Origin of the sequence: Alistipes sp. AF14-19, from assembly GCF_003461645.1 — a bacterium.
In the GTDB taxonomy this organism is placed as follows: Bacteria; Bacteroidota; Bacteroidia; order Bacteroidales; family Rikenellaceae; genus Alistipes; species Alistipes shahii.
This window is the reverse complement of record NZ_QTXM01000020.1, coordinates 1-48,208: the sequence shown is the minus strand read 5'-3', so window position 1 is coordinate 48,208 and position 48,208 is coordinate 1. Positions and strand designations below refer to the sequence as shown.

43 protein-coding genes, 1 pseudogene and 1 riboswitch are annotated in these 48,208 nt (G+C 50.7%); of the genes and pseudogenes, 26 read left to right on the top strand and 18 right to left on the bottom strand.

Going from position 1 to position 48,208, the window contains the following annotated elements:
• The 4 genes from DWW03_RS13965 to dapF all read right to left on the bottom strand — a co-directional run.
• Positions 1-772: class I SAM-dependent methyltransferase (locus DWW03_RS13965; protein WP_147344323.1), on the bottom strand; the 772-nt coding region annotated here is incomplete at its 3' end.
• A gap of 194 nt (positions 773-966) precedes the next feature.
• Positions 967-1,767 carry an alpha/beta fold hydrolase gene (locus tag DWW03_RS13960; RefSeq protein ID WP_118406919.1) on the bottom strand — a complete coding sequence of 267 codons (801 nt, stop codon included), beginning with the start codon at positions 1,765-1,767 and terminating at the stop codon, positions 967-969.
• A gap of 11 nt (positions 1,768-1,778) precedes the next feature.
• Positions 1,779-1,970, bottom strand: a complete 192-nt coding sequence (locus DWW03_RS13955) for a hypothetical protein (protein ID WP_015547300.1) — start codon at positions 1,968-1,970, stop codon at positions 1,779-1,781.
• Positions 1,971-1,990: 20 nt separating this feature from the next.
• Entirely contained in the window at positions 1,991-2,797 is an 807-nt protein-coding gene (dapF, locus tag DWW03_RS13950; protein WP_022061368.1) for a diaminopimelate epimerase, read from the bottom strand.
• A 135-nt stretch (positions 2,798-2,932) separates the two neighbouring features.
• On the opposite strand from dapF, the gene DWW03_RS13945 reads away from it, so the two are divergent.
• Together DWW03_RS13945 and DWW03_RS13940 are read left to right on the top strand one after the other, a co-directional pair.
• The gene (locus tag DWW03_RS13945; RefSeq protein WP_118406918.1) at positions 2,933-3,679 is read left to right on the top strand and encodes a nitroreductase family protein; all 747 of its coding nucleotides are present in this window, start codon (positions 2,933-2,935) and stop codon (positions 3,677-3,679) included.
• A 4-nt stretch (positions 3,680-3,683) separates the two neighbouring features.
• Positions 3,684-6,059, top strand: a complete 2,376-nt coding sequence (locus tag DWW03_RS13940) for a BamA/TamA family outer membrane protein (protein ID WP_118406917.1) — start codon at positions 3,684-3,686, stop codon at positions 6,057-6,059.
• A 10-nt stretch (positions 6,060-6,069) separates the two neighbouring features.
• On the opposite strand, the gene DWW03_RS13935 is transcribed toward DWW03_RS13940, so the two are convergent.
• From DWW03_RS13935 to DWW03_RS13910, 6 genes are all read right to left on the bottom strand, one after another.
• Entirely contained in the window at positions 6,070-6,981 is a 912-nt protein-coding gene (locus tag DWW03_RS13935) for an AraC family transcriptional regulator (protein WP_118406916.1), read from the bottom strand.
• A gap of 181 nt (positions 6,982-7,162) precedes the next feature.
• Entirely contained in the window at positions 7,163-7,705 is a 543-nt protein-coding gene (locus DWW03_RS13930; protein ID WP_015547297.1) for an OmpH family outer membrane protein, read from the bottom strand.
• Between the two features lie 31 nt (positions 7,706-7,736).
• Positions 7,737-8,243 (bottom strand): OmpH family outer membrane protein, encoded by a 507-nt coding sequence (locus DWW03_RS13925; RefSeq protein ID WP_015547296.1) that lies wholly within the window; start codon positions 8,241-8,243, stop codon positions 7,737-7,739.
• A gap of 171 nt (positions 8,244-8,414) precedes the next feature.
• Positions 8,415-10,997, bottom strand: coding sequence for an outer membrane protein assembly factor (locus DWW03_RS13920; protein WP_015547295.1), 2,583 nt, complete (start codon positions 10,995-10,997; stop codon positions 8,415-8,417).
• A gap of 24 nt (positions 10,998-11,021) precedes the next feature.
• Positions 11,022-11,735 carry an isoprenyl transferase gene (locus tag DWW03_RS13915; RefSeq protein ID WP_015547294.1) on the bottom strand — a complete coding sequence of 238 codons (714 nt, stop codon included), beginning with the start codon at positions 11,733-11,735 and terminating at the stop codon, positions 11,022-11,024.
• A gap of 58 nt (positions 11,736-11,793) precedes the next feature.
• The gene (locus DWW03_RS13910) at positions 11,794-12,672 is read right to left on the bottom strand and encodes an NAD(+)/NADH kinase (protein ID WP_015547293.1); all 879 of its coding nucleotides are present in this window, start codon (positions 12,670-12,672) and stop codon (positions 11,794-11,796) included.
• Positions 12,673-12,853: 181 nt separating this feature from the next.
• Between DWW03_RS13910 and DWW03_RS13905 the strand changes: the two genes are divergently transcribed.
• The 20 genes from DWW03_RS13905 (at position 12,854) to DWW03_RS16670 (ending at position 35,345) form a co-directional block, all read left to right on the top strand.
• Positions 12,854-13,570, top strand: coding sequence for a pyridoxine 5'-phosphate synthase (locus DWW03_RS13905; RefSeq protein WP_022062039.1), 717 nt, complete (start codon positions 12,854-12,856; stop codon positions 13,568-13,570).
• A gap of 5 nt (positions 13,571-13,575) precedes the next feature.
• The gene (locus DWW03_RS13900) at positions 13,576-14,223 is read left to right on the top strand and encodes a GDSL-type esterase/lipase family protein (protein ID WP_022062040.1); all 648 of its coding nucleotides are present in this window, start codon (positions 13,576-13,578) and stop codon (positions 14,221-14,223) included.
• Positions 14,224-14,227: 4 nt separating this feature from the next.
• Positions 14,228-15,628, top strand: a complete 1,401-nt coding sequence (locus DWW03_RS13895) for a CCA tRNA nucleotidyltransferase (protein WP_118406914.1) — start codon at positions 14,228-14,230, stop codon at positions 15,626-15,628.
• Between the two features lie 277 nt (positions 15,629-15,905).
• Entirely contained in the window at positions 15,906-16,973 is a 1,068-nt protein-coding gene (locus DWW03_RS13890) for a site-specific integrase (RefSeq protein WP_118406913.1), read from the top strand.
• A 429-nt stretch (positions 16,974-17,402) separates the two neighbouring features.
• Entirely contained in the window at positions 17,403-18,296 is an 894-nt protein-coding gene (locus DWW03_RS13880; RefSeq protein WP_011203113.1) for a phage integrase SAM-like domain-containing protein, read from the top strand.
• A gap of 46 nt (positions 18,297-18,342) precedes the next feature.
• Positions 18,343-18,672, top strand: a complete 330-nt coding sequence (locus tag DWW03_RS17010) for a hypothetical protein (RefSeq protein WP_004289226.1) — start codon at positions 18,343-18,345, stop codon at positions 18,670-18,672.
• 386 nt (positions 18,673-19,058) lie between these two features.
• A riboswitch (cobalamin riboswitch) is annotated at positions 19,059-19,251 on the top strand.
• Between the two features lie 154 nt (positions 19,252-19,405).
• Positions 19,406-20,323 carry a DUF4465 domain-containing protein gene (locus DWW03_RS13870; protein WP_007567599.1) on the top strand — a complete coding sequence of 306 codons (918 nt, stop codon included), beginning with the start codon at positions 19,406-19,408 and terminating at the stop codon, positions 20,321-20,323.
• Between the two features lie 64 nt (positions 20,324-20,387).
• Positions 20,388-22,169 carry a PKD-like domain-containing protein gene (locus tag DWW03_RS13865; protein WP_004293827.1) on the top strand — a complete coding sequence of 594 codons (1,782 nt, stop codon included), beginning with the start codon at positions 20,388-20,390 and terminating at the stop codon, positions 22,167-22,169.
• A gap of 14 nt (positions 22,170-22,183) precedes the next feature.
• Complete coding sequence (locus tag DWW03_RS13860) at positions 22,184-24,274, top strand: epidermal growth-factor receptor (EGFR) L domain protein (protein ID WP_118406912.1); 2,091 nt, start codon at positions 22,184-22,186, stop codon at positions 24,272-24,274.
• A 28-nt stretch (positions 24,275-24,302) separates the two neighbouring features.
• Complete coding sequence (locus tag DWW03_RS13855) at positions 24,303-25,403, top strand: YncE family protein (protein WP_004293828.1); 1,101 nt, start codon at positions 24,303-24,305, stop codon at positions 25,401-25,403.
• 18 nt (positions 25,404-25,421) lie between these two features.
• Positions 25,422-27,500, top strand: coding sequence for a TonB-dependent receptor plug domain-containing protein (locus DWW03_RS13850; RefSeq protein ID WP_117508588.1), 2,079 nt, complete (start codon positions 25,422-25,424; stop codon positions 27,498-27,500).
• Between the two features lie 11 nt (positions 27,501-27,511).
• Positions 27,512-28,651, top strand: coding sequence for an ABC transporter substrate-binding protein (locus DWW03_RS13845; RefSeq protein ID WP_011203112.1), 1,140 nt, complete (start codon positions 27,512-27,514; stop codon positions 28,649-28,651).
• On the top strand, positions 28,652-29,632 hold the full coding sequence (locus DWW03_RS13840) for a FecCD family ABC transporter permease (protein WP_011203111.1): 981 nt from the start codon (positions 28,652-28,654) through the stop codon (positions 29,630-29,632).
• Positions 29,629-30,387: an ABC transporter ATP-binding protein gene (locus DWW03_RS13835; protein WP_004289235.1), complete on the top strand. Its 759-nt coding sequence runs from the start codon at positions 29,629-29,631 to the stop codon at positions 30,385-30,387. The genes DWW03_RS13840 and DWW03_RS13835 overlap by 4 nt, the downstream gene beginning before the upstream one ends.
• A complete protein-coding gene (locus DWW03_RS13830) occupies positions 30,384-30,950 on the top strand; it encodes a DUF2284 domain-containing protein (RefSeq protein WP_004289236.1) in 567 nt (188 codons plus the stop codon). The genes DWW03_RS13835 and DWW03_RS13830 overlap by 4 nt, the downstream gene beginning before the upstream one ends.
• Before the next feature lie 1,440 nt (positions 30,951-32,390).
• Positions 32,391-32,807: a DUF3408 domain-containing protein gene (locus DWW03_RS13805; protein ID WP_004329593.1), complete on the top strand. Its 417-nt coding sequence runs from the start codon at positions 32,391-32,393 to the stop codon at positions 32,805-32,807.
• Positions 32,808-32,836: 29 nt separating this feature from the next.
• Complete coding sequence (locus DWW03_RS13800) at positions 32,837-33,223, top strand: DUF3408 domain-containing protein (RefSeq protein ID WP_004329592.1); 387 nt, start codon at positions 32,837-32,839, stop codon at positions 33,221-33,223.
• A gap of 27 nt (positions 33,224-33,250) precedes the next feature.
• Positions 33,251-34,039 (top strand): ParA family protein, encoded by a 789-nt coding sequence (locus DWW03_RS13795; RefSeq protein WP_004329591.1) that lies wholly within the window; start codon positions 33,251-33,253, stop codon positions 34,037-34,039.
• Between the two features lie 146 nt (positions 34,040-34,185).
• Positions 34,186-35,115 carry an amidoligase family protein gene (locus tag DWW03_RS13790; protein ID WP_011203107.1) on the top strand — a complete coding sequence of 310 codons (930 nt, stop codon included), beginning with the start codon at positions 34,186-34,188 and terminating at the stop codon, positions 35,113-35,115.
• Entirely contained in the window at positions 35,112-35,345 is a 234-nt protein-coding gene (locus tag DWW03_RS16670) for a hypothetical protein (protein WP_015547183.1), read from the top strand. The genes DWW03_RS13790 and DWW03_RS16670 overlap by 4 nt, the downstream gene beginning before the upstream one ends.
• Positions 35,346-36,208: 863 nt before the next feature.
• Here the strand turns inward: DWW03_RS16670 and DWW03_RS13775 are convergent.
• A complete protein-coding gene (locus DWW03_RS13775; RefSeq protein ID WP_004307071.1) occupies positions 36,209-37,216 on the bottom strand; it encodes an IS110 family transposase in 1,008 nt (335 codons plus the stop codon).
• A gap of 254 nt (positions 37,217-37,470) precedes the next feature.
• A pseudogene (locus DWW03_RS13770) lies at positions 37,471-37,758 on the bottom strand (transposase); the annotation flags it as partial.
• A gap of 263 nt (positions 37,759-38,021) precedes the next feature.
• On the opposite strand from DWW03_RS13770, the gene DWW03_RS13765 reads away from it, so the two are divergent.
• Positions 38,022-39,251, top strand: coding sequence for a site-specific integrase (locus DWW03_RS13765; protein WP_019150828.1), 1,230 nt, complete (start codon positions 38,022-38,024; stop codon positions 39,249-39,251).
• A 256-nt stretch (positions 39,252-39,507) separates the two neighbouring features.
• Here DWW03_RS13765 and DWW03_RS13760 read toward each other — a convergent pair whose 3' ends face one another.
• The gene (locus DWW03_RS13760; protein WP_018695195.1) at positions 39,508-40,026 is read right to left on the bottom strand and encodes a DUF3408 domain-containing protein; all 519 of its coding nucleotides are present in this window, start codon (positions 40,024-40,026) and stop codon (positions 39,508-39,510) included.
• A 457-nt stretch (positions 40,027-40,483) separates the two neighbouring features.
• On the opposite strand from DWW03_RS13760, the gene DWW03_RS13755 reads away from it, so the two are divergent.
• From DWW03_RS13755 to DWW03_RS13745, 3 genes are all read left to right on the top strand, one after another.
• Complete coding sequence (locus tag DWW03_RS13755; RefSeq protein WP_018695194.1) at positions 40,484-40,903, top strand: mobilization protein; 420 nt, start codon at positions 40,484-40,486, stop codon at positions 40,901-40,903.
• On the top strand, positions 40,888-42,114 hold the full coding sequence (gene mobB / locus DWW03_RS13750; RefSeq protein WP_019150830.1) for a conjugal transfer protein MobB: 1,227 nt from the start codon (positions 40,888-40,890) through the stop codon (positions 42,112-42,114). Before DWW03_RS13755 ends, mobB begins: the two co-directional genes overlap by 16 nt.
• Positions 42,115-42,488: 374 nt before the next feature.
• Positions 42,489-42,962: a hypothetical protein gene (locus DWW03_RS13745; RefSeq protein ID WP_018695192.1), complete on the top strand. Its 474-nt coding sequence runs from the start codon at positions 42,489-42,491 to the stop codon at positions 42,960-42,962.
• Here the strand turns inward: DWW03_RS13745 and DWW03_RS13740 are convergent.
• From DWW03_RS13740 to DWW03_RS13720, 5 genes are all read right to left on the bottom strand, one after another.
• Positions 42,955-43,749 carry a class I SAM-dependent methyltransferase gene (locus tag DWW03_RS13740; RefSeq protein ID WP_019150831.1) on the bottom strand — a complete coding sequence of 265 codons (795 nt, stop codon included), beginning with the start codon at positions 43,747-43,749 and terminating at the stop codon, positions 42,955-42,957. The genes DWW03_RS13745 and DWW03_RS13740 overlap by 8 nt on opposite strands.
• Positions 43,750-43,807: 58 nt before the next feature.
• Entirely contained in the window at positions 43,808-45,610 is a 1,803-nt protein-coding gene (locus DWW03_RS17005) for a S8 family peptidase (protein ID WP_018695190.1), read from the bottom strand.
• A gap of 16 nt (positions 45,611-45,626) precedes the next feature.
• Positions 45,627-46,247 (bottom strand): tail fiber domain-containing protein, encoded by a 621-nt coding sequence (locus tag DWW03_RS13730; RefSeq protein ID WP_227901104.1) that lies wholly within the window; start codon positions 46,245-46,247, stop codon positions 45,627-45,629.
• 141 nt (positions 46,248-46,388) lie between these two features.
• Positions 46,389-46,763 (bottom strand): hypothetical protein, encoded by a 375-nt coding sequence (locus DWW03_RS13725; RefSeq protein WP_019150833.1) that lies wholly within the window; start codon positions 46,761-46,763, stop codon positions 46,389-46,391.
• A 278-nt stretch (positions 46,764-47,041) separates the two neighbouring features.
• On the bottom strand, positions 47,042-48,208 hold a 1,167-nt coding region (locus DWW03_RS13720), incomplete at its 5' end, for a tetratricopeptide repeat protein (protein WP_118406911.1).

The window sequence follows — 48,208 nt, the reverse complement described above, 5'->3', positions numbered from 1 at the left end:
TTTCCCGTTCTGCGAGGTATTCGTCGAGCGTGATCGGAGACGGGCGTTTGTGGATTTTCTGCCCGAGTTTCTCCCGGACAAGGTAGTAGCTGGCCTGGAGCGTGCGGTTTATTTCGGTCAGCCCCCGGCGCGGCGGGAAGATTTTCATGGTCATCTCCCGGTTCCATTTGCGGGTGAAGAAACTGCTGTAATAGTCGTCCTCGGGATTTACGAGATATTCGATCGTCCCCTCCCATTCGATGCGGTTGAGCAACAGGTTGGGTTCGGATACGTAGAGCATCTTGAACGGCAGCGACTGGTAGGGCAGGTAGTTGAGAAAGACCTCGCCGTAGTTGTTGCGGTAGTTACCCGGCATCTTCTCCTTTTCGTAAAATACGAGTTTGTCTTCGATGAGCAGGATCACCCAGCGGTGCGACTCCTTGGGAAACATCTGTTCGCCGAGCATGCTCGGGGTCTCGACATACCCGCGTTTGCCGACCCGGACCATCTCTTCGATGAACCGGGCGGGATTGTCGGCATGTTCGAGAACCTGGTTGCAGATCACATAATCGAAAGCATCTTTTTCGAACGGGAGTTGCTCGCCGTCGGCTTCGATGAATTGCTGGTGAGGGTAAATCAGGACTTTTCCGCAGCGATGGGTGTCGTCGTGCGGAAACTTGTCGGCTATCACATCGGAACGAAACATCGGATCGTGTCCGGGACCGATTTCGAGTACCTTATCCCTGCGCTTGATGCGGAGATCCTGGCGTCCCAATGGATGACGGGTTATCATAGAGTGAGTTTGATGTGTGTCCCCGCAAATATAGGAAAAAACCTGCGTAAAAAATAAATCGGCTGAATATTTTCGGCCGATTTGTAAACGATTTTGTCCGAATTGTGGCTTTGCTCCCGAAATCGTCGTCTAATGTTCTCTGTTCTTGAGGTTTATGACGCGATTGATCCCCGGAAAATAGTCGGTGTGCGGCGCTATTTGCCGTTGACGAAATCGAGGATCGCCCGGGCCGTGGTTTCCGGCTCCTCCAGAAATCCCATGTGGCCGCTGTTTTCGAGCCATACGATCCGGGCTTGCGGATGCCCTTCCACCAGCTTTTCGGCCGCTTCGACAGGGATGTAGTTGTCCTTGCGTCCGAGGATGAAGAGCTGGGGAACCTTCGAGGCGCGCAGCATCTCGTTCCGGTCCTTGCGGGCGATCATGCCGTTGAGCAGCGCTACGATTCCTTCGTCCTCGGTGACGGCAACCTGTTCGGTGAGGTCCTCGATGTAGTCTTTCATCCGGGTGCGGTTGTCCTCGGCGAAGCCCGCTTCGGGGGCCACGCGGGCCAGCGTATCCTTTTTCCCGGCCTTTACGAGGGCGATTTCGCGGCGGCGGTTTTCGGCCTTCTCCGGCGTGTCGGCGTTGGGTGTCGAACTTAACAGCACAACTCCGTTGAGCATGTCGGGATGGCGTTCGCAGAAGGCCAGGGCTACGTAGCCGCCCATCGAGTGCCCGACGAGTGTGCAGCGGGGGATTCCCAGCGCCCGGAGGGCGTCGGCCACCGTGTCGGCGAGGAACTCCATCGAATGCTCCTCGCCCGTCACGACCGAGATGCCGTGACCGGGCAGGTCTAACGTAACCACGCGAAGCTCTTTGTAGAGGAATGGAACGAAATCCTCCCAGACGAGCATCGATTCGAGGTATCCGTGCAGGAGCACGACGCATTTGTCCCCTTTCTGGGAGTCGCAGACGTGCAGGGCGGTGGGACCCGCCATGATGAATTTTTCGATCATTGAATCTGGATTTATTCCTCCTCTTCGTCGAGGTAGTCGAGAACGGACTCGCGTTTGAGGGGCAGGATCTCCTCCTCGTCCTCTTCGTCGAAACTGCTGTAAAGCGCGTGGCGCTCCTTGCCGCTCTTGCGTATCGGTTCGAGACGTTTGGCTTTCCGAAGTTCATCCGCGTCGTGTTCGCGGATTCCCTTTTGTGTTTTCATGGGGAAATGAATGGTTGGTTTTAGAAATTTTCGCTGTCGAACACTCCTTCGAAGACGCGGCGCGCCGGTCCCGTCAGGCGGATGTCCGTATAGGTTTGTGTTCCCTGTTCATGCGAAAACCGTACCGCAAGCGCTCCTCCGGGTACGGTGATGCGGAAATCGGTCGTGTGGGGCTGCCGCGCGAAGGCCGTCACGATGGCCGCGGCCGTGGCTCCCGTGCCGCAGGCGAGGGTCTCGTTCTCCACGCCGCGTTCGTAGGTGCGCATGCGGATCGTGCCGTCGCCTGTGATCTGCACGAAATTGACGTTCGTGCCCTGCGGGAAGCGCGTCGTGTCGCGGCGGATGGCCCGTCCGCGGCCGGTCACGTCGACCGCTTCGAGGTCGTCGACGAATTCGACGTAGTGCGGGACGCCCGTGTTGAGAAACCACCAGCCGTCGCCCGTGCGGATCTCCCGCACGGCGATCATGCCCAGCTCGATCTCTCCCGAAGTGCCTTTCAGGCGGCGGATGCGGGCGGTGTGAAGCCCGTCTGCGGCATCGAAGAACTTGGTCTCCCCGCCGATGCCCCGGTGTTCGGCGAAAAGCGCGAAGCAGCGGGCGCCGTTGCCGCACATCTCGCCTTCCGACCCGTCGGCGTTGTAATAACGCATCGAACAGTCGATCTCCGCGTTCCGGGCGAGGGTCATCAGCCCGTCGGCTCCGATGCCGAAATGACGGTCGCACAAGGCTGCGATAAGTTCCGCACGGGGTGTGAAGCCGCCTTCGCGGTTGTCGATCAGGATGAAGTCGTTGCCTGCTCCTTCGTATTTTGCAAATGCCGTCTGCACTTTTTGAATGGTTATGTCTTGGCAAAAATAGTAAAACTTCTAAAAGTTTTGCTAATTTTGTGAAAAATATCCGCCCGGGCGTGCAACGGCGGGCGGATTGTATTGTTTATGCCAGGATTCAAAAAACAGACCTTTATGAAAAGTGTGCTTTTCAAGCATCGTTCGATACGTAAATTCCGCCCGACGCCCATTCCCGAGGAGGTGCTGCGCGAGTGTCTCGAAGCCGCCTTGCGCGCTTCGACGTGCGGCAACATGCAGCTCTATTCGCTGGTGGTGACCCGCGATGAAACGCTCCGCGAACGGCTCGCGCCGTGCCATTTCAACCAGCCGATGGTCCGCCAGGCTCCGTGCGTGGTGACCGTCTGCGCCGATATTCACCGTTTCACGATGTGGTGCGAGCAGCGCGACGCCGACCCTGCCTACGACAATTTCGCGTGGTTCCTGAACGCTTCGACCGACGCCCTGCTGGCCGCGCAGAACCTCTGCGTCGAGGCCGAAATGCACGGGCTGGGCATCTGCTACCTCGGTACGACGATCTACACCGCGGGCGACATTTCGCAGATACTGGAACTTCCGAAGGGGGTCATTCCGCTCACCACCGTGGTCCTGGGTTATCCCGACGAGTCGCCCGAACTGACCGACCGCCTGCCGCTCGAAGCCGTGGTCCACTACGAGAAGTACACCGATTACACGGCCGCCGAGATCGACGAACTGTGGGCCGAGCGCGAAGAGTCGGAGCTTACCAAACGTCTGCTGGCGGAAAACGGCCTCCCGAACCTGGCGCAGGTCTTCACCCAGCGGCGTTACGTGCGCAAGGACAACCTCGCCATCTCGGAGTCCTATTTCGCCCTTTTGAAAGAGAAGGGATTCTTCAACAACTGACGCCGTGCGGGGATCGTGTCGCATACTCGCCGCCGCGCTGCTGGGCCTGCTGTGCTCGGCGTGCAGCGTCACGCGCCACATTCCCGAAGGACAGTATTTTCTGCAAAAAGTAAAGATCGAGGACGACCGGTCCACGCCCCGCAAGGAACGCATCACGGCTTCCGACATGGAGAAGTACGTGCGCCAGACTCCCAACAAACGCTTCCTCGGGACGAATTTCTACGTCTGGCTCTACGAGCAGGCCGACCCTGCGAAGGACAACCGCTGGAACAACTGGAAGCGCAAGATCGGGCAGGCGCCCGTGACGCTGGACATGGGGCTGACCCAGAAGAGCGCCGAAAACCTGAAGGTCTACATGGACTCGAAGGGTTTTTTCTCCTCGCAGGCGACCTATGAGGTCGACACCGTTTCGCGCCGCAAGCGTGCGACGGTCACCTTCCGCACGCGCCAGGGCGAGCCTTACCGCATCGACTCCGTTTCCTACGAGTTCCAGGACAACTTCCTCGAACAGATCGTGCTGCCCGACACCGTCAATACGCTGCTGCATACGGGCGATATTTACGACGTGTCGGTCCTCGATGCCGAGCGGGAGCGCATCGCCGCCTACCTCAAGGAGCGGGGGTACTACAATTTCTCGGTCAACAACATCTCCTACGCCGCGCGGATGTTCGAGAAGGAGCGGCTGATCGACCTGCGGCTGATCGTCAAACAGTATCTCACGGGCTATGACGAACGCGGACTGCCCGTGATGGACAACAACATGGTCTACCGTATCGACCGGATCAACATTTTCCCCGATTACGACCCCACCGCCGCACGGACCGACACGACGCTGCTTTCGCGGCTCGATACGGTCTACTACCGCGGTCTGAACATCATCTACGAGAAACGGCCCAACCTGCGCCCTCCGGTGCTCCGTCAGGCCGTGCCGCTCTATCCCAACTACGTCTACAACTCGTCGCAGGTCAACCGCGCCTATTCCGACCTGATGGCGCTGGGGTATTTCAAGAGCGCGAAAATCGCCTTCGAGGAGCAGCCCCGGTCGGCCGACGTCACCGACATCGTCTCCTTCATCGGCGCTTCGGCCGATTCGACGCAGACGCTCTACACGCGCGAGGGCTACCTGACGTGCAACATTCTCTGCACGCCGACGCTCAAGCAGAGCGTCAAGGTCGATCTCGAAGGCAGCACCACGTCGAGTTTCTACGGCCTGAAGGCCACCGTCGGTTATCAGAACCGCAATATTTTCCGCGGCGCCGAGTCGTTCGACCTCTCCTTCACGGCGGGTTACGAATTTATGAAGGCTCCCGACGCCAGGCGCAAACGGGCCACCGAATTCGGCGTCACGACCGGACTGACCTTCCCGCGGTTCCTCGTGCCCTGGCGCACGGGCCGTTTCCGCACGGTGAACCAGCCGAAGACCAAGGTCGAACTGTCGATCAATTTTCAGGACCGCCCCTATTACGCCCGTACGCTTTCGAGCGCCGGCATCACCTACATGTGGACCAACAGCCGCTATTCGTCCTTCTCGCTGCGGCCGATCGACATCAACGTGGTCGACATGACTCGCCCGGTCGATCCCGAATTCCTGGGCAATACCTCCAACAAATACCTGATCAACAGTTTCAAGACCCAGTTCATCGGCGGCCTTTCGTTCGGCTACGGCTATAACAACCAGCGCAAGAACCTCGGCGGAAACGCCACGAACATCCGGTTCAACGCCGAGACCGCCGGCAACCTGATCGACGCCGTCGAGCACGCCTTCTTCTCGCCGGCCAAGGGAAAGGAGCAGTATACGATTTTCGGCATCGAGTATTCGCAGTATTTCCGCACCGATTTGAGCGTCAGCCGGAAAATCATGCTGGGGGGCGCTACGGCGCTGGTGGGACGGCTTTACGGCGGTGTGGCGATGGCTTACGGAAACTCTTCGTCCGTACCTTTCGACCGCCAGTTCTATTGCGGCGGCAGCAACGGCATGCGCGGCTGGACGCCCCGAACCCTCGGGCAGGGTTCGGTGGCCAATCCCCACAACGATTTTCCGGTCCAGACGGGCGACGTGAAGCTGGAAGCCAACCTCGAACTGCGCTTCCCGGTCTGGGGCATGATCCACGGCGCGACCTTCTTCGATCTGGGCAACATCTGGTATATCCGGCACTATTCGGGTGAGTCCGAAGATACGGTGTTCCGGTTCGACCGTTTCTACAAACAGCTGGGATTCAACACGGGACTCGGCCTGCGTTTCGACATCAAGTTCGCCGTGCTGCGCCTCGACTGGGGTATTCAGCTGCACAATCCCAACAACCCCTCGGGCGAGCGGTGGATCCACAATTTCAAGTGGAAGAACACGGCGCTCAACTTCGGCGTGGGTTACCCGTTTTAACGTTCGGCTTTTACTTCTTCGCCTTGTACTGCGACGGCGACATGCCGGCATTGCGCTTGAAGTAACTGCCGAAGAACGACTGGTTGGGGAAATTCAGGTAATAGGCGATTTCCTGCACGCTCATGTTCGAATATTTGAGCAGCGTCTTGGCTTCAAGGATCACGTAGTTGTCGATCCATTCCGATACCGATTTGCCGCTGATGCGCTTGATGAGCGTGGTGAGGTATTTGGGCGTGATGCATAGCTGCCGGGCGTAGAATCCCACGCTGCGTTCGTGCTTGTAGTGTTCGCCGAGCAGCTCGGTGAACTGCCTGAAATACTCCTCCGCACGGTTGTGTATCGGGCTGTCGACCTCGGGATGCTCCGTGAGGTAGTGGGTCAGGATGTCCCCGACCTTGTAGATCGTCGCGGCGATCAGTCCGCCGATGATCTCGCTCGAAAAATCCGTCTCGGAGCCTTTCAGTTCCTGTTCGACCATCGAGATAAAACTCCGGAGCGACTGGCTCTCGGCCTGCGTGAGTTCCATGCAGGGGAGCGAGCCGAATTGCAGGAAAAGCGGCATCATGCGTTTGGTGTCGATGTTGATGCGCTTGAGAAAATCCGGGGCGATGACGATAAGATGGGCCTTGAAACGGTTGTTGGATTGTACCTGCAGGATGTGCTTGGGGCTGAAGATGAAGAGCGAATCCTTTTTGAGCCGGAATTCCTGCAGGTTTGACGTGAGCGAAGTCTCGCCTTCGGTTCCGACGCCGATAATGAGAGCGTTCAGGCGGCTCGGGAACCGGAATATCTCCATTTCCGATGCGCTGTTTGCGGCGATGCATTCGCCCATAATTCCCGGACGCTTTTCGCCTCCGGCCATTGTGATGAGTTCGTTCAGGGTAAAACTCGATATCGGCATTTCTGAATTCGTCTGGTTCATAGTTTCGCTTAAATTTCGACAAATATAATAATGATCAGTCGGGTATCATTCAAAATGTTCGATTCTTCAACCTTATGAACACTACCGCGCGCTTTTCGACCTGCGGGTCTCTGAAAACGAAAGCGCCGACCTCACGGGTCGGCGCTCGATGCTCTGTCGGCGGACCGATCCGCATGAAGATTTATTTGGCGGCAGGCGCTGCTGCGGGCGCGTCGGTGATGCCCAGTTCCTTTTTCACGGCAGGCGCGACGTCCGTCAGCGTAGCCTCGTCGAAGTAAGCCAGCGATCCCGTCGACGTGTCGAACACGACCAGAAATCCGCCTGCGGCCGCTACCTTGTCGATGGCGCTTTTCGCCTTGTCGATGATCGGGGCGAGCAGTTCGTTCTGTTTCTTCTGGTAATCCTGCTGTGCGCGCTCCTGGAACTCGCGGGTGCGGGTCTGCATATCGTTCAGTTCCTTCTCCTTCACCTCCTTGATGGCGTCGCTGAAGGTGTTGTAGTTTTTCTGGAAATCCTGCAACTTGGTGTTGAATTCGACGTTCATCGTCTCGATGTTGTCCGACAACTCCTTGGCGAAGGTGTCCATGTTCTCCTGCATCGTCTTGGTCTCGGGCATCGCCATGATGATTTCCTGGGTGTTGATGCGTCCGAATTTCTGGGCGAAGAGCGATGTGGCGCCCATCACCAGCACAACCGCAAGGGTCAGTTTGATTGCTTTTTTCATACAGTTTTATCAGTTAATGTTTTGATGTCGGTTATTTCTTGAGCGCGTCGATCACCTGCTGCGTCCGCTCTACGGAAGGATTGGTGTAGAGCAGCGTGGGGTTGTTCGCCGAGTCGAGCACCAGGTCGGCGCCCGCCTGCTTGGCGTAGGCCTCGATGGCGTCGAAGACCTGTTTCTGGATCGGGGAGATCACCTCGATACGTTTTTTCATCAGCGTGCCTTCCTGTCCGAACAGGCTTTCCTGATACTCCTGCGCCTCCTTCTCCTTGTTCAGAATGGCGTTTTCGCGGGTCTGGCGCGCAGCGGCCGAGAGCGAGGTTTTCTGGCTCACGTAATTGTTGTAAAGCGCCTCGACTTCGGCAAACTTGGCGTCCACCTGGTCCTGGTACTGCTTGGCGAGCTTATCCAGGTCGGAAATAGCCGTATTGTAGGCGTCGATTGATTTGAACACTTTCTCGCTGTTGACGATTATGTAGTTCTGCGCCGCGAGTGTCCCTGCCGTCAGAATGAATGCCGCAATTAAAATCAGCCGTTTCATAATCCTGTTGTTTTTAAGTTAATATTCAGCCGGTTTCCCGGATTGCTGCTATAAATATAACTCTTTTCTTTCAAATTTATTGCCACGCCCCGTTTTATTTGAGCTCCCTTTGGCGAGGGGGATTCAGGGGATTTTGAATGCCGGTCCGCGGGTGCGGCCGTTCGGATCATGCTAAAATTGTTGTCCCAGAACGAAGTGGAACTGGCTGCCGCTCTTGGTCGAGGAGTTCGCCGGAGCGTCGAATCCGTAACCCCAGTCGATACCGAGCATACCCACCACGGGGAGGTAGAGGCGGACGCCGAAACCGGCCGAACGCTTGATCTTGAAGGGCGAGAACTTCTTCCACGAGTCGAATGCGTTACCGCCTTCGAGGAATCCCAGCACGTAGATCTGCGACGAGGGTTTGAGGATGATCGGGTAGCGAAGTTCGGCGGTGTATTTGTTGTAGCCGCGCGAGTAGTTGCTGCCGGGGTCGAGCGCGCCGTCCTCGTAACCGCGCATCGCGATGATGTCGATACCGTATATATTGTATCCCGACATGCCGTCGCCGCCGACTTCGTAGCGTTCGAAAGGCGAAACCTTATACTTGTTGTAGCTGCCGAGGTATCCCATTTCGGCCTTGAGCATCAGCACGAGGTTCGAGTTTTTCAGGAACGACTGGAACCACTGCGCCTTGAACTGCCATTTGTGGAACTCCACCCAGCGGTAGCGCTCCTGGTTGGCCCGGTCCGCCTCTGCGGAGGTCGAGTTGGAACTGTTGGCGATCTGCTCCAGTTTTTTGTAGTCCTTGCCGTCCCAGAGCGAGTAGGGAAGCGTGGCCTGCACCGAGGCGCTGAACTCCGAACCGCGGCGCGGGTAGATCGGCTGGTCGACCGAATTGCGGCCGAACACCAGTTTGATCGATGCCAGGTTGGCCGCGCCGTTCGTCATCACGAACGACGACCAGTTTTTCAGCGCGTAGCGTTCGTAGCTGGCTTCGGCGTAGAACGTGAAATAGGGATCGGGCCAGTTCAGACGCTTGCCCAGACCGGCGGCGACGCCGTAGGTCCGGAAATACTGCGTACTGGTCTGCCATACGTAATAGGCGTTGTTCTGCTCCGAGAAGTGTGCCGAGAGGGTAAACGAGTTGGGTTTCTTGCCGCCCATCCAGGGGTCGGTGAAACTGAACGCGAAGGCCTTGTAATACGTACCGTTGGTCTGTGCCGAGAGCGAGAGCCGCTGGTTCTGGCCCATCGGGTAGGGGCGCCATGCACCTTTCTTGAAGGTGTTCTTGATCGAGAGATTGTTCAGCGTGATGCCGACCGAACCCACGAAGGTTCCCGAACCCCAGCCGCCGGCGATGTTGAACTGGTCGGAAGCCTGCTCTTCAAGCGGCCAGTTGATGTTGACCAGCTCGTTCGAAACGGGCTTGATGTCGGGCATGATGGCCTCGGGGTTGAAGTGTCCCATCGAACCCAGCAGGCGGATGGTGCGCATCAGCAGCGCGCGGTTGTAGAGTTCGCCCGGACGGGTGTCCAGCTCGCGGCGGATCACCTCGTCGTCGACGCGCTGATTGCCCGTGATGCCGACTTCGTTGATGGTGAACTGCTTGCCTTCGAAGACCTTGACTTCGATGTCGATCGAGTCCGGGGCGATGATCGTCTCGGCGGGTTCGATCTGCGACATCAGGTAGCCTTCGTTCTGATAGAGCGACGACACGGATGTCGCTTCGGGATCGGTCTCCTTGCCGATGCCCAGCTGCTTGTGCATCGTCTTCTTATCGTAGATGTCGCCCTTCTTGACGCCGAACATCTGTTGCAGCCCTTCGGTTTCATAGACCGAGTTGCCCACCCACGAGACGTTGCGGATGTAGTATTTGTTGCCTTCCGACACTTCGAGGTCGATGCCCAGCCGTTTTTCGTTGATCGGGTAGATCGAGTCGCGTATGATGGTGGCATTGCGGTAGCCCCGCGAGTTGTAGAAGTCGATCAGCAGCTCCTTGTCCGCCTCGTAGTCGTTCTCGTTGAGTTTGGTCCCCTTGAAGAAGTTGATCGACTTCTGGTGGGTCTTTTTGAACGTGCGGCGCAGGCGCTTGTCGTTGAACTGCTCGTTGCCGACGAAGTTGATCTTGCCGATCTTCACTTTCTCCTTGCGGTCGATCAGGAAGGTCACCGTCACGGCCTGTCCCGGGCGCAGCGTGTCGTTGTCGATACGCACGTCCACCTCCGTATTGCGGAATCCCTTTTCGGCCCAGTAGTTATGGATGAGCTTCTTGTTCTTGTCGATGACGTAGTCCGAGAGTTCGCTTCCGCGCTTGAGTTTGAGCTTTTCCAGCAGGTCCTTCTTCTTGCCCTTCGAAATGCCCTCGAACTCCCAGTTGTAGACGCGGGGACGCTCCTTGAGGAAGACCTCCAGGTCGAGGCTGTCGCCCTCGATCTCGGCGCCGATCTTCACGTCCGAGAAAAAACGCTGGCTCCAGAGCCGTGAAATGGCGTTGGAGATGAAGTTGCTCGGCAGGTAGACCGAGTCGCCTGCGATCAGTCCGGCAGACGACTTGAGGATCTCGGGGTTGAGGTATTGCACGCCGTGGACGTTGACGTCGCGGATGTAATAGAGCCTGGGTTCGCCCTCGCTTCGGAACATCGGGGCGTTTTCTGAAATCGCAGGCTTCGGAGCCGCCGTCGTGTCCTGCGGATTCTGCTCCTGGGCGAATATATTCGAGCAGCATAGCACGAGGGCAGCTGCTGCCGTGAATATCTTACCGGAATAATTCATCTATTAAATATAGTCTAAAGTCATCTATTTAACCAGTCCGAAGCGGCGATCGCGCCGTGCGTATTCCTCCATCGCGCGGTCGAACTCCTCCTCCGTGAAGTCGGGCCACAGCACTTCGGGGAACCACAGTTCGGCGTAGGAGGCCTGCCACAGCAGGAAATTGCTCAACCGCTGTTCGCCGCTGGTGCGGACGATCAGGTCGGGGTTCGGGTAGGGGGCCGTGTAGAGCGCGGTGCTGATCGTCTCTTCGGAAATCTCCGACGGGGCGATCTGGCCGGCCTCCACGCGTTGCGCGATCTGCTGCACGGCGTGCGTTATTTCGCTCCGCGACGAATAGTTGAGCGCCAGGATCAGCGTCAGCGTCCGTCCTCCCGCAGTCTGCTCCTCGGCCATGGCCAGGTAGCTGCGGACCTTCTCCGAAAAACGGCTCCGGTCGCCGATCATGCGCACCTCGACGCCCTGGCGGATCAGTTCGGGCGTTTCGTTGACGACGCTTTTGCAGAAAAGCTCCATCAGGGAGTCCACTTCCTCCGCGGGCCGTCCCCAGTTTTCGGTCGAGAACGCATAGAGCGTCAGGTACTTCACGCCCCAGCGCGCCGCGGCGCGCAACGACGCCCGCACGGGTTCGACACCCGCTGCGTGACCTTCGTAACGCTCTTTGCCGCGCAACTCGGCCCAGCGGCCGTTGCCGTCCATGATGATGGCGACGTGTTGCGGTATGCGTTTCTGATCGCTCATATTAGGGCACAAATATAGGGAAAAATTCTGTTAACTTGTGGAAAAATGCGATAAATGATTAACTGCGGATGTCGATTCCCCACATCATCTTATTCCGTAACGTGTCGTAAAATGATATATTGTGCGGCACGGCCAAAAAAATCGTCTGTTCGGCCCGCTCCACGGTGAACGACGCGCCGTGCGAAACGGGGTAGGTCCGGTTGTCCAGCGTGACGAAGGCGTCCGCCCGCCGGGCGTCCACGTTGAGCGTGATGACGCCCGTGTCGGGGATCACCACCGGGCGCATCGTGAGGTTGTGGGGGGCCAGGGGCGAGATGACCAGGCACTGGCACGTCGGGGCCACGACGGGACCTCCGGCGCTGAGCGAATAGGCCGTCGATCCGGTGGGCGTCGAGACGATCACCCCGTCTCCGTGGTAGGTGGCCACCATCTGCCGGTCGACGTAGGTCTCCACCGAGATCATCCCTGCGCCGTGGCGCTGCACGGTGAATTCGTTGAGCGCCAGCTGCGATTCGGGCTGTCGGGCGAATTCGCCCGTGACGCGCAGCATCGAGCGCGGCTCGGTCGCGATGTTGCCTTCGGCTATCTCGCGGAAGATCAGGTTCAGCCCGTTGCTCGGGGCGCTGGTCAGAAACCCCAGGTGTCCGGCGTTGATGCCCATGACGGGAATCGGCGCGCCGCAGAGACGGTGCACCCCTTCGAGCAGCGTTCCGTCGCCTCCGTAGCAGACCATGACGGTTTCGGCAGGCTGTTTGCCGATGTAGCGGCCGTAGATCCTTTCGGGCGGGAGCGCCGTTCCCGTGGCCTGCTCCACCAGGGGGGCGAACTCCTCGTTGACGGCGTAATCGAAGCCGAAAGCTCCGATCGTTCCGATCAGCTGGCGGATCTCCTCGGGGGTGTGGGCGATCTGCGCGCGGGAAAAAAGTATGATTTTCATCGGCGGAGTTTCGAAAAAATAAGTAACTTTACCACGCCGGAACGATCCGAGGCCTTTTCGGCCCGGCAAGGCGCCGGGATGTGGCATATCTCCGGCAAATATACGGAAAGGAGAGCGATGCGCCAAATTTATTTGAGCTTGTCCGGATCGCGTTCCGCATTCCGTGAAACAGCGTAGAATTATGACAAAGTTAAGCGTTAACATCAATAAGATCGCCGTGGTGCGCAATTCGCGGGGCGGCAATCTGCCCGACGTGGTCCGCGCCGCGCTGGACATCGAGCGTTTCGGCGCCGAGGGCATCACGGTCCATCCGCGTCCCGATGCGCGGCATATCCGTTACGACGACGTGCGCGATCTCAAACGGGCGCTCACGACCGAGCTGAACATCGAGGGCAACCCCATCCCGGGTTTCATCGACCTGGTGCTGGAGGTGGTCCCTGCGCAGGTGACGCTGGTTCCCGACGCCCACGATGCCATCACCTCGAACGCCGGGTGGGACACTCTGGCCAACCGCGCATTCCTGACCGACGTGACGGCGCGCTTCCACGCGAAGGGCATCCGGGTCTCGGTTTTTGTGGACCCCGTGGCCGAGATGGTCGCCGGGGCGAAGGCCTGCGGCGCCGACCGGGTGGAACTCTACACCGAAGCCTATGCGCGCGAATATACCGACGACCCGCAGCGGGCCGTCGCTCCCTATCTGGCCGCCGCCGAAGAGGCTCGCCGGCAGGGGTTGGGGCTGAACGCCGGCCACGACCTTTCGCTGGAGAACCTGCGCTGGTTCGCCGAACGCATTCCGTGGACCGACGAGGTGTCGATCGGCCATGCGCTGATCTGCGACGCCCTCTACTACGGGCTGGAAAACACCGTGCAGCTCTACCGGCGCGAACTTAAATTCTGACGACTATGAAACGCATCCTGATCCTTGCCGCCGCGCTGTTCACCGCGTGCACGGCCTTTGCGCAGAGCGAATACAACCTCCAGCGGCGCAGCCTTTTCGAGGTGCTCCCGGTCTATTCGAGCGACATCGTGTTCCTGGGCAACTCGATCACCGACGGCTGCGAGTGGGCCGAGCTGTTCAACAACCGCCACGTCAAGAACCGCGGCATCAGCGGCGACCGCTCGGGGTGGCTGCTCGACCGTCTCGACCCGATCGTCGGGGGGCATCCCAAGAAACTGTTTCTGATGATCGGCGTCAACGACCTGGCGGCCGGCGTTTCGCCCGACGAGATCGTGGCCAACGTGGCCCGGCTCATCGACCGTTTCCAGTCCGAGTCGCGCTGGACGAAGATCTATGTGCAGAGCATCCTGCCCGTCAATGGCGAGTCTTTCGCCAAGTTCAGGAACCACTACGAGCACGGCCGTCAGATCGTGCCGCTGAACAAGCGGCTCGAAGCGCTGTGCGACGAGAAGGAAGTCACCTACCTCGATGTCTGGGGGGCGCTGGCCGACCACGAGGGGCGGCTGGACAAGCGTTACACCAACGACGGCCTGCACCTGACGGGCGAGGGTTACGTGGTGTGGCGGGATGCGATCAAGCAACACGTGAAGTAGCCGCGTGCCGTTGTCGAATCCCATATTCCGGCGGATTTCGCGCCTTGCCGACGAGCAGGGCGTGCAGGCTTTCGTCGTCGGCGGCTATGTGCGCGATCACTACCTGCGACGGCCTTCGACCGACATCGACGTGGTGGTCGTGGGCAGCGGCATTGCGCTGGCCGAGGCGCTCGCGCGCGAACTGAAGGCGAAGGTCTCGGTCTTCAAGACTTTCGGCACGGCGATGGTCCGCGCCCGGAATGTCGAAGTTGAGTTCGTGGGGGCGCGCCGGGAGTCCTACACCCGCGATTCGCGCAAACCCGAGGTCGAACCTGGCACGCTGGCGGACGACCAGCGGCGGCGCGACTTCACGATCAACGCCATGGCGTGGTCGCTGAACGGGGCCACGTTCGGCGAGCTGGTCGATCCTTTCGACGGGATGTCGGACCTCGAAGAGTGCATCATCCGCACGCCGTGCGATCCCGACGTCACCTTTTCCGACGACCCTCTGCGCATGATGCGCGCCGTCAGGTTCGCCTCGCAGCTGGGCTTCACCATCGAGGAAGAGACCTTCGAGGCGATCCGCCGCAATGCCGAACGCATCCGCATCGTCTCGCGCGAACGCATCGTCACCGAACTCAACAAGATCGTCCTTTCGCCCGTCCCTTCGATGGGCTTCGAGTTGCTGGAACTCACCGGGCTGCTGGAGCGGATTTTTCCCGAGATGCACAACCTCAAGGGGGTGGAGAAGCGGGGCCGCCACGCCCATAAGGACAATTTCCTCCATACGCTCAAGGTCGTGGACAACGTGGCGCGCCGCAGCGGCGATTTGTGGCTGCGCTGGGCCGCCGTGCTGCACGACATCGCCAAGCCGCTCACGAAGGCCTACGATCCCCGTGTGGGCTGGACCTTCCACGGCCACGAGGTGCTCGGCTCGAAGATGGTCCCGGCGATTTTCCGCCAGCTGAAACTGCCGCTCAACGAGCACATGAAGTTCGTGCAGAAGCTCGTGTTCCTTCACCTGCGGCCCATCATCCTCTCGGAGGACCTCGTGACCGACTCGGCCGTGCGCCGGCTGCTGTTCGAGGCGGGCGACGACGTGGAGGCGCTGATGACGCTGTGCGAGGCGGACATCACCTCGGGCATCGACGCCAAAGTGAAACGTTACCTTTCGAATTTCGAGCTGGTGCGCCGCAAGATGAAGGACCTGGAGGAGCGCGACCGCATCCGCAACTTCCAGCCTCCGATCACGGGCGAGCTGATCATGGAGACCTACGGCATCGGCCCGGGGCGCGTGATCGGCGACATGAAGGAGATCATCAAGAACGCCATCCTGGACGGCGAGATTCCCAACGAATACGACGCGGCCTACGCGCTGATGGAGCGGCTGGCCGCCGAGCGGGGGCTGACCCGCGTCCGGAAATAAGGCGAACCCCGCGGGGTTCGGTATTTGTAGGTAAAGAGAAGTGCAGGAAAGAGTAAATATCTTGTTTACAGGTGTTTAATCCTCTATTCTGCATCTGTTCCGAGCAATAAAAAAGCATAATCGGGCAGGATTAACGGTGAGTTTCGTTACTTATCCGTTACCTGCCCGAAATGCTTTTATTTGCATTAAAACATTCGTTTTCAGTTCGTTGCATTGAATTTCTGCATAACAAATAACTTGACTAAACGTTTAACAAATCCTCAAAGTTCAAGTTATTATGCAACGCAGCACTTTCAAAGTCCTTTTCTACGTGAAAAGGCAGTCCGAGAAATCGGGTCAGGTTCCCGTTATGGGTCGTATTACGATCAACGGCACGATATCGCAGTTCAGCTGTAAACTCACCGTTCGTTCTTCCCTCTGGGACGCCAAAGCAAACAAGGCGGCAGGTAAAAGCTTCGAAGCCCAACGCCTCAATGAAAAGTTGGAGAACATCAAAACCAATATCGGCAAACAATATCAGCGGCTCTGCGACCGTGATTCGTATGTCACGGCCGAAAAGGTTCGCAACGCCTTCCTCGGTATGGGTGACGCCTGCCGCCTGCTGTTGCAGACCTTCGACGAATACCTTGCAGGGTTCCTCAAACGTGTGGGCAAAGACCGCGCCTATTCGAGCTATGACAATTACCGCAAACGCCGTAACCGGCTTGCCTCTTTCCTCGAATACGAATACCGTGTAAAAGATATTCCTTTCAAAGAGCTGAAGCGGGATTTTATCGAAAAGTTTGTAGTCTACCTCTCCTCGGTACAAGGGATGCGTTCCGGTACGATCCATTCGACCATCAAGAAGCTGAAGTTAATGACCTATACGGCATATAAGAACGGTTGGATTGCCGTCGATCCTTTCGCCGGGTTCTATGTCAAAGCAGAATACGCTGAACGTCGCTACCTCTCGGCCTCGGAATTGCAGGCCGTGATGGACGTCGAACTTCCCAACTACCGTACGGGCATTAACCGGGATGCCTTCGTCTTTTGCGCCTTCACGGGCCTGAGCCATTCGGACGTAGCAAAGCTGACCCATGCCGATATTCACACAGACGACAATGGGGATTATTGGATTATCGACAAGCGGCAAAAGACAGGTACACAATTCCGTGTTAAACTCCTTCCCGTTGCTGAAATGATCTACAAACGTTATAAGGATATGCACCTCTCGGGAGACCGGGTCTTTCCGCTCAAAGGTACCTATAATACGCTGAACATGTCGTTACGGCATGTTGCCAGACATGCCGGTCTGTCATTCAACCCCACGATCCACATGGCGAAACATCATACAATCTCTATCTAATTGAAAATTAAACAGTTATTTCTGTTTAATTAATATCAGGTAACGATTTAGAAACGAGCGAATTACAATATTCTGTTTTCTTTTGCCTCTGTCAAAGAACGATTCTTTCAATGCAAATATACACTTTACTTGTGACAAAAGCAATCTTTTTCTACATTTAATCGACTTACAGTCAGCCTTAAAGAGGGTATCTGGTCTCATTCCATCTTCTTCCTCAAAAATAACATAGCAGTCTAAATTGGTTTATGTATGGGATAGGTCTTGTTCATTCGATCCGGTAGACTACTATACATAAAAGTATAAAGGCGAGATACGACAAGGAGATGCCATGCTTTTGTGTAAGGGGAATCTCTCTTAGCTTATCGCAGACCATGTATAGCTAAGTGTTTTGAGAATAAACAGTCTGTAAAAAACGGAAAGACACCGATTATGGGCCGTATCACCATCAATGGAACCCAAGCCGGTTTCAGTTGTAAGAAAGAAATGTCCCTCGCTTTGTGGGACGTCAAAACCAACCGGGCCAAAGGCAAGTCCGAGGAGGCCCGTACACTCAATCAGGAGCTTGACAATATCAAGGCGCAAATCACCAGGCACTACCAGTACATCTGCGACCACGACAGTTTTGTTACAGCCAAGAAAGTCTATAACCGCTATGTCGGCTTCTCAGAGGAATGCCACACCCTTATGAACCTTTTCAGGGAACAGCTGGAACCGTATAAAAAGAAAATCGGCATAGAGAAAGCCGAAAGCACCTACTGCGGTCTGGTTGCCGATTACAAGAGTCTCCTGCTTTTCATGAAAAGCAAGAAGAATGCAGAGGATATTGTCATCGAAGAACTTGAGAAATCATTCATCGAGGATTACTACAACTGGATGCTCGGTACATGCGCTTTGGCAAACTCCACTGTCTTCGGGCGTGTCAATACCTTGAAGTGGCTGATGTATATCGCGCAGGAAAAAGGCTGGATACGGGTTCATCCGTTCGCATCATTCGAGTGTATGCCCGAATACAAGAGGCGTTCTTTCCTTTCCGAAGAGGAACTGCAAAGGATAATCCATATAGAACCGAGATACAAACGCCAGCGTGCCATGCGCGACATGTTCCTGTTCATGTGCTTCACCGGTCTTTCCTATGTGGACTTGAAAGCCATAACATACGATAATATCCATACCGACTCCAACGGCGGTACATGGCTGATGGGCAACCGTATAAAAACGGGAGTGGCGTATGTCGTAAAATTATTGCCCATTGCTATCGAACTGATTGAAAAATATAGGGGTACGGATGAAAAGAAAGACTCCCCGAATGTGTCTTTCCGGTAGGTGAATACAATGCCATGCGGCTCAGTCTTGGAATCATAGGCAGGAAATGCAACTCCGGGGCGAGGTCACCCCGCACATCGGACGCCACGCATTTGCCGTTCTAGCCATACTCAAGGGGATGCTGCTGGAAACTCTTCAGAAAGTGTTTGGGCATAAGTCCATCACATACGTCCTGCGCATCCATTCACTTGTCCGGCGCAGGCGGGGCAATCTTTTTCTGGAAGTCGCCCATCTGTACGACCAGCGTGCTGACCAGCTTTCTCAACTCCTAATACGCGCTTGTTTCAATAATTGTCAGTTCCATACTAAAATTCTTTTTAAGATTCTGAATATGCGACAAAGTAACGCACATCCTATATCCTTTCCAAACAGATAATATCAGAGTCTTCCGTTGGCGTGCATTGGCGTATCCAACGTTAAAAGAGAAGGTCCTTCACCTGCATCCATGCGGCAACGGAACTTCCATTCCCTTACTTGTTTTCCATAAATTTATAGGATTAATTTCTGGTGCATGATATTAATAGTCATTATTCTGTCTGCTTTTTTTGCTTGCATAATTGCAGCTAACAGTTATCTATTCCAGAACGCATTGTTATGGAAAATGGCAAGCTGTTTTGTTGGTTTATGGATATTGTGTATGATAATTACCGTCTTCGTTTGTCGTAAACTTGAATGCTCTAATTAAAACAGTACGGTTGTCATGCTTTGTGTGTTTTATTATAAATATTATGAATTATTTGGAATTGATATGTAATATAGATAATTTTGCAGTCGGGAAATGGTTTCGGGAGGTTTACGCCTTCCGAATGAAAAGGGAACCCGGTGAAAATCCGGGACAGTACCCGCTGCTGTGAGTCCACAAAAACGGACATCGAACTTTTGCCACTGGTGTAATACCGGGAAGGCACGATGACCGGGACGAGTCAGAAGACCTGTCATGACCGGAATGAGATTTACACCTGCGGGATATACGGGTCGTAATCAAATAAGGAATAGCTCATCGGCCATTCAATATTTGAAGACAGACATATTCCCGTTCGTGTAAGTCCGCACGAACGGGAATTTTTTGTGTTTGTTAATAATATGTTTTACATTAAAATGAGTGACCTATGAAAAGAAAATTACGCTTTCTGGCAGGTGCCTGTCTATTTACCGCAACCGCCTTGTTCTCTGGCTGTAGTTCGGACGATGACTTTTTGATGGACCCGGTTGATTCCGGAACTTCGCAAACCCGTGCTGTGACAAATCCGGACGGTACTTTAACTATCACTTTCGATGATTTCGATCCCGGCATGTTAGCAGGACCTACCTCGGCCGGAGAAAATCTTTATTCGTACCAAGGGTATCCTCAAGTAACCACCATTTACGACAATACTCCGGAAGAATATCTCTTCCTTTCAATGTTTAATACTGTAGGTGGAAGCACAGAGTATTCCAGCGGCGGCATCGCACTTTCCAACTGGAACATCCGCTCCAATCAGTCGGGAAATACCGGAGACTGGTGGTATTCTTATCTAAACCAATGTTCTGTCTATAACACTGCGGTGGAAGCGGAAGGACAGAATAAGGAAGCCGGGCACAGCGGTTCCAATTTCGGTGTCGTTTACGGATATGTGGATGCTTACAATCAGGCATGGATGGCTAAACCAGAATTTTATTTCAATGTTCCCCGGAAATTGGTCGGCCTGTGGATCTGCAACACCTCATACACTTATGGTGTCATTACTTATGGTAATCAGTTCGGTTCTACGGGGGTAGCGACTCCTCTGAAAGAGATGAAAGGGTATTTCCAAGTGAATCTGGAATGTTATGATGCGAATGGCGGTCTGATCCGCACTTACAAACGTCTTTTAGCCGATTATCGTAACGGCCAACAACAGGTTGATCCTATCACGACATGGGATTATTGGGAAATCAATGCCGAAGGGGTGCAAAGTGTGAAATTCAACTTCGAGGGTTCGGATTCGGGAGCATACGGTTTGAATACTCCGGCTTATATCTGTATTGATGATATCACCATACAATAAAAAGAATACAAGGATATCCCTTCTGTCGGGGGTATCCCTGTTATTTTTCTAAAATCCACACATCATGCATCGTTTTCACTATTTTATTATTTCTGCCTGTATGCTGTTCACCTCCTGCAACAAGGATGAAGTCATTACCGAAGAAGTAGGAGGACAACCTATAATAGAACTTGACAGCGAGACCGGTATTTACACTGTCAAGGTCGATCACGAATTGACTATCGCCCCGACATACCAGAATGTTGAAGATGCTCTTTTTGCTTGGACGATAGACGGTACGCTGGTTTCTTCGGGTCCGTCTCTTCAACGTACATGGAATGAATGCGGGGATTTTTATGTCAAACTAAGAGTAGACAATGCGGAAGGCTATGCCGAAGAGGAACTGAAAGTAGAAGTGAAAGAACTCACCCCTCCGGTCATCTCACTGGCACTACCTTCGCAGGGGCTAAAAGTCGTCCGGAATACCGATTACACATTTACTCCCGATATTCAGCATTCGGATGTCGAAGGGTTCAAAATCGAATGGGTACGGGAAGGAAAAATCGTTTCCACCGAGAATACTTATACTTTCAATGAAAAAGAACTCGGTGTTTATACGGTGACAATCAACGCTTCCAATATAGATGGGACAACAACGAAAGACGTAAGCGTAGAGGTCGTGGAAACGATGCCCTACGTTGTCAAATTCCCGACCCCGTCTTACCTGCAAACATCCACGGACAGGTACACTTTTGCCGACCGTCCTGTTTTCCTGCGTCCGTTGTTGGAGTATTTCGACAATCCCCGTTTTGAGTGGAGTGTGGACGGTCAGGTCATGGAAGGAGAAGTGGAACGCATGTTCAAGTTCACGCCGTCCGCACCCGGAGAATACACCGTCTCCTGTACTGTGTCGGAAGACACACCGACGGAAAAAATAAGCAGGAATATCGACAAAGGGAAAACGGCTGTCACTGCCACCGTAAAAGTCGTTTGTGTGGACAAAAAGGAACAAGACGGCTTCCGGGCTTCGGGAAGTTCCAAGCTCTGGAATAAAGTCTATGAATATACCCCAGCTCCCGGCCAATTTATCAACGAGACGAGCACGATAGGCGGTATGACCGGCAACGAAACATCCCCTGAAGCGGCTGTCGCATGGGCAACACAGCGTTTGAAAGACAAACTGCACGTCTCTTTAGGTTCTTTCGGGGGTTATATCATCGTCGGCTTCGACCACAGTATTCCCAATTCGGGTAACCAATATGATTTCTGTGTTCAGGGGAACGCCTTTGACGGCAGTTCCGAACCGGGTATCGTATGGGTCATGCAAGATATAAACGGAAACGGATTGCCGGATGACGAGTGGTACGAACTGAAAGGATCTGAAGCAGGCAAGGAAGAAACAATACAGAATTTTGAAGTGACCTATTACCGTCCGGAAGGCAAAAAAATGGATGTCCAATGGATCAGTTCCGACGGTAGAAACGGCTGGGTAGACTATCTGTCCGCTTATCATACACAAGACTATTATTATCCGGCTTGGATTTCGGAAAACAGTTATACCCTGACAGGCACTTGTCTGGCCGCCCGCAACACCCAAGATTCTCAAACCGGTTATTGGGATAATCAGAGTTATGACTGGGGGTACGTGGATAATTTCGGAAACGACCAGATAGAAGGCGGCAGTACGGTGGATGGAAGCGGACAAAGGAACGGTTTCAAAATTTCCAATGCCATCCATGCCGATGGAACGGAAGCCAATCTGCAATATATTGACTTTATCAAAATACAATGCGGTGTTCTGGCCAAAAGCGGCTGGCTGGGCGAAGTTTCTACGGAGGTATTTTCTTTTGAGGATCTAACCAAATAATAAAAATTACAAGTATGAAAATTTATTTTCTTCCCATGCTCCTATCCTTGTTCTTTTTGGGAGCGTGTGACAAAAACGATGAAATTATACCTGAAGATGCAGATGAAAATTTCATCACATCGGTCGTGATGACCGTGGACGGGAAATCGTACACGGCCGACATTACGGACAATACAGTAACAATAACCGTTCCCTATACGGTATCGCTGAACAACGCCGAAGTGGAATTCAAGTACACAACTTCTGCAACAATCATACCTGATCCTGAAACGGTAACGGACTGGGATAACGAACGAACCTTCCGGGTGACATCCTATAACGGAGATGCCCGCGAATATACCTATAAGGTCGTGAAAAGCGAGATAGAATCTGACGGAGATGTGGAGTTGAAGACCACCGAGGAGGTAGCTTCTTTTGCCGCAACCAAAACAACCGTTGTCAAAGGGAACCTGATTATCGGCTCTGATGCGGAAGAGGCAGAAAAAATCACTGACATATCTGCATTGGCATCTTTGAAAGAGGTTACTGGCAACATTGTCATTCGTAACAGTTACAACGGTGCAGACTTGACAGGGTTGGATAATATCGTTTCTGCCGGAGGTTTACAGGTAGGTTCGACCGATGTCGCCTCGAAAGCTACGGAACTTCACATGATTTCCATGAAAGCATTGGAAACGCTCTCCGGAGACATATCGGTATATAACGACCAAGTGACGTATGTCCTATTCGAGAAACTGGCAACTATTGAAGGAAGCGTGATGTTCAATGCGTCGTCGTTACAGAGTTTTGAGTTTCCGGTTCTGACTACTGTAGGTCAGGATCTGAATCTTCAAGGACTCAATGAAGAGAACACAGCAGCCGGTTCGATTGCGTCTTTGGAAATACCGGAACTGACAAGTGTCGGAGGGGTCTTGTCCGTAAACAATCTTGCCAAGCTGACTTCCATGAGCTTCCTTAAGCTGAAAGAGACCGGTGGCCTTGATTTCCATACCGTCCCCGTGATGTTGGAAACCATCAACCTTCCGGAAATCGAAACAGTAAACGGAAGTATTATTATGGAAGCCAATATGGAAGCTCCTCCTACCGGTAGTTTTGTTCCCCAACGAAATGACGTGCTTCAGGCTTTCGGTGGAATGGACAAACTGACAACGATAAAGGGACAGATAAAGATAAAGAATTTCACGGCACTCAAACAACTTCCCGACTGGAGCAAGATCACCACACTTGGAAGCATCACGCTGGATTATCTTGAAGATGTGAGCGGAACACTGCTGTTGCCGAACGCCCGATTTGAAACCTTCGGAGAAACAGCGCCCCAGATTGAAATTATAAACAAGGTGCAGCTCTCCAAAATTGAAACAGCCGAAGATTTGTCAAATGTAAATTTTGTCATCACCAGTCTCACGAATAATAAGTTCCCTGAAATCACGTTCAAGAATATCAAAGACTTCACTTGTAAGCCAACCACCAACAATATCGATTATACCATATCGACAATTCAACATGTATATGGAAATCTAAATGTGACAGGCCAAATGCGAAGCAATGCCAAATTTCCCGACTTGGAAATCATAGATGGATATGGATATATCCAAATACCCATGTTTGCTTCAATCACAATGCCAGTCTTGAAAGAAGTGGGAGGACAGTTCTATTTATCTGGAAATTTTACCAGTTGTAACTTGCCCTTACTATCCAAAGTTTGTTGTTCAGCTTCTCCTGTATATTATAAAGAGGGAGAGGGTTCGTTAGCAATATCTTTACAAAATAAATCGCTGGATATTCCGGAATTGCTTCACGTAGGAGGTGAAGGGTTGTTCGTTAATAAAGCAACAGGCATTACTTGTGATAAATTACAGACTATAGATGGTACGCTACAGATAAAAAGTGCGACTTCTCTTTCTCAGGAAACACTTTCCATGGAGAAGTTGGAGACCTTGCATGGGGTTGTTTTTGACGGTTTGACGATATTTACCGACTACACTTTCTTCGGCAAGTTTATAGAAAACGGAATGATTACGGGGGGAAGTTGGAGCGTGACGAAATGTGGGTATAACCCAACCTTCCAAAATATGAAGGACAAACAATATACGCAGCAGGATTAAACCTTATACCTTAACCAGAGTACCCGTAATGATTCGGGTACTCTTTTTTATCCGAATGACAATGAGCAGAACAATACAACGGATTTGCCTTTTTCTTTTCTGCCTGCCAGTTTTCGGCAGTTGCATGAAATGGGATTACGGAGAGATGGAAGATTTCTCTGTATCGGCCTCTGGTCTTTTCATTACCAACGAGGGGAATTTCCAGTACAGCAATGCCACGCTTTCCTACTACGATCCCGCCACGTGCGAAGTGGAGAATGAAGTGTTTTACCGTGCCAACGGGTTCAAGTTGGGCGATGTGGCCCAGTCTATGGTTATCCGGGACGGTATAGGCTGGATCGTGGTGAACAACTCGCATGTGATTTTCGCCATCGACATCAATACTTTCAAGGAAGTGGGCCGTATCACAGGTTTCACCTCACCCCGGTATATCCATTTTCTGTCGGATGAGAAAGCCTATGTGACGCAGATATGGGACTACCGTATCTTCATCATCAACCCCAAGACATACGAGATTACCGGCTATATCGAATGTCCAGACATGGACATGGAATCGGGTTCCACCGAACAAATGGTACAATACGGCAAGTACGTCTATGTGAACTGCTGGTCGTACCAGAACCGCATCCTGAAAATCGACACGGAGACGGACAAGGTCGTGGACGAACTGACCATCGGCATACAACCTACTTCGCTGGTCATGGACAAATACAACAAGATGTGGACCATCACGGATGGCGGTTACGAGGGCAGCCCATACGGTTACGAGGCACCGTCTCTCTATCGTATAGACGCCGAGACTTTCACCGTAGAGAAACAGTTCAAGTTTAAGCTGGGCGACTGGCCTTCGGAAGTCCAGCTCAACGGTACACGGGATACACTTTACTGGATCAACAACGATATTTGGCGAATGCCGGTGGAAGCCGACCGTGTTCCCGTCCGGCCTTTTCTGGAGTTTCGGGACACCAAATACTACGGCCTTACGGTCAATCCCAACAACGGGGAGGTATATGTGGCCGACGCTATTGATTACCAGCAACAAGGTATCGTGTATCGCTATTCGCCGCAAGGCAAGCTGATCGATGAATTTTACGTGGGAATCATTCCGGGAGCTTTCTGCTGGAAATAACGAGGAAGGAGGACAAAAATGAAAAGACATCTTATTCTATTGTTCGTGGGGGTAAGCCTGCCCTTTCTGCTTGCCGCCCAGCAGAAAAATTCCGTCAGCATTACCAAAAGGGTACTACGTATTCCGGAGGTTACGGTGGTGGGCAAACGACCTATGAAGGATATAGGCGTGCAACGAACCCGTTTCGATTCCATCGCCATGAAAGAGAACATCGCCTTGTCTATGGCCGATGTGCTGACATTCAACTCATCCGTTTTTGTCAAGAACTACGGACGCGCCACGTTATCCACCGTGGCTTTCCGGGGTACCTCTCCCTCGCATACCCAAGTGACGTGGAATGGTATGCGCATTAACAACCCGATGCTGGGCATGACGGATTTTTCCACCATCCCTTCTTACTTTATCGATGATGCCTCGCTGCTGCACGGAACGTCATCGGTAAACGAAACGGGCGGCGGCTTGGGTGGTCTGGTCAGGCTCTCCACTTCTCCGGCCAACCATGAAGGGTTCGGGTTGCAGTACGTGCAGGGAGTGGGGTCGTTCAGCACGTTCGACGAGTTTCTCCGCCTGACCTACGGTGACAAACACTGGCAGTCCTCCACCCGTGTGGTGTATTCCTCTTCCCCCAACGACTACAAATACCGAAACCGGGACAAGAAGGAAAACATCTATGACGAGGACAAGAACATCATCGGTTCCTATTACCCGACGGAACGCAACCGCAGCGGGGCTTATAAGGATCTGCACGTCTTGCAGGAAATTTATTATAACACGGGCGAAGGCGACAAGTTCGGGCTAAACGCCTGGTATATCAATTCCAACCGGGAACTGGCGATGCTCAGCACGGATTACGGGAACGACATGGACTTCGAGAACCGCCAAAGGGAGCAGACGTTTCGCGGCGTCCTCTCGTGGGATCGCGTGCGGGAGAAATGGAAGGTCGGTGTAAAAGGCGGCTATATACACACATGGATGGCCTATGATTACAAGCGGGACAAGGGAAACGGCGAAATGGCTTCGATGACCCGCTCACGCAGTAAGATTAACACGTTCTACGGAAGTGCGGACGGGGATTATGCTCCTTCAGAGAAATGGCTGTTCACGGCCGGTGTTTCCGTACACCAGCATTTGGTGGAAAGCGCGGACAAAAATATCATCTCGCAGGAAGGTAACAAGGCTGTTGTCGGGTATGACAAGGGACGTGTCGAGTTTTCCGGTTCCGTTTCTGCGAAATGGCAGCCTGTCGATCGTTTTGCCGCCTCGCTTGTCCTTCGCGAGGATATGTTCGGTACGGAATGGGCCCCGGTTATCCCGGCTTTCTTCATCGACGGGGTACTGTCGAAAAAAGGCAATATCGTGGCGAAAGCATCCATCTCCCGGAACTACCGTTTTCCCACGCTGAACGACCTCTATTTTCTGCCGGGCGGTAATCCCGACCTGAAAAGCGAGCACGGCTTCACATACGACGTGGGGTTGTCGTTCTCGGTGGGGAAAGAAAATGTATATGCTTTGAGCGGTGGTATCAACTGGTTCGATTCGCACATCGACGACTGGATCATCTGGCTACCCACAACCAAGGGATTCTTCTCCCCCAGAAACCTCAAAAAGGTACATGCTTACGGGGCAGAGACCAACGCCCACCTTGATATAATGCTCGGAAAGGACTGGAAACTGGATATGAACGGAACTTTCTCGTGGACTCCCTCGATCAACGAGAGCGAACCGATGAGTCCGGCAGACCAATCCGTCGGCAAACAGTTGCCATACGTGCCGGAGTTTTCCGCAACGGTGACCGGACGTCTGTCATGGCGGACATGGAGCCTGCTTTACAAATGGTGTTATTACAGCCAGCGTTATACCATGTCGAGTAATGACTATACCCTGACGGGCTATCTGCCCCCTTACTTCATGAATAACGTGACACTGGAAAAACAGCTCTCTTTCCGATGGGCCGATCTGTCGCTAAAGGGCAGCATCAACAACCTGTTCGATGAAGAATACCTTTCCGTATTGTCCCGTCCCATGCCGGGCATCAATTTCGAGATATTCATCGGCATAACACCCAAGTTCGGAAAAAACAAAAATAGTAAACGATAATCTGCATCAATATGAACGCATTAAAGAATTTAAGCCTGATTTTGTTGCTTTCTCTGGCATTTACAGGCTGCCACAACAAAAGCTCAAAAATCAATGATTTCAACCTGCTGCTTTATGCTCCCGAATATGCCTCCGGCTTCGACATCAAAGGGGCGGGCGGGAAGGAAAGCGTACTGATAACCGTCAGGAATCCCTGGCAGGGAGCGGACAGTGTAACCACATGGCTGTTTATCGTCCGCAACGGTGAAGAGGTTCCCGAAGGGTTTGCAGGACAGGTACTCAAAGGAGACGCCAAACGCATCGTGGCGATGTCTTCCACTCATATCGCCATGCTTGACGCAATCGGTGAAGTCCGGTGTATAACCGGCGTTTCGGGAATCGACTACATTTCCAACCCAGACATCCAAGCCCGCCGCGACAGTATTGGCGATGTCGGCTATGAAGGGAACATCAACTACGAGTTGCTGCTCTCGCTCGATCCCGACCTCGTTCTGCTCTATGGGGTGAACGGCGCAAGCGCAATGGAAAGCAAACTCGAAGAACTCGACATACCGTTCATGTATGTCGGCGATTATCTTGAAGAGTCGCCTCTCGGCAAGGCCGAATGGATGGTAGTGCTTTCAGAAGTCACAGGAAAACGTGAGAAGGGTGAAAAAGCCTTTGCCGCAATCCCGGTCAAATACAACGCCTTGAAAAAGAAAGTGGCCGACAGTACCCTCGGCACTCCTTCGGTTATGCTTAATGTTCCCTATGGCGACTCGTGGTTCATGCCTTCAACCCAAAGTTATGTAGCCCGCTTGATTACTGATGCGGGAGGCCGCTATATCTACCAGAAGAACACGGGAAACGCTTCTATCCCCATTGACTTAGAAGAAGCATATCTGCTCGCGTCGGATGCGGACATGTGGCTGAACGTGGGAATGGCGAACTCCCTTGACGACTTGAAGGCATCATGTCCGAAATTCACCGATACCCGATGTTTCAAAAATGGAGAGGTGTATAACAACAACGCCCGTACCAACACAGCCGGGGGTAACGACTATTACGAGTCTGCCGTCGTGAATCCTGACATCGTGCTCCGCGACCTCGTGAAGATATTCCATCCTGAACTGGTGCAGGAAGAGTGTGTGTATTACAAGCAACTGAAATAGATGCGTTCCCGTTCGACTATATTATTCTCCATATTGATTACGCTCACGGTCGGTCTTTTTTTACTGGACTTGGCCGTGGGAGCTGTCAACATTCCGATCCGCGATGTATGGGCAGCACTGACCGGGGGAAATTGTTCCCGTGCCACGGAAAAAATCGTACTCAACATACGCCTCATAAAAGCTATAGTGGCACTGTTGGCCGGGGCTGCCTTATCGGTCAGCGGTCTTCAGATGCAGACCCTCTTCCGTAATCCTCTTGCCGGTCCCTATGTCCTTGGCATCAGTTCCGGTGCAAGTCTCGGTGTGGCACTTGTGGTACTTGCCGGGATCGGTTCATCAATAGGCATTGCCGGAGCAGCGTGGGTGGGTGCGGCTGTCGTGTTGCTCGTGATAACTGCCGTCGGACAGCGAATAAAAGACATCATGGTAATCCTGATTCTGGGCATGATGTTCTCATCGGGCGTAGGTGCTGTCGTGCAGATATTGCAGTACCTCAGCAAAGAGGAATCGCTGAAAGCCTTTGTCATTTGGACGATGGGGGCTTTGGGTGACGTCACCTCCGGACAACTTCTGATTCTTGTTCCATCGGTGTTTGCCGGACTGCTGTTGGCGGTACTGACCATCAAACCGCTTAACCTCCTGCTGTTCGGAGAGGAATATGCCGTAACAATGGGACTGAATATTCGGCGTTCACGCAGCCTGTTGTTTCTCTCGACAACGCTGCTCGCCGGAACGATAACCGCTTTTTGCGGTCCGATAGGTTTCATAGGTCTCGCTATGCCTCATGTCACAAGAATGCTTTTCCAAAATAGCGATCATCATGTCCTTCTGCCCGGAACAATTCTTTCGGGATCATCGATATTGCTTCTTTGCGACATCATTTCTAAAATATTCACCTTGCCGATCAACGCCATTACAGCTCTATTGGGAATCCCAATCGTCGTATGGGTGGTTTTACGCAACAAATCCATCACCGCATGATAGAATTACAGCATTTTTCCATAGGTTACAAAGAAAACTCGTTGCTCCACGAGGTAAATGCCACGATAAAAAAAGGTCAACTGACAGCCCTTATCGGAAGAAACGGGACAGGAAAATCGACGTTGCTCCGCGCCATAGCCGGTCTGAACCGGTGTTATTCCGGAAAAATCATTCTCGACGGGCACGACATCGCCTGCATGAAAACCGAAGATATGGCAAAAACGCTGGCTGTCGTCACGACCGAGCGCACGCGCATCGCCAACCTGCGGTGCAAGGATGTCGTAGCCATAGGCCGTGCTCCTTATACCAACTGGATAGGTAGGATGCAAGAAACAGATAAGGAGATAGTCATGCAATCGCTCATTTCGGTGGGAATGGAGGCTTATGCAAACCGCACGATGGATAAAATGTCGGATGGCGAATGCCAGCGTGTGATGATTGCTCGTGCATTGGCACAGGATACTCCTATCATTCTCCTTGATGAACCGACTTCCTTTCTTGACATGCCTAATCGCTACGAACTTGTGGCGTTGCTTCGTAGGCTTGTCCACGACGAGAAAAAATGTATCATGTTCTCGACACATGAACTTGACATCGCGTTGTCCATGTGCGATTCGATAGCATTGTTAGATACCCCGAATTTAAGTTGCTTGACCGCGTCTGAAATGCAGAAAAGCGGATACATTGACAGACTTTTCCAAAATGAAAACATCCGTTTCGACTCCTTATGCGGTACAATGATTTTGAAACAATGAGTATATACACTGTAGAAAATTTTACTTCAGACATCACTGTTGAAGGATATATCGCCGAATTCCGTGACGAACCACATTTTCTTGAACTTTGCAAACAATGTACCAATTACGGTAAAAGTTGGGGGTGTCCTCCATTTGATTTTGATACGGAATCGTTTCTCCGACAATACAAGTATGCACATCTTATGGCAACGAAGATAATCCCTGAAGACAAAGATATTCCGATTGAATATACACAAAAACTCATTTTACCGGAACGGATACGAATCGAGAGCGAATTATTGGATATGGAACGGAAATATGGAGGGCGTTCATTTGCCTATATAGGTAAATGTCTTCACTGCTCAGATAACGAGTGTACGCGTAACTGCGGCACACCATGCCGACACCCGGAAAAAGTGCGTCCGTCACTCGAAGCCTTCGGATTTGACATAGCCAAAACGCTTTCTGAACTTTTTAACATCGAACTTCTTTGGGGAAAGGATGGCAAATTACCTGAATATCTTGTTCTCGTAAGCGGATTTTTTCATAATGAATACGAACTTTGCAACATAGCATACTAATGATTCGGACATGAAATAAACAGACAAACTAACCACATTCGGTTCAATCTGTTTTGTGATTTCAAATGAATTATAGTTAGATATGTAAAAAGCGACGCTGGAGCTTGAAATAAGTAACGGTTTATCGGTGTATTCTCCGTTAAACCGTCCTGTTTTCGTTAAACGAAAACACAACTTGCTGTCCCCTAATGGGGACAACATTCTCCAATAGGAATTGTGTATCAGCCCATTGTACGGCTATTCTCCTGTGATTTTCGGGTCATTTCCATCAGGCATTTGCCGGCTGCTCTCCCCATAAAAAGGTGGCTGTCTCTCCTGAATCATGTGACTTACGCCCATAATTCAGGAATAAGGGAGACGTATGTACTGGAAATCTGCCCTTTCCATACCCTATTCTCCATTAATGGATTGTTATTTTTACACTTCTGCAAATGGAGAATGGCAGGTAGCCGTATACACCTTATTGTTTTTCTTCATTGTCTCCATTAATGGATTGTTACTTTTACACATCTACAAAAGGAGAATGGGCTGTGAACCGTATATGCCTTATGGCTTTCCTTCATTGTCTCCATTAACGGATTGCTACTTATACACATCTGCAAATGAAGAATGGGCATGTAACCGTGTATGTCTTATGGTTTCTTTTCCTTGTCTCCATTGATGGATTGCTACTTCTACACATCTGCAAATGAAGAATGAGCATGTAACCGTGTATGCCTTATGGTTTTCCTTCATTGTCTCCTTTGACGGATTGTTACTTCTACACTTCTGCAAATGGAGAATGGGCAGTGAATCGTATATGCCTTATGGCTTTCCTTCACTGTCTCCTTTGACGGATTGTTACTTTTACACTTCTACAAATGGAGAATGGGCAGTGAACCGTATATGCTTTATGGCCTTCCTTCACTGTCTCCTTTGACGGATTGTTACTTCTACACTTCTGCAAATGGAGAATGGGCATGTAACCGTGTATGCCTTATGGTTTTCCTTCATTGTCTCCATTAATGGATTGTCACTTCTACACTTCTGCAAATGGAGAACGTGCATGTAGCCGTGTACGCCTTATGTTTTTTCTTCCTTGTCTCCATTAACGGATTGATATTTTTACACTTCCACAGACCGATAATTCAAGAATCCGTATCAGGACGGATGCATGCTCCCACACCTGCCCATAAGGATTTGAAAGGGGCGGTGGACAAGGAACGGAATCCCGCCGCTTTTCCACGCCGCTACGGACAGTAGGATTCTGACGTCACTCCTGCATGGGAAGAACCATCCGGATGGAACCATATGTTCGTCCCCCCGTCATGTGTATCATGACAATCCCCGACTTTGGATGACTATAAGTGACAGGTGGTTCCGTCCTGTCCTCTTCTTTTTTTATTTTGTATTCCGAAACAATGCCAGTTGTGTAATTTAATAATTTAAGATTTTAAGACAATGGATTCAGAAAAGGAAAAGAACCGGCTTTCCGATATCGTTCTCGAGAGGGTCGGACTCACGGGAAACCTTCTGTCAGCTCCCGTTTCCCCATCCCCGGAACCGGCGGTGGATATGCCGGGTCATGAAAGGCAGGTCCGTGCAGGGAAAGTGACAGCCCCGGAAGAATACAAGAGGAGGTTTCTGGTTCCCGCTCCCAAGTCTGTGGAGTGGAAGACCGCGTATATTGACGGGAGGCTGCACCGCCGGATCGCCATGCTGGTCAGGGCCGCCGGTTGCGGCAGCATCTCCGGGTTTATCATCCGGCTGCTGGAGCTCCATATGGAGGAACATAGGGAGGATATCGCCGCCCTGCTCGGTGAGGTCTACCGTCCCTGGGATGAGGACGGGCAGCCGGGAGAACCGGCCCGCCGATAAAATGTTGTCATTGTCCAAGAAGATATATCATGACAGGAAAGAACGTAAAAGACCGGATGGGTCCCGGCGGGATGGACGCGGACCGCATCCGTGAGATCATGGGGGAAGCACCTGCCTGTCCCCGGAAGGGACGTGGAACGTCCGGTAACGACATAATGCGTCCCGCAAGGAAAAGCGGCCCCATGCAGCCGTCCGTCTATGGGGAGGAATACCTGCATGGCATTGCGGGCGTGCAGCGCCGGTCACTGCATATTCCTGCCGCCCTGCACCGGAAACTGTCCATCCTGGCGGGAGCCTCGAGAAATGGAACGGTCACGCTGGAGGGGTTCATCAACCACCTTGTATCGCGGCATCTGGAAGAATACAGGGAAACGGTGGAGATGATTCTGGAAGAGTCCCTGCCCGACCGGTCATAATAGTGTTTAACATTTAATGCAAGAAGTATGATGAAAAAAGAAAAAGAGTTGTTGGTTGCCGTCGCCAGCCAGAAGGGTGGCGTGGGAAAATCCGTCTTTACGGTACTGCTGGCCAGTGTGCTGCATTACCGCAAAGGCCTGCGTGTGGCGGTTGTGGACTGTGACTACCCGCAGCACAGCATCGCCCTGATGCGTGAGAGGGACATGGAGAGTGTCATGAAAAATGACGACCTGAAGGTGAGCCTTTACCGGCAGCACGAGAGAATCCGGAAGCCTGCCTATCCGGTCATCAAAAGCGATCCGGAAAAGGCGGTGGAGGACCTGCATCGTTATATGGACGAAAAGGGGGAAACTTTCGATATCGTGCTTTTCGACCTTCCCGGAACGCTCCGCAGCGAGGGGGTGGTCTATACTGTTGCCGCGATGGACTACATTTTCGTCCCGCTCAAGGCGGACAACATCGTCATGCAGAGTTCCCTGCAGTTTACCAAGGCTCTGGAAGAGGAGCTGGTCGCCAGGAAGAACTGCAACCTGAAAGGGACCTGGCTGTTCTGGAACATGGTGGACAGGAGGGGGCGGAAGGACCTGTATGACGCCTGGAACCGGGTCATCGACAAGATGGGGCTGCGGCTGCTGTCCTCACACATTCCGAACACCCTCCGCTACAACAGGGAGGCGGACCCTGTCTGCAAGGGTGTCTTCCGTTCCACGCTGTTTCCACCCGATCCCCATCAGGAGAAAGGCTCCGGCCTTCCTGAACTGGTGGAGGAGATATGCCGTACCATCGGCCTGGAGGAACCCGATACCGACCGGTAGCGGATGTCAGGGTATAGACACCTTAAATAAGGACTTTTAGCCTAAGATAAAGTAAGCTAATAGCATGATAATAAAGCTCTTATAATTACGATTTCTCCTATGAAAGCATTACCTTAGTAGTGTAATAATAAAGGAGGTAACAAGTTATGAACGAGCAAATTAGAAGCATTTTAGCACAAGAGACAACAAAGACAAGCAAGATCCGGCAGCTGTATCTTTTAGGTGTTCCCCGCGCGGAAATCGCAAGAATGGTAACCAACGGCAATTACGGTTTTGTGGTGAATGCCCTGCGCCGGATGAATGAGTGTGGGGACGGTCCGAATATCCATCCGTCGACAGCTGCGTTGGACTATGCTTTCAACCGCAAGTTCGGTATCGAGATCGAGGCCTACAACTGTTCCCGTGAACGGCTTGCACGCGAGCTCAAGGAAGCCGGCATCGAGGTTACGGTGGAAGGTTATAACCATACCACCCGTCCGCATTGGAAGCTCGTGACGGACAGCAGCCTGAGCGGCAACGACACCTTCGAGCTGCTCAGTCCGATCCTGGTCGGTGAAACCGGACTGCGGGAACTGGAGAAGGTCTGCTGGGTGCTTGACTTGTGTGACGTGAAAGTGAACGAGAGCTGCGGTCTTCACGTGTATATCGATGCCACCGGTTTCAACATGGAGACCTGGCGTAACCTGGCTTTGAGCTACAAGCATCTGGAACCGGTCATCGACCGGTTCATGCCGGCCTCCCGTAGGGACAACCGCTATTGCCGCGGACTGGGGCACGTCTCTGATGAGATGATACGTTCCGCCCGGACTGTGGACGAGTTGAAAGGAAGGATCGGCGACCGTTACCATAAGGTGAACCTCGAGGCCTACTCACGGCACAAGACGGTCGAGTTCCGCCAGCATTCGGGAACGACCAACTTCACAAAAATGCGTAACTGGGTGCTGTTTCTCCACAAATTGGTTACCTTTGCCACAAGGGAACATGTGCCTGCGGCCACCACGCTCAGTGACATCCCCTTCCTGGACAGTGAGCAGAAACTATATTATAAATTGAGGACTAAAAAATTATCGGCATGAACAAGCATATGTATATTTTGGCGGACGGCGGCAGGATTGCCGCTTCCGGCCCTTCCGAGTTTGTACGCCTCCTGCGTGAGGGCAGCTGGTTTGACAGCGAGTGCACCGACGAGGAGTACATGGTGAATTTCTCCGGGCGGTACAGGGAACTGCACGGGGTGACGGTGAGGACCGACACGCCGGAGCATTTCATGGACGACCTGAAAAAGTACGGTTACATCAAGGGCTGAGAGGCCCGTTCCTTTATTGTTACGTTCCCTGCCGGTTCATTCATCTCCGGTGGGGATTTTTTTCTTTTTTCACGGTATCTGATCTCCGCCGTATCCTGTTTTCCGGAGGCTGGTTTCACGACCTCCTTCCTCAATCATTTTTTTCTCTTTTCATACTGCTATCAACGGATTGTCGTACTTTTACACACAATCCCGGCAATATCGGGAAGAATCCCGGGCTCTCGCCGGACTGCCATTTGTCATATCTTTTGCCGGCATTGACTATTTATGTCTATATATGACTATAACTGACAAGGTATTCCCTCATACATTTACTCTTTTTTTCTTTGCGACGTAGGACGACAATCCGCCACCGGGAACGTCCGCCTGACCAAACACCCGGTTATCACATGGAATTAATGTATAAATCAGAAGTTATGGTTATGGACAGCATTGAAAGGAACCCCCAAATCCGTATCATATCGACGGGAAGAAGATGCCGGATATACGTTGCTGCTAAAGGTTCATATTTGAACCGCATTTCCGGGGACCGGAAAGAGGTGGCGCCCACAAGGACTTTTCATCACCGGTCGGAAAGTAAAAAGGCGATAACGGAGAAACGGTAAAAAATATATTGAACTCCTTCTTCAAACAGCTCCGGAGGGGGAGTCGGAAACCACGACACCCAGCCGGAAGTGCCTTTGGAAAGTATTTTGAACTGTATTTCAATAATTTGAGTTTCTGACAGGAAGCTATTTAAAATGGAAAGAAAAATGGACTATAATAAGAAAACTGAATATGGTTAACGATAATTAGTATATTTATGCAGTTGTCGTGCATGGAAAGCTCGTCGGGGCTGACTGCTCAGCCCCTATTCTTATGGATTACGCAAGCGAATTTTGATAATTTCTCGAAAAAAAAGCATCCGTCCTAATTACAGCGAACATAATCGTAACTAATTTCGCTCTAACTGCATTCAGAACCGACATCTTATTTTTTCCCTCTTCGACCTTTCTGTCATAATATTTCTTCAATGGACTATTTTTCACTTGTGAAACAGATAGTGCCGCCATATGTAGCAAATGCTTGATGCTTTTGTCAGCCCTATTAGATACTCTATTTTTAGAACGTTGGCTACTTCCTGACACATAGACGAACGGAACAACTCCTGCATGACAGCAAAACTTCCTGGGATCAGTAAAAGAAGTGAAAGCATCTGTTTCCATGATCATCTTCAGTGCAACACGTTCCCCAACTCCATCCACAGACATGAGTAAATCCATTTGATGAGCAATGACAGGTGCTTGATTTATAAGTTCTTTTATTTCAAGGTCTATTTGTGCTATGTAATCCGTAAATGTATTGATAATCCCTTCAACTCTATTGCATTTAGCAATATATATTGAGTGTTCCATATAGTCTACCTGATCTTTTAGCTGGGATTGATATTTAGCCCTATCTGCAACAAGCATACTGCGTTCTGTTGATAAGTTTTTGAGTTTTTGTATTATAAGCTCTGATGCGGTATACGGTTGTAGGCAATCATTATATCTTTCTGCATACATTGCTATTCGGCAGGCATCTATTTTATCATTTTTGCCACGAGGTATTCCATGACAATATTTTATTTTAGCTGCATCTTCCAAACATAAGTAGACTCCTATACTTTTTGTTGCACAGACCAAAGGATAGGTATATTGCCCTGTATGTTCCGCACAGACAACCAAACTGTCCTCAGAGAGGAAAAATTTCTCAAACGTTCTTGTTAACCAAGATTTAATAGAGGATAGATCATTAGGAATAACATCATAAAGGATGTCCTTACCGTTACTCCTTAAACATAAATCCAATTTTTTCTTACTCACATCAACTCCTAAATAAAAAACTTTCATACTTTTGTTTTTGAACATTAAACAAAAAAGAAAGGACCTGAACTTGACCTAATAATCTTAAACAGGTTTACTGAAATTCTTATATGGGTTTGAGTTCAAGGAAGGAGCAAAAGGACCGAATAGGGACTTAGACTTGACTTCTATTGCCGCTGATGGTTTTCCTTTTGCTTTCCTTTCAATATCAATTCAAAGATAAATATTTTGATGCTGCAAATCTAAGGTTGCCGCATGGCGTTCCCTCCGCAGATGAGTATTTACGGTTTCTCGGACTTGAACCCATCGACATACGGTTTTCCTTGCGTGACCACAGCGAAGGCTTGCCTTATAAGTTTGTTGGCGACAGCAACGACCGCCACCTTGCCTGGCTTGCCGTTAGACCGCAAACGGTCGAAACAAGCCTTGCACTCGGCATTACACCTGAGTGACGAGAAAGCCGCCACATAGAGCTGGCTTCTGAGGTTTGAATCCCCGTTCTGGTTGATGTGACCTTTGACATTGACTGACGTACCGAACTGTTGGTAAATAGGTGACAGGCCCAGATAGCCGGGGTGTTGTAGGTAATCGAATATGCAGAAAATAGTAAATATCTTGTTTACAGGTATTTAATTCTTTGTTCTGCATGTGTTCCGAGCAATAAAATTGCAGAATCGGGCAGGTTTGACGGTAAGTTATGTTACTTATCCGTTACCTGCCCGAAATGCTTTGATTTGCATTTAAGGCATTTGTTTTCAGTTCGTTGCATCGAATTTCCGCATAACAAATAACTTGACATTTACGTTTAACCCATCCAAAAGTTCAAGTTATTATGCAACGCAGCACTTTCAAAGTCCTTTTCTATGTGAAAAGGCAAGCCGAGAAATCGGGTCAGGTTCCCATTATGGGCCGTATCACCATCAACGGCACGATGTCGCAGTTCAGCTGCAAACTCACCGTTCGTTCTTCTCTCTGGGATGCCAAAGCGAACAAGGCGGCAGGTAAGAGCCTCGAATCGCAGCGCATCAACGAGAAGCTGGAAAATATCAAGACCAATATCGGCAAGCAATACCAACGCCTCTGCGACCGTGATTCGTATGTCACGGCCGAAAAGGTTCGCAACGCCTTCCTCGGTATGGGTGACGACTGCCGCCTGCTGTTGCAGACTTTTGACGAATACCTCGCAGGCTTTCTCAAACGTGTGGGCAAAGACCGCGCCTATTCCACCTACGAGGATTACTGTCTGCGTCGCAGGCGTCTCGCCGCTTTCCTCGAATACGAATACCACGTCAAGGACATTCCTTTCAAAGAGCTGAAGCGGGATTTTATCGAAAAGTTCGTCGTCTACCTCTCTACGGTAAAGGGGCTTGCTTCCGGGACGATCTGTGCCGGAGTCAAGAAACTGCGTCTGATGACCTACACGGCGTATAAGAACGGCTGGATTTCTGTCGATCCTTTCGCGGGGTTCCATGTCAGACCCCAATACGCCGAACGACGCTATTTGTCCGCTTCGGAATTGCAGGCCGTCATGGACGTCGAACTTCCCAACTACCGAACAGGCATCAACCGGGATGTCTTCGTTTTCTGCGCCTTTACGGGCCTGAGCCATTCGGACGTTGCAAAGCTGACTCACGCCGATATTCACACGGACGACAACGGGGATCATTGGATCATCGACAAACGGCAAAAGACAGGTACGCAGTTCCGTGTCAAGCTCCTTCCCGTCGCTGAAATGCTCTACAAGCGTTATAAGGATACATATCGCACAAGCAAGAAGGTTTTTCCGCTTAAAGGCACTTATAAAACACTGAACATGTCGTTACGTCATGTTGCCAGACATGCTGGTCTGTCGTTCAACCCGACGATCCACATGGCGCGGCATACCTTTGCCACAACGGTCACGCTTACGCAGGGCGTACCTCTGGAAACGGTCAGCAAGATGCTGGGACATAAACATATCACCACGACCCAAATCTACGCCCAAATTACCAATGACAAAATCGGGCAGGATATGGCGGCGTTGAGCGAAAAACTCGACAGCGTCTTCAAGATTGCGCAATAACCCGGCGTTATCCCGGAATATCGTATATCTAATATTCCCTATTTCCGCCGGCAGGGAATTAAACACCGGAGCTGAAAATCCGCAAGGCCATGCGAATCGCCCGAAAGGCGAGCCTTGCGTATTTCCATCTCCGGCATTTTGCTGGCCGCTACCGTCGGAATAGGCGACTTTCTGCGCCCCGGACGCTACCCAACGGGCGGCTGCTCCGCAGCACGCATATCAGAAGCCCGAAGTAACCGGTCATTGCATTGCCTGTTCAAAACGGTCGTCTGTTGTTCTTTTTTTCGTGGAGATAATTCAGCTCGTCGCTGTAAATTGCGATTACGAAGCGCAGCATATTGTCGGCCAAAGCCGTAAGCCTTGTCGTGTCATCACCCAACAGGTGGAGTATTTCCGACACTTTGTGCTTGGTTCGGGTACTGACATAGATCGCCGAGCGGTTACGGCAATCCACCGACGCGAAGAACGTGCGTTCGAAATCCGGCAGCGCGATCTTTTTACGCCGGAATCCGGAAGACTCCTTTACGGGAGTCGTTTGGGTGCCGACGTCTGTTTTTTCAGCAGTCGGTGCCGATACTCCGGATACCGTTTCCGATGTGTTTCCCTCAGGAGTGTCCGTATCTTCCTCTTCCGGTTCGGGAATCCTGCGGACGACTTTCGAATCCAAAGGGGCCTGTCCGGCGATCATCTGACGCATCAGCTCCTCGTCGACTTCGATACGGGGATGTTTAGAAGGATTGGGTGCAGGTTTGTCTGTTTCTTTCAATGAATCCATGGTGCAACGTTTTTGAGATTGATTGTTAGCTATACTGTCGTAAAGCGTGTATGTCCGGTTTTATGTTTTAAACCATTCAAAATACCGTTTTCCGTTTCATGCGGTTTATATCGGGATAATGACCGGAATAAGAAAACCGACCTTTCATGCTGCAAGATACAACCGACTGAAATACCTCGGTTCCGATGTCCGCTCACGACCGCTCCAGTCCGCACCGATGGCTTTTTTTTGCGCCCGGACGGTTGTAATATTGCACCGGGAACCGACCCGTCCCCGGAAGCCGTAACGGAGGAGTTTTCAAACTTTCGATAGAAATTCTCCGGCGCGGATTTTTGTTTCTGCAAAGAAACAGCGAGCTGTACCTTTGTATGCCGAAAAGTTTTTCGGCATACGAAAGGTGCTCGCTCTGCGAGGCCGGGTGGCGTTCCCGAGTCACGCCACTTAAACTACCAGACTGATGACAACCACAAAAAAGAGGATCGGACGCCCGACAACGACAGATCCCAGAATCCACAGGTATAATTTCAAACTCACCACGGAAGAGAATATCCGCTTTAAGCAGATGCTTTGTAAGGCGGGATTGGAGCATAACCGCAGCCGATTTATCGTAAAACGCATCTTCGGCGAGGAGTTCGTTGTCGTTAAACGCGACCCTTCGAAAGTGCAGTTTATTGCCCGTCTGAATGACTTTTATTTCCAATTTCAAAAGCTCGGGAACAACTATAACCAGATTGTAAAAGCCATCAACGCGCACTTTTCTAACGTTGCTATCCCGCATCAGATCGCTATGCTGGAGCAGCGAACCCGCGAGTTGAAGGCCCTGAGCATCGAGATTCTGAACCTCACAAAACAGGCTAAGGAATGGTTGCGAATATAAGATCGGGCTCCTCGCCCGGTGGAGCGTTATACTACAATAAGGAGAAAGTGGATAAGGATGAAGCCGAGGTGCTGCTTTGGCAGAAGATGCTCGAACCATACGATAAATGCGGACGCCTTGATATTGACGTCTGCATGGAGAGCTTCATGCCGTACCTCGAAGCCAACCGCAGGACTACGAACACGGTTTTCCATGCCTCGCTGAACCCTTCACCGGAGGACAGGCTGACAGACGAACAGCTCCGGAAAATCGCCTGTGAGTACATGGAACGCATGGGTTACGGCGAACAGCCTTATATCGTTTTCAAGCACAAGGACATTTCCAGAGAGCATCTCCATATCGTGTCGCTGCGCGTCGATGAGCAGGGCCGCAAACTCCCGCATGATTTCGAGGCCCGACGTTCGATGGAGATATTGCGTGATCTGGAGTGTAAATACGGCCTGCAGCCGAGTGTCAAGGGGCAGGAACTGACGGACAGGGAGGGCCTGCGGAAAGTGAATTATCCCGAGGGGAATGTCAAGCAACGGATCTCGTCCGTCGTCCGGTCGTGCCTGCGAAATTACAAATGCTCGTCCTACGGAGAGTTTCGCACGCTGCTGGAACGCTTCAATATTTCGGTCGAAGAACGTACGGGAACTATCGACGGCAGAAATTATGCGGGGATTATCTACGGTGCCCTGACCGACGACGGATATGGAATCGGCACGCCGTTCAAATCGAGCAAAATAGGGAAAGATGTAGGTTATAAAGCCCTTCAAAGGTATTATGAAAACTCGAAAATAAAACTGAAAAAAGAAGGCACACTCGACCAGCTGCGGCAAACGGTCAAAGATGCTATGAGTCCGAACAATACACGGGACGAGTTTCGGCAGTTGCTCAAAGCGGAGAACATCGACGCGATCTTTCGCATCAACCCGGTCGGCAGAATCTATGGCGTGACTTTCATTGACCATAACAAAGGTATCGTTGCCAACGGGTCGGTATTGGGCAAAGAGTTTTCGGCGAATGTCTTCAACGAATTGTATCCGGCTCCGAAAGAGGTGCGGCAGGTTGCAGAACGACAAGCGGAACAGAAACACGAAGAGCAAAACCATGCCGCCAATCCTATTTCTGGCATTGTCGATACGGTATTGGATTTGGCCGACACGCGGGCTTATGAAGAACAGCAACGGCTGATACAACGGCGAAAAAAACGGAGATCACATAAGTAAGGGATATAGATGTATTAAAAATTATATGATATGTTCACAGGGTTGCATCATTCATTTTAATCACGGCATGCCTCACATTACGGGATATATGATGTCGAGCATCAGATATGAAGGGCGTATTTTCAATGTCAATGTCGAATCCTTCGAAAGGAAGAGGATTGATTGACGCAGTTGTTTTCGTTATGTGGAAGTCGCTATAATAATGTCAAACAGGAGCCATAAAGTCCGGCTTTTTATTTAAATAGTTTGTTTCTTATCCAAAATTCTTATCTTTGTAAATGAATACCTTATATTTCAGACGATATGCGCAAGGATGCTGTGCCGAAATAAAAATCGGGAACGCTATTTGATCGTCAAACTGAAAAACCAAAGCTATGAAAAAGATCATTTGTCTTATCGCAATGGCTCTGTTTACCGTGACGGGTTGTACGTCCGTGGAGATGAATCAAACAAAGACTGATACCCCAGATGATAATACGCAGGGAAACGCTACTACTTTGTCCTGCGCCGATTATACGCTGAATCCTCTTTGGAACTGGGCTGAAACGCCCGCCAATCAACTGATCGTGATTCGCAGCCAAGCGGAACTGGCGGATTTTATATTTCCCAACGACAAATTGCCCGAAGATATAGACTTCGAAAAGAACACGCTCCTTTTGGTTGCAGGACAGGCCACAAACGGAATCGAAAGCGTCAAAAAAAACTTTGTAAAGGCGGATGCTCAATATATATATTCCGTAACTTTTCTGCTGAACGACACCACCGAAGCCCCGAAATGGCGTGTAGCGCAGTTGGTTCCGTTTGTTCCGAGCGAAGCGAAAATATCGCTCGATCTGGAGATTAATTAGCCTCCTCCTGCTTTGCCAGCAGATAGTAGCAGGTCGTCGTGAAAAAATTTCTCACATAAGGTATTTTCCCGATAACTGGAGATAGTATGCGCGGTTTCAATCCGAATTTCACTTGATAATTCGGGTTTATGAAATATAGCCGCTGATTCACTATACGTAATCCCGTTGCCGTTACTAATTTATGGAAACCCTCGATAGTGATGCGCGTATCCCGAATTTCAAAAAAACATTTCACAGTACTTTCCTTTTCGCCGCATGCCCTGAACACGAAACGGAAAAGAGATCGGGGCAACAGGTGGATGTAAGGACAATTGGCGATAATCCGGTTCTTCGCCATTTGCTGATGTCCCCCGAACGGCATTTGCCATGCGGGGAATCCCAGATACAAAAGGCCGTCAGCTTTCAAAAAGGATTTTAAATGCAACATCAACCGCTCTTTTTCGGGAATATGCTCCAACGCATCGTGCAGGATAATCAGGTCGTAAGGTTGTGTGTCGCTGTAATCGAAAATGTCCGAACAGATAAACGTCCCTTTCAACCCCCTTTCGGCGAAAAGTGTCTTTGCGGTTTCGATTGACGGTTTATGAATATCTATTCCTGTTACCGTGGCCCCCTTTGCCGCAAAAATGGAAAGAATGCCGCCAAAGCCGCAACCGACCTCCATTACCCGGCAGTTACGGCCGAATTTCAAGGATGTGTGCTGTTCAATGTAAGGGAGATAATAGTTCCGGCAGGAAGTTGCTGTTTCTTCAAAGTAGGCGGAACGATCCTGATGGCGTGTTTGCATGGTGGAAATTTGAAAAAACAAAGGCGGAGAATCCGATTCTCCGCCTTATCGGTAAAAATTACTGTAAGGAAAGTTCTAATGACGAAGTGAGTTCGACGGTAAAAGGTTGTGTGATAATAATGCTCTTGGCGTTGGTAAACGTCAGCTTGGCATTATTCTTAACGGTTACGTTCGTCGCGGAAATCTCATCACCCGAAATAACAGTATCGGTTGTTACCGTCTTGTCGTTGAAATAGACGGTAGAACCTGTGTTTTTTGCCTTTATAACAGCGGCGTAAGCATCTACCAAACCATAGCCCATTTGGTTGTTCCAAGTTCCGTTGGTGTGGCCCGATTGGGTCGTATAGGAATAGTTGCCACACTTTTTAGCCGTACTTTCGATAATATCCGCAACCTGCTTTTGCGTCAAATCCGGATTTACGGAAAGAACCAATGCGGCAACCCCTGCGACAAGCGGACAAGCAAACGAAGTCCCGCTAATGGCGGATGAATAACCGCTATTAGTGGTGGTTGTAATAACATCCTCACCCGGTGCAACAACATCCAGAGCAGAACCATAATTGCTGAACGATGCCCGCATACCGCTGCTGCTGATTGCACCCACCGCTATAACTTCGGGATTACAATTTGCCGGATAACCAACGGTCGATTGATAATCATTGCCTGATGCAAACACAACGACGCACCCCTTTCCCGAACGTCCGTTTCTCAACGCATTGGAAATAGCATCGTCAATGACTTGGTATTTGACCGAAGAACCCCATGAATTCGAAATAACGGCAGCGCCATTATTGCAGGCAAAATTGATTGCATCGGCCCTTTTCTGCCGACTGTCGGGATTTCCCATAAGCGTATTACTTATAGACATCAGTTTGCAGTTAGGAGCTATTGAAGCGATGCCGATTCCATTATTGGTTTTAGCACTGATAAATCCAGAACAATTAGTCCCATGAGTGCCATAAACCTTGCTCGGACGAGTTCCGGTTTCACTGTCGTAGCTGATTGTGTGGACATTCAAATCGGGGTGATCTAACTGTATTCCATGATCGACAACAGCGACAATAATGTTTTCAGATCCTAAACTTTCTGCCCGCGCGTTTTCGAAGTTAATGTCTACTCCAGCGGTCGCCGTGTTTTTCAAATGCCACTGCGAACTGTAAAGCGGATCGTTTACCACGGCATATAAGTCATCGTCACACATCAAATCCGGCTGACAAGCCTCGAAAAGCCCGGTTTCATAAAATATGTTAGCCATGTCCAACGCATTGCCTGCGGATTCATTGGTGCAGGAAAGCGTGTACCAGTCACGCATATATCCGTTTCTGCCGAGTATCGTCACTTTGTTTTCTTCGGCGAACTGTTGGAGAGTACGCAAATCTTTTATAGATTTCACTTTTACATAAAATAGATGGCTCAATCCCGCTTCTTTTCCGTCGGGTAACGTGAAATAGGGGGCAGAATAAATTATAGCTGATGATTTCGCTGCGTTTAAATCATTTGTGGAAATCGTAGCCCAACTATAATCCTCCGCAGGCAAAGAGTTGTTTTCGTCGATTGGCTCCAAATGAGATGAAAGAACAACTTTCTGCATAGAAGTTTCCGCCTTGCTTGTGCCCGGTGCGGACGCTGTAAAGAGCGATGATAAACTATTGGCATCCGATGTTTTAAAAAGGATGAACTGTTTATCATTTTTCGGGGTCAGGTAAATTTTCTCTCCGTTATACCAATAATAGGTTCCAGTTACACCCGCGGCCCTCGTTTGCGGAGAACCCTCGTTCAGTTCTTCCGGCGACTTCTGGCAACTGGTGAATACTATTATCGACAGAAAGAAAATACCGATTATATTCAGTATTCTTTTCATAATAATTGGCGTTTAATTATTTTCCGGATTTGAGCGCTTCGATTTCTGCTTTCAGAGTTTCGATCTGGCTGTTAAGCTCCTGAATCGACTTGGTAAGCAGAGGAATCAATGCGCTGTAATTTACGACGCGGTGGCCCTCGCAATCCACGGCCACGATGTCGGGAAGTACCTGCTCGATCTCTTGGGCAATGAATCCCATTTCTTTGGGATTGGAAATACCCGTCGAACGTCGGCTGGTCTTGAAATAATGCGCCTTATCGGCCCATTCAAACGATACGGGACGCAGTTGCGCAAGGGTTGCCATTGCGTTACCTAACGACTGGATATTAGTTTTCGAAGCGGCATCGGAGTTCGTATAGACGTTACGGGCGTACAGGTCGATGAAACCGCCATTCTCCGTATCGTAGAGTACGAGTTTGTCGGAGTTGCTGGAAACGCGCGAATCTGCGGGGCCGAGGTCGAATTTTATCATCCGATCGCCGAATTTCCAACAATGTGCCCAACCCTCCCAATTAGTCATATATCCGTTATAACGCTCCATAGCGTTATAAACCAAATAACCATTCTGATATCTTAATTGTGCATGGCTATTAAATGCGATGAAACACAATACAATTAATGCTAATACTTTTTTCATGGCCTTGAAGTTTAAGTTAGTAGTGAATTTTTGTGTGTGTAATAAAGACTTGCACTAGAGAGTTTGGAATATGGTGGATTAGCAGTCTGACAATACGACTAGTAGCTACTTCTGTCCTCCCTTTCTTTGTCTTACATTGTGTTATTCGATGAATAAATCACCTGCAAAAATATTTTTGTCTATCGACAGTTCGATCGTGTAAAATCCCGGTTCCAGTTCGGGGATCGGAATGATGCTTTTCCCGTTGAAAAGGTCGAACTGTTCTGTAACCTGACCATAGTTGCCGGAAATTACCAACAGTCCCGTTTTACTCTCTGTGCCCGATGTAAAAATGACCTCTATTATATCCATCGAACGATCATAGAATACAAGCGGTGTGTTTTCTGATAGACAAACGGGGCCGCCGCCGACTTTTACCTGCTTGACGATAACCGCTTCTTTTGCTTGCTGCTTGCCGCCACCATATACTGAATGGATGCCGGAAAACAGCATGAACAAACCTACAATTACGAACATTGCAAAAGATAATTTTTCATAAGTTTATTCGATTTAGAGTGAGATATTTGTGTATTTCAAAATTAGAGCAAATGTCCCCGAAACCCAAAAAATAAGGGCCGCTAAAATTTTTCAAACAAGGAGAATTCCTGCCTGAAATACAGGCTATTATACACATCAAAAAGCCCGAAAATTTTTCAGTTTTCGGGCCTTGCTCTAATATGCTCTAAATCAGCAAATTACCAGCAAATCTTTATTGTCAACAAGTTTTGCTGGCAAAAATATTGATTATCTGATATTTACGAAATAATATTGAGAATCACATCTTTGGTTGTAATATGCGAAGCTATTATTTTCTTTTTCAAATGGAACTTCCGCATGTATATTGTTTTTAGCGTTTCATTGGTAATAACGCTTATCTGTTGCGGTGAAAATCCGGCATAGAGCAGGCATAGCAATTCCACGAAACATGGCTTGATTTTCGGATATTCGGACTTGAAATTAGAAATCACATTATCGTATTGTTGATTTAGGGTATTCTCTAAATCCGATATTATCGTTTTATCCAAAATCTTTTCGGATAAAATGCCTTTGACTTTCTTGGTAAGAGCCGGGGAATTTTCAAACTCGTAATAGGTTTTTGCAAGTTCTTTCAGGACTTGAAAGCGCGTATTAAGCAGTTCACTAATTTTTGCGGCATCGGGTATTTGCAATTTGGTCTTATTTAGTTCTTCAATCAGCGTCAGATATTCCTCGATTCTTTGTTTCTGCATCTTATTTCTGCGGTAGAAGATATAAATAATGCCGCAGATCGCTATGACTGAAACCAAAGCGATAATATAAATTACATTTTGTCTTACACTGGAGCGATAGCGTTCAAATTCCAAGCGTTCGTCTTTATATCGCAGTTCGGTTTCAGCCGCAGAATTATTCATATAGCTTAAATGTATCGAATCACATAAAGCAAGACACTCCTTCTGCATATAGCAGGCCGCTCGGTAATCCTCATTTAGCGTATAGGCTTCGGCAAGGAGAATTTTAGCTGCCGCATCGTTTTCGCGCGGCCCTCCAATATTGGCTGAAATCGCTGCGTTCAAATAATATTCGGCGCTGTCCGGTTTATTGATACGCAAATAATATTCCCCCAAAACACAGCAATCATTCGGCGATAAATCATCCGACAACTGGAGAAAACGGCCTACATAATCGTTGGTTTCGTTGGTTACGCCTTTGTTCGAAAGAATCCCGATTAAACAACGCAGGCAGTACACCTGAAAATCCTTATACCCGAATTGTTCGGATAGATTCAATGCTTCTCGATAATCCCGGAGCGCGTTGTCGTCTTCGTTCTCCATGTAGTAAACAGCGGCAATGGCAATTTTAGCGCTGACTTGGTGTTTGGTTTTATTTGCAGCCTGATAGTTTTCGTAGGCTTCTTGATAATAAAACAAAGCCCTTTGATAATT

What these genes read in the sequence shown, in the direction of transcription:
- DWW03_RS13920 (WP_015547295.1), bottom strand. Translation starts at nt 10,997, where the DNA reads ATGAATTATTCCGGTAAGATATTCACGGCAGCAGCTGCCCTCGTGCTA.
- DWW03_RS13860 (WP_118406912.1), top strand. Translation starts at nt 22,184, where the DNA reads ATGAAAATTTATTTTCTTCCCATGCTCCTATCCTTGTTCTTTTTGGGA.
- DWW03_RS13845 (WP_011203112.1), top strand. Translation starts at nt 27,512, where the DNA reads ATGAACGCATTAAAGAATTTAAGCCTGATTTTGTTGCTTTCTCTGGCA.
- DWW03_RS13805 (WP_004329593.1), top strand. Translation starts at nt 32,391, where the DNA reads ATGGATTCAGAAAAGGAAAAGAACCGGCTTTCCGATATCGTTCTCGAG.
- DWW03_RS13925 (WP_015547296.1), bottom strand. Translation starts at nt 8,243, where the DNA reads ATGAAACGGCTGATTTTAATTGCGGCATTCATTCTGACGGCAGGGACA.
- DWW03_RS13960 (WP_118406919.1), bottom strand. Translation starts at nt 1,767, where the DNA reads ATGATCGAAAAATTCATCATGGCGGGTCCCACCGCCCTGCACGTCTGC.
- DWW03_RS13795 (WP_004329591.1), top strand. Translation starts at nt 33,251, where the DNA reads ATGATGAAAAAAGAAAAAGAGTTGTTGGTTGCCGTCGCCAGCCAGAAG.
- DWW03_RS13725 (WP_019150833.1), bottom strand. Translation starts at nt 46,763, where the DNA reads ATGTTCGTAATTGTAGGTTTGTTCATGCTGTTTTCCGGCATCCATTCA.
- DWW03_RS13850 (WP_117508588.1), top strand. Translation starts at nt 25,422, where the DNA reads ATGAAAAGACATCTTATTCTATTGTTCGTGGGGGTAAGCCTGCCCTTT.
- DWW03_RS13915 (WP_015547294.1), bottom strand. Translation starts at nt 11,735, where the DNA reads ATGAGCGATCAGAAACGCATACCGCAACACGTCGCCATCATCATGGAC.
- DWW03_RS17010 (WP_004289226.1), top strand. Translation starts at nt 18,343, where the DNA reads ATGCAACTCCGGGGCGAGGTCACCCCGCACATCGGACGCCACGCATTT.
- DWW03_RS13760 (WP_018695195.1), bottom strand. Translation starts at nt 40,026, where the DNA reads ATGGATTCATTGAAAGAAACAGACAAACCTGCACCCAATCCTTCTAAA.
- DWW03_RS13765 (WP_019150828.1), top strand. Translation starts at nt 38,022, where the DNA reads ATGCAACGCAGCACTTTCAAAGTCCTTTTCTATGTGAAAAGGCAAGCC.
- DWW03_RS13910 (WP_015547293.1), bottom strand. Translation starts at nt 12,672, where the DNA reads ATGAAAATCATACTTTTTTCCCGCGCGCAGATCGCCCACACCCCCGAG.
- DWW03_RS13775 (WP_004307071.1), bottom strand. Translation starts at nt 37,216, where the DNA reads ATGAAAGTTTTTTATTTAGGAGTTGATGTGAGTAAGAAAAAATTGGAT.
- DWW03_RS13830 (WP_004289236.1), top strand. Translation starts at nt 30,384, where the DNA reads ATGAGTATATACACTGTAGAAAATTTTACTTCAGACATCACTGTTGAA.
- DWW03_RS13755 (WP_018695194.1), top strand. Translation starts at nt 40,484, where the DNA reads ATGACAACCACAAAAAAGAGGATCGGACGCCCGACAACGACAGATCCC.
- DWW03_RS17005 (WP_018695190.1), bottom strand. Translation starts at nt 45,610, where the DNA reads ATGAAAAGAATACTGAATATAATCGGTATTTTCTTTCTGTCGATAATA.
- DWW03_RS13800 (WP_004329592.1), top strand. Translation starts at nt 32,837, where the DNA reads ATGACAGGAAAGAACGTAAAAGACCGGATGGGTCCCGGCGGGATGGAC.
- DWW03_RS13835 (WP_004289235.1), top strand. Translation starts at nt 29,629, where the DNA reads ATGATAGAATTACAGCATTTTTCCATAGGTTACAAAGAAAACTCGTTG.
- DWW03_RS13905 (WP_022062039.1), top strand. Translation starts at nt 12,854, where the DNA reads ATGACAAAGTTAAGCGTTAACATCAATAAGATCGCCGTGGTGCGCAAT.
- DWW03_RS13855 (WP_004293828.1), top strand. Translation starts at nt 24,303, where the DNA reads ATGATTCGGGTACTCTTTTTTATCCGAATGACAATGAGCAGAACAATA.
- DWW03_RS13945 (WP_118406918.1), top strand. Translation starts at nt 2,933, where the DNA reads ATGAAAAGTGTGCTTTTCAAGCATCGTTCGATACGTAAATTCCGCCCG.
- DWW03_RS13840 (WP_011203111.1), top strand. Translation starts at nt 28,652, where the DNA reads ATGCGTTCCCGTTCGACTATATTATTCTCCATATTGATTACGCTCACG.
- DWW03_RS13930 (WP_015547297.1), bottom strand. Translation starts at nt 7,705, where the DNA reads ATGAAAAAAGCAATCAAACTGACCCTTGCGGTTGTGCTGGTGATGGGC.
- DWW03_RS13880 (WP_011203113.1), top strand. Translation starts at nt 17,403, where the DNA reads ATGGGCCGTATCACCATCAATGGAACCCAAGCCGGTTTCAGTTGTAAG.
- DWW03_RS13890 (WP_118406913.1), top strand. Translation starts at nt 15,906, where the DNA reads ATGCAACGCAGCACTTTCAAAGTCCTTTTCTACGTGAAAAGGCAGTCC.
- DWW03_RS13955 (WP_015547300.1), bottom strand. Translation starts at nt 1,970, where the DNA reads ATGAAAACACAAAAGGGAATCCGCGAACACGACGCGGATGAACTTCGG.
- DWW03_RS13730 (WP_227901104.1), bottom strand. Translation starts at nt 46,247, where the DNA reads ATGAAAAAAGTATTAGCATTAATTGTATTGTGTTTCATCGCATTTAAT.
- DWW03_RS13745 (WP_018695192.1), top strand. Translation starts at nt 42,489, where the DNA reads ATGAAAAAGATCATTTGTCTTATCGCAATGGCTCTGTTTACCGTGACG.
- mobB (WP_019150830.1), top strand. Translation starts at nt 40,888, where the DNA reads ATGGTTGCGAATATAAGATCGGGCTCCTCGCCCGGTGGAGCGTTATAC.
- DWW03_RS13935 (WP_118406916.1), bottom strand. Translation starts at nt 6,981, where the DNA reads ATGAACCAGACGAATTCAGAAATGCCGATATCGAGTTTTACCCTGAAC.
- DWW03_RS13740 (WP_019150831.1), bottom strand. Translation starts at nt 43,749, where the DNA reads ATGCAAACACGCCATCAGGATCGTTCCGCCTACTTTGAAGAAACAGCA.
- DWW03_RS16670 (WP_015547183.1), top strand. Translation starts at nt 35,112, where the DNA reads ATGAACAAGCATATGTATATTTTGGCGGACGGCGGCAGGATTGCCGCT.
- DWW03_RS13790 (WP_011203107.1), top strand. Translation starts at nt 34,186, where the DNA reads ATGAACGAGCAAATTAGAAGCATTTTAGCACAAGAGACAACAAAGACA.
- DWW03_RS13900 (WP_022062040.1), top strand. Translation starts at nt 13,576, where the DNA reads ATGAAACGCATCCTGATCCTTGCCGCCGCGCTGTTCACCGCGTGCACG.
- DWW03_RS13870 (WP_007567599.1), top strand. Translation starts at nt 19,406, where the DNA reads ATGAAAAGAAAATTACGCTTTCTGGCAGGTGCCTGTCTATTTACCGCA.
- DWW03_RS13865 (WP_004293827.1), top strand. Translation starts at nt 20,388, where the DNA reads ATGCATCGTTTTCACTATTTTATTATTTCTGCCTGTATGCTGTTCACC.